This is a genomic window from Pantoea sp. EKM103V (assembly GCF_011800365.1).
GTDB lineage: Bacteria > Pseudomonadota > Gammaproteobacteria > Enterobacterales > Enterobacteriaceae > Pantoea > Pantoea anthophila.
Genome location: NZ_JAALFQ010000008.1, coordinates 1 through 57,671 on the forward strand (window position 1 = coordinate 1; position 57,671 = coordinate 57,671).

The window sequence follows — 57,671 nt, forward strand, 5'->3', positions numbered from 1 at the left end:
GGGCGTGACGAAGGCACCCCGCAACGCGGGGCGCGGAGGCTGCCGGACGCCGGGATTGTTAAGGGGCGGGCGTCCGCCCCTTGACGCGTCCGCCTGCACGGGCAGGCTGAAACTCCCTCACGCCTGGCGGGCGAAACCTTCTCAGTGCCAGCCCACCGCCTGGCAGGCAAACCCCTCTAGAGCCAGCCCACCGCCAGGTAATAACTCCCTCACGCCTGGCAGGCGAACCCCTCTCAGTGCCAGCCTGCTGCTAATCCAGCCCCTTCGCGCAGCGAAACTATCCCCTCACCATCATATTGGCCACCAGATATTTACGTCCCTGCTCATCCTCTTCGGTGTAAACGCCCTGCAGCTCTGGCGAGAAACCTGGCAGCAGGTTCAGCCCCTCTTCCAGGGCCAGGAAATAGCGCTGCACCGCGCCGCCCCAGATCTCTCCCGGCACCACGCAGAGCACACCCGGCGGATAAGGGAGTGCGCCCTCGGCGGCAATCCGTCCTGCGGCCTCGGCTATCGGCACCAGCTCGACCTCACCGCGAATATACGCCTGATGGGCATCCTGCGGATTCACCCTGACCGGCGGGAACTCCGCGGCGCGGAACATCAGACGCTGCAGATCCTTCACGTTGTGACTGACGTAAAGATCGTGCATCTCCTGACAGAGGCGACGCAGAGTGTAACCGGCATAGCGTTGCGCATTTTTACGGTAGATCGTCGGCAGCACTTCGGCCAGCGGCGCATCATCCCTGACGTGCTGCTCGAACTGCGCCAGCATCGCCACCAGATTCGCCATCTTCTCCGGGCTCTCTGCTGGCGTCAGCAGGAACAGGATCGAGTTGAGGTCGCACTTCTCCGGCACAATGCCGTTTTCGCGCAGATAGTTCGCCAGAATCGTCGCCGGGATACCGAAATCACTGTACTCCCCGCTGGCGGCATCGATCCCCGGCGTGGTCAGCAGCAGCTTGCAGGGATCGACCCGATACTGATCGCGCGCATAACCGGCAAAACCGTGCCACTTTTCCTGTGGTTCGAAGCTGAAGTAGCGCAGATCGCGGGCGATCGTCTCCGTGGGCGTATCCTGCCAGCGCTGCCCGGCCACGCGCTCCGGCACAAACGGCAGGATCATTTCGCAACGCTCCAGGATCGCTTTACGCGCATCGATCCCCAGCGTGACGCACTCATCCCACAGGCGACGCCCCGCCTCGCCCTGATGCATCCGGGCGTTAATATCCAGCGCGGCAAACAGCGGATAAAACGGACTGGTCGAAGCGTGCAGCATAAAGGCGTTATTCAGCCGTTTGTGCGGGCAGAAGCGGCGCTGTCCGCGAATGTGATTGTCTTTTTTGTGGATCTGCGAGGTCTGTGAAAAACCCGCCAGCTGCTTGTGCACCGACTGCGTGACAAAAATGCCGGGATCGTTCTCGTTCAGTTCTAACGTCAGCGGCGAACAGCCTTCCATCAGCGGGATAAACTGCTCATAGCCGAGCCATGCGGAATCAAACAGGATGTAATCACACAGATGACCGATGCGATCCACCACCTGACGCGCGTTGTAGACCGTGCCGTCGTAGGTGCCCAGCTGGATGATCGCCAGACGGAAAGGCCGCGCCTCTTCTGCGCGCTGGGGCGCAACCGCCGCGATCTGCTCGCGCAGATAGGCCTCATCAAAGCAGTGCGCATCAATGCCGCCAATAAAGCCGAAAGGATTGCGTGCCGCCTCCAGATAAACCGGCGTGGCCCCCGCCTGGATCAGCGCGCCATGGTGGTTCGACTTATGGTTGTTGCGATCAAACAGCACCAGATCGCCCCGGGTCAGCAGCGCATTGGTCACCACTTTATTGGCGCTTGAAGTGCCGTTGAGCACAAAGTAGGTTTTGTCGGCGTTAAACACCTTTGCCGCATACTTTTGTGCATCTTTAGCCGATCCTTCGTGGATCATCAGATCGCCCAGTTTGACGTCGGCATTACACATATCCGAGCGAAAAACATTTTCGCCATAGAAGTCATAGAACTGTTTACCCGCCGGATGTTTCCTGAAGAACGCGCCGCCCTGATGACCGGGGCAGGCAAAGGTACTGTTCTGCATATCAACATAGCGGGAGAGCGTCTCAAAAAAGGGCGGCAGCAGCGCCGCTTCATAGGCCTGCGCGGCCGCCTCCAGCGCAATCCACTCCTGCGGATCGCCATTCAGCTCCCCGCTGACGCCGGGCAGGTGCATCACCTCCTCTTCAAAGGCGTTGGCGACAAATACCGGCAGGTCGAACCCGGTATGACGCAGCAGTGTCAGTATGCCGCTGCGGGTATCCGCCAGCGAGACGACAACCGCCGCGACATCGGTAAAGTCGGTGTTATCCAGCGTCACCACATCGCGCGCGGTGTTCAGAGTCAGACTGGGCGCCACAGCGGCGCTGGCAGCAATTTTCAGTGGAGTCATAAAGCGTCCCTAACGGCAGGGAGGAGGTGCCAGTGGCACAATCATGGGGACAGCGCCCCGGCGAAGAATGTCAGTGAAAACCGTCAGAAGGCATTGTGCAGCCGTTGAAGTGCAGATAACCGGCCGCTGCCAGGCTGGCCTCACCGCATGGAGAACCGCAGCGTGTTCAGGAAAGAGGAAAAACCGGTGCGCGCCGGAAAGAGCGAACGGTAATCCGGGCGGGTGCGCGGTGAACCGGACATGGCGACGTCCTCTGTGATGTATAAACAGGGCCAAAAAGTGGCGGTCATGATGTCATCTTTTTTTTACGTGGACAACCCGAGCCAGGCAATTATCCGGCAGGCGACAAAAAATATAACATCCTGTTTTTAATGGATAATTTACAGATTAAAATTAACAGCACGATTAATTATATGAAATATATGCAGATTTATGCAGAGTGCGATCGACGGCTGACGATGCGCGTTAGCGGGATTCACTGCCCCCTGGCCTGCCCCTTGCCCTACCGCATTGCCTCTGCCGGGCGTACACTCATCCTCACTGTCACACTCCTGGAGGATGCATGTTCAAGGCACTGATCATTGAAAATGACGAGCAGGGTTACCGCGCCCTGCTCAAAGATCTCCCCGAATCGCAACTGCCCGACCACGATGTCACACTCGACGTCAGCTACTCATCCCTGAACTATAAAGATGCCCTGGCTATCTGCAACAAAGGCCCGATTGTGCGCCAGTTCCCGATGGTGCCGGGTATCGACTTTGTGGGCCGGGTCACCGCCAGCCGCCATCCCGACTGGAAAGAGGGAGATATGGCGCTGCTGACAGGCTGGGGTGTGGGCGAAAAACAGTGGGGCGGCCTGGCACAGAAGGCCAGCGTCAGCGGCGACTGGCTGGTGCGCGTGCCCGCCTCTCTCACTCCGCTACAGACGATGGCAATGGGCACGGCGGGACTGACCGCGATGCTCTGTGTGATGGCGCTGGAGAAACAGGGCATCACGCCTGACCACGGGCCGGTGCTGGTGACGGGTGCCAGCGGCGGCGTCGGCAGCTACAGCGTCAGCCTGCTGGCGCGTCTGGGATATGAGGTTATCGCCTCCAGCGGACGCGCCAGCGACCATGCCTACCTGATCGACACCCTGGGGGCGGCCTCAGTAATCGATCGTGATGAGCTGTCGCAGCCAGGCAAGCCGCTGGCAAAAGAGCGCTGGGCTGCCGCGATAGACAGCGTGGGCAGCCATACCCTGGCGAACGTGCTGGCCGCCACCCGGCGGGACGGCGCGGTAGCCGCCTGCGGTATGGCGCAGGGTCTCGACCTGCCTGCCAGCGTCGCCCCCTTTATTCTGCGCGGCGTCACGCTTGCCGGTGTGGACAGCGTGCTCTGCCCGACACCACTTCGCCAGCAGGCGTGGCAGCGGCTGGGTGAGCTGCTGGATGGCGAACGGCTCAGCCGGCTGAGCCGGGTCATCCCGCTGAGTGAGGCGAAACAGGGCGCGCAGGATCTGCTGGACGGAAAAGTGCAGGGCCGGCTGATTGTCGACTGCCGCTGACGGCTTCTGAAGGCGCGTTTCGCGCCTTCAGAGCGTGCTTTGCTGCAACCGTCTGATAAGCCCCTCCAGCGCGAACTGCGTGCCCTGCTCCATCACCGATTTCGGATCGCCACTGAACTGGTGGCACTCCGCCTCATCCCGGCCGTCGGGCAGGACCCAGCCAAACCAGATGGTGCCTGCCGGGGTGCCATCTTCACCGCCATCCGGCCCGGCATAGCCGGTAATCGACAATCCCACCGGCTCACCCGAGCGTGCGCAGGCCCCCTGAACCATCTCACGCGCCGTCTGTTCGCTTACCGCCGTGTGCTGTTTCAGCGTGGCGGGATGCACACCCAGCAGACGGATTTTGGCATTATCGCTGTAGGTCACGAATCCACTGGTGTAGAAGTCACCGCTGCTTTCCACCGCCGCCAGCGTCATGCTGATGAGCCCGGCGGTACAGGATTCGGCGGTCGCCAGATGCAGTCCGGAAGAGAGTAAAAGTGTGCCCAGTTGTTCAGCCGTTTGCGCTAATGATTTTGCCATTATGGTTTCCTTAATCGTCAGTCCGGAACTCCAGGTATAGCGCAAAATCCGTGAACAAATAGACGCAAGGCAATGTTTTTAAAGCGAAACGGTCAGATTGCCGATCAGAAAACCAGGCGTTCAGTTGATCAAAGCGTCCTTCAGCGAAACAGGATGAGAGTAGTGCAGCAGCCTTCGTAAATCGGTGTTTATTCCTGTCGTGATGTCTCTCAGAGCCGCGATAAATAGCGGCGCGGATGAGCACCTGCTACGCCAGCGTCGTTATCTCCCTCGCCAAAAATGAGGTAACAGAGCAGCGAATCCTTTGATTACTTGTTAGTATTCACTTGCTTGCTGACATGACAAAGACGGCGCTGCATAAAAGCCGCAAAAAAGCAGAACAGCACACTGAGCGAGACTCTGACCCGAGAAGATGGAATTAAACTACTGTTTTAAATAGCTTTATGAGTTCATAAACAACCACAGCGCACACTTTTTTAACCTGAATGCACTGGCATTTATCAATACGTAAGGAAGAGAGTTATGGCGCAAAAACCTGTGGTAGTTATTCACTACTGTATGCAATGCAACTGGCTGATGCGGTCAGCGTGGATGGCACAGGAACTTCTGCATACCTTTGCTGAGGATCTGGCGGAGGTAACGCTGAAACCCGGCACCGGCGGTGTGTTTGAGATCATGCTGGATGAGCATCTGCTGTGGGAACGTAAGCGGGATGGTGGCTTTCCTGATGCGACCACGCTGAAACAGCGGGTGCGCGACATCTGTTTCCCGGATCGCACGCTGGGTCACATCGATAAAAACAAAACGGAGATCGGCTAAGCTATCCGGCTCAGCTGTGAGTAATTTTCTCTGCCGCGTCGTGCAGGGCCGCAATCAGCGTCTGCAACGCGGCATCAGAGATATCTTCCTGCGCCAGCCGCTGGTTCAGGGCGACTTTCAGTCCGTAAATCGCCTGCTCGACGGCGGGAATGCTGCGATTGTTGACCAGAATCGCCAGCGTGGAGAGACGCGTGATCAGGCGGGAGACCGTTTCGCGGTTATCTGCCAGCAGCGCCTTACCGGCCGCCGTCAGGCGATACGCTTTGCGCGCGGCCTGAGCATCCAGTACCTCAATCGCCTCCATCTCCTCCAGCAGCGTCAGGTTGGGATAGATGATCCCCGGGCTGGGGGTGTACTCCCCTTTTGACAGCTCCTCAACCGACTTAATCAGCTCATAACCGTGCGCCGCATGCTGCGACAGAAAGTGCAGCATCAGCAGACGAATCTCACTCGCTTCCAGCATTTTTTCACGGCGTTTTCGCCGCCCGCCACAACCGCCTGTGCGGGCACTCGGGTCGTCAGCGGAAAAGGGCGTAGTGTGCTGTTTCATAGTCTGGCCTGCGAAAAAAGGAGCGTGATGGTAGTCTGCCGCCAGGCAAAACTCAATTGTCAGCGCCGGTTACTTCTGGTGCCAGTAGGCCACCGCCCGCACGAAGTCACTGTTGATGCCGCGCTGCATCGTGAAGTAGTCGCAGAGCGCCTTCACAAACTCACCTTCACCGGTCAGCCAGATAAAGTAATCCTCCGCTGGGAATGTTACCTGATCCAGCCGGGCAATCAGCTGGCTGAGCTGCGCGGTCTGCATCTGACCGCTGCCGAGCCAGTTCAGCGTCACGCCGGTGGTGTCCGGCAGGTAGTCACGGCCCGTTACCTCATCGGTAAAGGCGTAGAGATGCAGGGCCTGCGCCCGGGCGTCGCGCTGACGACGTGAAAAAGCGGGCAGCCCGGTTTCGTCGCAGACATAGAGCTGGAAGGCGTAATCGGTCGGCACCACCAGCGAACCGCGTGGCCCGCCGATCACTAAGCGGTCGCCCGGCTTCGCCAGAGTTGCCCAGTCACTGGCGACACCCTGCTGATGAATATAGAAGTCGAGCGTCAGTGACGACTCGCCATCAAATTCCAGCGGCGTGTAGTCGCGGGCCGGTGGACGCTCGCCCTCGGGCCAGACAATCGCTCCATCGGTGATCTGCGGCAGCGCCAGTTCGGCCCCTTCTGCCGTCGGGAAGAAAACCTTGATATGGTCATCGAAGCCAGGTGAGGTAAAGCCCGCCAGATCGCTGCCACTGAAGCGGATGCGCCAGAAGTGCCCGGCAATCTGAGTTTTACTTTCGACCTGAATATGACGGAAACGCAGTTCGTTTCGGACGCGCTGCGGCACGCGCGAATTCGTTGATGCTGGCAAAATGTCTCTCCTGGAACGGGACAGATACCCGTTATTCAAAGGGTTGGCGATGATTAGTTAATAACAATCATTCTCATCTGAAGCCAGAAGATAAGCGATGATATATCTTGAGCACAATGACGAAAAATGCGATCCGACGGTTTAAGATATATTTTATACCGACGCGATGAGTGCAGGCCCTGGATTAAACAGAGAGCGGGAAGGCGTTAAGAACAAAGGTCAGCCGCAGAGCAGGCCTCGCCGGACGCGCAGCAGAGACGGCCCGGAAACGAAGCGTCAGACGCGGCAGCGGCAAATCAGAGAAAAGCGGATGTGAACAGAAAGGGGTCAGGCTGTCCGGCTCCTGATGAGCCGGGCAACGTCTGCGCCGCCGGGGCTGGCCGCGCATTCACAGTTACAGGGTATCGCCGAATCCGGAGAAGCAGTGATTACTGCTGTTCTGTTCCGGCAGCTCACCATCACCCACAATTTCATGACCGGCGCTCTGAGAGTGCGGATGCAGTCCGGCTGGCGGAGAGAAGGGTTCAGCCTGTTGTGCCATTGCCATAACGGGCAATGCCAGAATCAGTGAGATTATTAAGCGTCGCATAGGTGTCTTCGTTTATGTTCTGGCCGTGAACGGCCTGAAATGCAGATGATTATTCCAGCCCTGCTACAAATGCACGATGATTAAGGTACGGCAGGGTTTCGGAGGAGAATTTTACGCCAGAACGGGGAGTTATTTTATAAAATCGTGCGGTTTATCACGGTTCACCGCACGAAAGATGCATCCGGCACGCCGCTGGCAGTGTGCCCTGCTCCACTGACTACGCCCGGGTGACCGGAATGGAAAAAACGCCGCTCAGCCAGTCGGGCTGACATTGCGTAAAATCGAGACTCAGCAGATCTTTGCCCTGACGGCGTGACACGCCCAGTCCGGGCAGATGCTGATAGTAGATATCTTCAATAAAACGCGTCAGCTGCTCTGGCCTGCCGCTCCAGCGGATGCGCGCATAGAGGCCCCGCTCTTCACACCAGCTGACAGCATGCTCGCCCAGCAGCGCCGCATGCTGCGGCTCCAGCGCCTGAAACAGGCTGATATTCTGCTGGTCAGCCGAGCTGTGGCCGGGTCCGTACTGAAAGCCTAACCACCCCTGCTTCACATGACTGCCCGCCAGCGCCACCAGCTGCCGCGCCTGGTCGGCTACCCGGTGTTCGCGGTCGGCGATGTAATTACCGAACTGACACTCCCACTCCAGCGTCTCGCCGCAGAGAGGCAGTGCTTCCTCGCGCTCCACCAGCGTCGCGCGCTCATCCAGCGAACGCGCCAGTATACGGCCGTGAAAGTTTTTAACCGGCAGATGAGGAAAACGGCGAAACGCGCCGGGTGTCAGCGAGAAGTGCCCTTTGAAAACGCGGGTGAAGTTTTGCTGGTTATCGAAGCCAAAGCGAACGGCGATATCAATAAGCGTCATGCGCGTCAGCCGGAGCGCCATGGCGGCCATTGTCAGACGCCGTTTGCGGGTATAGGCAGCCAGCGTCTGTCCGGTCATCTCCTTGAACATGCGCTGCATGTGCCATTTGGAGTAGCCCGATTTCAGGGTGATCTGATCGATATTGAGGTCGTCGGTAAGATTGGCTTCTATCCATTCGACTAAATCGTGAATGTGCTGTTTTTTGATGGCCTGGCTGAGCATGATGGCGATTTACGACGCGGGTTAAGACTGAGAATTTCGTTACAAAAGAATAACAAAAATCGCGAATCGGTGTAAGGAAAGGGTAAAGCGAACACGCCCGTGCGGGGCGATTTCGCATTAATTGCTTAGGTTACTAACTAAAAAAGGCTGACTCACGCCAGCCTCCTGATGATTAAAAAAATCTGCGCCGCACTGAGCCTGCGCGTTAGCAGCACCCACCGCCGTTACCGGGACAATTAATGGCTGCGCATCCCCGCCGCCGTCATCATCATCCGGAACAGAGAGGCAACAACACCCAGCGCCAGTACGCTGGCGGCATAGATAAACACCAGCCACATAACGCGCTTCCACCAGGGCGCTTTCGCGTCATTGTCAGCTTTCGTTTCGTTGTGGTTTTTCATGCTGCTGAGACTTTTCATATCAATGATATCCTGCGTCTGCTTTGATTTTTCCACGGAACACGTAGTAGCTCCAGAAGGTGTAGCCCAGGATCATCGGGATGATCAGCAGGCTACCCACCAGCATAAAGGCCTGACTCTGTGGCGGTGCTGCGGCGGCCCAGATGGTCACTGACGGTGGAATAATGTTTGGCCAGATGCTGATGCCCAGCCCGGAGAAGCCCAGGAAGATCAGCGCCAGCGTCAGCAGGAACGGCGAATAGTGCGCTTCACGTTTGATGGCGCGCACAATGCCCCACGAGCAGAGCAGCACCAGCACCGGAACCGGCAGGAACAGGAAGAGGTTTGGCTTACTGAACCAGCGATGCGCGATGTCGCCATGGGCAAACGGCGTCCACAGGCTGACAATCCCGATAACCACTAACAGGGTGATGACCAGCGGTGTCGCCAGCGCGGACATTTTGCGGTGCAGCTCATTTTCGGTCTTCATGATGAGCCAGGTGCAGCCCAGCAGCGCGTAGGCCACTACCAGACCGACGCCGCAGAACAGCGGGAAAGGTGCCAGCCAGTCCATGGCGGAACCGGCGAAACGGCGTCCCTCAACCGGAATGCCATCCAGCAACGCGCCCACGGCCACACCCTGACTGAAGGTAGCGATGATCGAACCGGCAATAAATGATTTGTCCCAGAAGGCGCGATGACCTTCGACCGCCTTGAAGCGGAATTCAAAGGCGACGCCGCGGAAAATCAGACCAATCAGCATAGCGGTCAGCGGGATGGTCAGCGCATCGGCAATTACCGCGTAGGCCAGCGGGAACGCGCCGTAGAGGCCTGCCCCGCCCAGCACCAGCCAGGTTTCATTACCATCCCAGACCGGCGCGACGGTATTCACCATCATGTCACGCTCACCGGCATCTTTATTGAACGGGAAGAGCAGACCGATACCCAGGTCAAAGCCATCCATCACGATATACATCAGGGTTGCGAAGACGATAATCACAAACCAGATAATAGAAAAATCGATCATCTTAGTGGTCTCCATCCTTAAAGGTGGCAGCCGAAAGCGGACGCGCCGGCGTTTTCTTCTGACCGGGTCCACCCTCTTCGGTGATATGACCTTCGCCAGTAACCGGTCCCTGCTTAATCAGACGCATCATGTAGTGGTAGCCCACCCCGAACACCGAGCTGTAGACCAGAATAAAGGCCAGCAGACTGATGCTCATATGAATGTCACCATGCGCCGACACCGCATCGATGGTGCGCTGCACGCCATAAACCACCCACGGCTGACGACCAATTTCGGTGGTGAACCAGCCAGCCAGAATCGCAATCAGACCCGATGGCCCCATCAGCAGCGCAAACCACAGGAAAGGACGCGACTCATAGAGACGTCCTTTGAAACGCAGCCAGAGGCTGACCACGCCCAGCGTAATCATCAGCAGGCCCAGCGCCACCATCACGCGGAAGGACCAGAAAATGACGGTTGAGTTGGGACGGTCCTCTTTCGGGAACGACTTCAGCGCCGGAACCTGCTTGTCCAGGCTGTGCGTCAGGATCAGGCTGCCAAGGTACGGCACCTCCAGCGCATACTTCGTCCGCTCCTGCTCCATATCGGGAATACCGAACAGAATCAGCGGCGTGGCTTCACCCGGCGGGTTTTCCCAGTGCCCTTCAATCGCTGCAATTTTAGCAGGCTGATGTTCCAGCGTGTTCAGGCCGTGCGCATCACCGATCATCGCCTGAATCGGCGCGACAATCAGTGCCATCCACAGCGCCATCGAGAACATACGGCGGATAGCCGGATTGTTGTTGCCCTTCAGCAGATGCCAGGCCGCCGACGATCCCACGAAAAACGCGCTCGCGAGGAATGCCGCCACCGACATATGGAACAGCCGGTAAGGGAATGAGGGGTTAAAGACGATTTTGAACCAGTCCTGCGGAATCACGATGCCATTCTGAATGATGTAGCCCTGCGGCGTATGCATCCAGCTGTTAGAGGCGAGGATCCAGAAGGTCGAAATCAGTGTTCCGAGGGCAACCATACAGGTGGCAAAGAAGTGCAGACCCGGCCCCACGCGATTCCAGCCAAACAACATTACGCCCAGGAAACCCGCTTCCAGGAAGAACGCCGTCAGCACCTCATAGGTCAGCAGCGGGCCGGTAATACTCCCGGCAAAAGCCGAGAAGCCACTCCAGTTAGTCCCGAACTGATACGCCATAACCAGCCCTGAGACCACACCCATACCGAAGTTAACGGCAAAGATTTTGGACCAGAAATGGTAGAGATCGCGATAGGACTGCTCGCGGGTTTTGAGCCACATACCTTCGAGTACGGCCAGGAAACTGGCGAGACCGATGGTGATGGCGGGAAAGATAATATGGAAGGACACAGTAAATGCGAACTGAATCCTGGCCAGATGAAAGGCATCTAATCCGAACATTGCTTACCTCTTTGCCACATAGAACACCATGTATTTACTTATAATTAACAACTTAAGCCTGATGCGCGGGTTTCTCTGCGCTTATTGAAATTCCCGCCGCAAATTTAAAACTATTTGCGACGCGGAAACAGAAACAGTGGGATGAATGAAAACTATAACAGTATTTGTTGATTCTGATCATTGTTTTTAGCAGGAATTACTTATTTAAAAATAAGGCTTAAAGGTTAATTTAAGCGCACTTATGTGTCGCTAATGTTACAGTAACACCATCCGTAAAAAGAGAGACTGTCCTGAGTCAGGCCTGCATGAAAAAGGTCTTCAACAGCCTGTTTTCAGACACTATTTTGTTATAAACCCCACTCAGGGAAAGGTCAAAAATGAGAGAGGGAAAATTAAATCGCTTGGTTTTTTAACAGGTTAAAACCGCAAGCTTTTATCTCTGCCGCTTTGTTTGCTTTTTCGCATAACCCTGCTAATACCGTCATTAAAACCGCATAGAAAAACCGGGAGGAAAGCGATTTAAGCGCAGCTGTAAATGTTAATAAAATGAGTCAAAAAGCAAAGCTGAATTAAACGTCACACGCAGGCCGACGATTATTCCGGACCCGCGCGAGAAAAAACGGTTTAATAAGCGGCAACGGGCCGCTGGGGTTATTTGTGCCGCCGTTGCGCTCTGCCGTTTTGGCATCGAAGAGAATCTGTCACAGCGGATGCAGCCGGAGAACTGCGCGAGCGCCTGAAGAGTGAGTCGTCGCGTGGAGACGGAGGCCGGAAAACAGAGGGGAACTACTCTGCGGCGGATTTTTCGCGCTGCGCCAGAATCCGGCTCACGTTCAGCTCCAGCCAGTCAGCCAGCCCGACAACCTGCTCACCGACTTCGCGACCCAGCGGAGTCAGGCAATATTCCACATGCGGCGGCACCACGTCATAGGCGATACGCTGCACGAAGCCATCCTCTTCCAGATAGCGCAGGTTCTGCGCCAGCATCCGCTCACTGACGCCCCCCACCGTCCGGCGCAGCGCGCTGAAGCGCAGCGTCTGACCCTGCAGCGCTAACAGGATCAGTACACTCCAGCGGCTGGTCACGCGCTTCAGCACGTCACGGGACGGGCAGTTAACGTTAAGCAGCTCACCCCGGCTAAATCTTTCACTCAGTTTTTCAGACATTTACTTCGCTCCGTTCAAACTAACAATTCTGTAAGTACTTACTAAAAATTAGTCTATCCCGTAGTCTGATTTTCACCAACCGTCACAGGAGAGATAACATGATTGCCGTAACAGGAGCTACCGGCCAGCTGGGCCGGTTCGTGATCGATGCCTTACTGAAAAAAGTCCCGGCGGGAGAGATCATCGCTGCGGTGCGTACGCCCGCCAGAGCGGCGGATCTTGCGGCGCAGGGTGTCACTGTCCGTGAGGCTGACTACAGTAAGCCAGAGACCCTCAGGGCCGCGTTTTCGGGCGTGGATAAGCTGCTGCTGATCTCCGGCAGTGAAGTGGGCCAGCGTGAAGCGCAGCACAAAGCCGTTATTGAGGCGGCGCAGGCGGTGGGTGTGGGTTTTATCGCTTACACCAGTCTGTTACATGCCGACAGCTCACCGCTGGGGTTAGCGGTTGAGCACCGCGCGACCGAGGCGCTGCTGCAGGCCTCTGGTATTCCCTTTGCGCTGCTGCGCAACGGCTGGTACAGCGAGAACTATGCTGCCAGCATTCCTCCATCGCTGGCGCACCACGCTTTTATCGGTGCGGCAGGCGAAGGCCGTATCGCCTCGGCAGCCCGTCAGGACTATGCGGAAGCGGCGGCAGAAGTCATGATCCGTAACGATCAGGCCGGTAAGGTCTACGAACTGGCCGGTGATGAGAGCTACACCCTGGCGCAGTTCGCTGCGGAGATTGCCGCCCAGAGCGGCGAGAAGGTCGATTACGTCAATCTTTCACAGAGTGACTTCGCCGCAGCGCTGAAAAATGCCGGTCTGCCAGACGGCCTGGCGGAGATGCTGGCAGATTCCGACGCCGGCGCAGAGAAAGGCGGCCTGTTTGATGATTCCCGCCAGCTGAGTCAGCTAATCGGTCGCCCGACGACCACCTGGCAGGCGGTGATTGCCGCGACGCTGGCGAAACAGTAATGTTGATGGCAGGGAGCGGACAGCCTGGTCCGCTCCCTGCCCGTTTCCGTCCTTCTTCCGTTGGGTATGCCACTTTTTGCACCCTGCCAGGGCCTCTGGTTTCTTTACAAAATGTAAACAGACGCCTGTTTTCTTCAGCTTAAATTTTTTTCTTTAGTTACCTAAGAGATTCATCTGAAATGCGTTTTTTGTGAACAGCAGCATATTTGGTTGAATTGTCTGGAATTTATTCAAAAACCTCAATTAATAGACAATTTTTATTACGTTCATAGGCAATCTGCATTGTTGTTCCGCAGATTGAGAGGTCTATAATTTGTCCTTTGTGCAACCATGACCGCTCAGGAGGCCGCTATTAATACTTATCGCCAGCAACAAAATGCACTTGAAGAGGTTCGTGCCGGGGCGGAAGTTGAGTATCAATACGATCCCCATGAACTGAAACTGGATCGCATGCAGGATTCTGAACCGGAACCGGAGCTGATCGAAGGCCTGCCGGCGCCGGATGCGCTGACGCCTGCCGATCGTTATCTGGAACTGTTTGAACATGTCCAGATGTCGCGAATTTTCGAGGACAGTAAAACCTTCCCCGACTGTTCGCCAAAGTACGATCCGCTGGATGTGCTGATGCGCTATCGTCGACAGAAACGCAGCAGTGACTTCGACCTGTCGCGTTTTGTCGCCGATCACTTTTATCTGCCTGGCGTAAATGAAAGCTTCTATGTCTCCAACCCGGATAAAACGCTCAACGAGCATATCGATGACCTGTGGCCGGTTCTGACCAAAATGCCGCAGCAGCATATGCCGCACTCATCGCTGCTGCCGCTGCCTAAACCCTATGTGGTCCCCGGCGGACGCTTTGGTGAAACCTACTACTGGGACTCCTACTTTACGATGCTCGGCCTGGCAGAATCGGGTCGCGACGATCTGCTGCGTCATATGGCGGACAACTTTGCGTGGCTGATCGATAACTACGGTCATGTGCCTAACGGCAACCGCACCTATTACCTGAGCCGCTCTCAGCCGCCGGTATTTGCCCTGATGGTCGAGCTGTTTGAAGAAGATGGCGTGCGCGGTGCCAAACGCTATCAGGAACAGCTGATGAAGGAGTATCAGTTCTGGATGGACGGCGCCGGTTCACTGATGCCGAACCAGGCCTATCGTCATGTGGTGCGCATGCCAAACGGCTCACTGCTCAACCGCTACTGGGATGACCGCGATACGCCGCGTGATGAATCCTGGAGCGAAGACGTGGAAACCGCGCGTGAATCTAAACGTCCGGCCAGCGAGGTCTATCGCGACCTGCGCGCCGGGGCGGAATCGGGCTGGGATTACTCCTCGCGCTGGCTGCGTAACCCGAAACGGCTGTCGAGCATCCGGACGACGCAGTTCATCCCGATCGATCTCAACGCGTTTCTCTACAAGCTGGAACTGATGATCGCCACGCTTTCGCATGCCAAAGGCGAAGAGCTGACGGCGCTGGCGTGGCAGAAAAAAGCGGAAGCGCGTAAACGCGCCATCACCCGCTACCTGTGGGACAGCACCGCAGGCGTTTTCCGCGACTATGACTGGCGGCGTGAGCGTTTCGGGGCCTTTACGGTAGCGTCAGTCGTGCCGCTGTTTGTCGGGCTGGCTACACCGCATCAGGCACATCTGCAGGCGATCTCGCTGCGCCATCTGCTGCTGAGCAACGGCGGTCTGCTGACCTCTATGGTTGAAAGCGGCGAGCAGTGGGACCGTCCAAATGGCTGGGCGCCGATGCAGTGGATGGCCGTGGTTGGCCTGAATAACTATGGCGAAGAGACGCTGGCGAGTGAAGTGGCGGTTAACTGGCTCAACACGGTCAACAACTTTTATCAGCTGCACCATAAGCTGGTCGAGAAATATGACATCAGCGGCGATCGCGCCCGTCCGGGTGGTGGCGGTGAATATCCGCTACAGGATGGCTTTGGCTGGACCAACGGGGTAACCCGCAAGATGATGACGATGTATGGTCATCTGATGGCAGACTGACACACAGAACAGCATTGACGCAAAAAAGCCGGGGCATCCCGGCTTTTTTATGCAGACTGTTCTGCGCTATTTCTTCGCTTCCGTGCCTGGCTGTGACGCCCGCTGCAGGAACTGCTGCGTCACTTCAGGCAGGTGCTGCAATAGCCACTCCGCCATTGCCACTTCCTGGTCACGGATTTCGCTAAGGATCCGTACACCCTGGGTATCCCCTACCTGTTCTGCCGCCGCAATCAGGCTGGTGTAGCTGGCGATCTCGGCATTCTCAAACACATAGCCGCTGATGGCGCCTTTCACCACTTCATCAGAGTTAAACATGCCGCCCACGGCCTGGCCGGTGGCCGCCATTTTGCCCATCGCATCTTTCATCACGGAGTGATCGATACCGTGGCTGTCGAGCAGCTGTTCCAGCAATGTCAGCTGATGTTTTGTCTCATCCAGATGCTGGGCCAGGCGCTGTTCCAGCGCCGGATAATGTTCAAGACGGCCCGACATTTTGCTCAGCATGCTTTCCGCTTGTTTTTCCATGGCATGCGCATCGCGCAGCCAGTCATGATAATGCTCAATTGCAGTCATGTGTCACTCCTTAAGAGACGGTAATCGACTCAGCGACCGAGGTCAGCTTTTCATCCGTTTGTTTCTCTTCATTCAGTGTCGCTTCCAGCAGCTCGGCGGCTTTAGTGTAGCCCAGCTTTAACGCCAGCGCATGCAGGGTGCCGTAAGTCGCAATCTCATAGTGCTCAACTTTCTGCGCTGCCCCGATCAGCCCCTGATCGCGGACTTCTCCCTTCTCGACCGAGTCGATGATCTCCTGCGCTTCCTCAACCAGACCTTCAAGCGCATGGCATTTCATACGTTTAATTTTAACTTCAGGTGTTACCTCTACCAGTTCGTCGAGGCGTTCAATCTGCACCCGGGTCTCTTCCAGGTGTTGATTAAACGCAGCAACAAGCGTTTCGTCACTGGCAGCACGCGCCATTTTAGGCAATGCACGGGTTATCTGTTTCTCAGCGCTGTATACATCGGATAAGTCATGGATGAACAGATCGTTTAACGTTTTCACTGTCATAAGATAGCCTCATTGATTAAAAAGCTGCGTCGGTAATAACGCAACGCCAGTCATATCGTTGACAAATGGAAAGTCTAGTGGAGATTCTTAATATCGCACGCTTCGGTAGTATGAATTTGAGACAAAAGTGGCATGTAAAATGCATTTTCCTTTTTGCAGCAGCATGTTAGCTGAAAAGCATTTTCCACGTTACGGCTTCGCTACCGACATCCGAATTTGTACAAGCGTATAAAACACTGTATACATTTCCGGAATCCGGCGCATAAAAAATGCACCAGGCAAAACTTTACCTGTACAAACTTTTATTAAAACGTATAGCTTTAACGAAACGGAAATAAAAAAACCGGACAGGAAACCCATCCGGTTTAATTAAGGATATCTGTTGCTGCCAGTCATTAAGCAGCGACATAATTCAGGGGGTAATTATCTTTAAGGAAAATTAAAGAGAATCTGTACGGCCCGCTCAACCTGTTAACCTGCTGTGATGACAGCGTTTAAGGGTTTAGCTGCGGCGACTGACCTTACCTCCTTTGCGCCCTGCCTCAATAGCCCGCTCGGGGTCATTCTTAAAGTTCCCGCCGCTTTTCTGGCCGCCTTTGCGCCCGGCTTCAGCCGCACGCTCTTTGTCAGCCGCAAAGTTTCCGGCCCCACCACGATATTGAGTCATTCTGTGTTCCTCTTTGAATTAAAAATCAGAATTTGCACAGTTAATGCTTCATCAGGCCGATTCAGCAATCTAAATGTAGACAGAAAATCGGACCGATCAAGCGAGCCAAATAAAAATCCGCCATCGCTCTGGTTTATTGGTGGCTCTGCCCTCATCCGGATTGATAACGCATTTCAACTATCGCCTTTTCCTATTCAAAAAAGCGCAACGGCGTGTCAAAAATTTATAGCCAAATTCGCCGCGCCCTATTAATCGATCTTTTTCGAAAAATGTCCAATTGAAAAAATCGTAAGCGAAGCGGCTGCAACATAACTTCTTCAATATCAGGTGGTGAGGATGATCAATAAACGATCAATTTCCCTAAGCGAAGCGCGAAATAAATCTTCGCTACATTTTTTCGACTCCATAATTAAGCGAAGCGCATGGCATCACTGGCTGCAGCTTTAAAATGGTGAATTTGATCAATAAATGATCAATTATCGCGATTTAATAAAATTTTTAATTAAGATCACGAGCCATATCCGGCCCTGAAATTAATGACTAAGCGAAGCGGTATAATTTAAGCATGTGGAGAGTGAAGGTGAGGTTTTCGGAATAGTACTAAAAAGTGTTTTCTGCGGAGGCTGGCATCAACCCTGCTGCTCTGCGACACAGGCAGGAGTGTGATGAAGTGTGAGAAGAGAAGATCAGGTGAGGTGTGCCGTTACGCCTGATGAAGAGCGCGCGCAGCCGGGTATATCAGGTCATAATAATCGGGTAATGTCAGGATCAAAAGCCACACCGCGTTTGCCGTTTTTCTTGATGCGGTACATCGCTTCATCCGCGCGCGCCAGCGCGGTGTCGAAATCATCGCTGGCCTGCACCTGGGATACGCCCACAGAAGCCCCGATCATGGCGTGCCCGTTTGCCATCTCAAACGGCGTCAGAACGGCATCCAGGCAGGCATGGGCCAGCGCTCTGACCTGCGGATGAATGATGGCAAAGGGCAGCAACAGGACAAACTCATCCCCACCGAGCCGGCCGGTGATGACCGCTTCCGGAACGCTTTGCGTCAGCCGCTGACTCAGCTCAATGAGTACTTCGTCACCGCTGCGGTGACCCAGCGTGTCATTGACGTGCTTGAAGTTATCCAGGTCAATAAAGACGACACAGAGCGGCCCCTGTGCTTTGAGTTCGCAGAAGGCGCTTTGCAGTGCATGACGATTGTTGAGTAATGTCAGAGGATCGTGCAGCGCCAGCAGCGCGAGCTGCTCTTCATATTGCTTCTCTTTGGTCATGTCGATATGCGTGCCGATCACTTTGACCGGCTGCCCCGCGTCATTCCACTCGCTGACCCGGCCACGATCCAGCACCCAGGCGATGCTGCCGTTTTTGGCGATCATACGATGCAGGGCCTCGTAGTAGGGCGCTTTCCCGGTAATGTGGTCGTAAAACGCGCGTAAAACCTCGTCTGCATCATCGGGATGCAGGCTCTCTTTCCAGGATTCAAACGTGGCGTCAGTCTCTTTCGGCTGGAAGCCCAGCATGGCACCCCAGCGCCGGTTGAAGATCACCAGCTTGCCGCTGGGAATGTCCAGTTGCCACAGAAACAGCCCGGTGCCATCCAGCGCCGCGTTGAGTTTTGTCCGGGCGTCATGCGCTATACGCTTCAGCCGCGCATTATGCTTTTTCAGGTTCTGTATCTGCAGACGCAGCGCTTCTTCTGACATGACCGTAAGACAGGATTGAGAAAGGGGTATTGTGCCTGTCAGAGTGATTCTGTAAAGAGAGGCGTATAAAACACGATTAGTCGCGGCCAATTGCAGGCTGAGCAGCATATCAGGCGGTGGCAGCCTGGCAACACAGCACAGAGGCGAGACGGTAAATTGATTTCGCCGTGAAATCTTTCTGGCGGGTGACCGGGTGAGTGAGGGAACGCGGGCAAATCAGTGGAGGGTTATGAGGTAGGATGTGGCGCTAAAAAGCAAAAACCCCCGCCGAAGCGAGGGTTTCAAATTTTGGTGCCCGAACCCGGAATCGAACCAGGGACACGGGGATTTTCAATCCCCTGCTCTACCGACTGAGCTATTCGGGCAACGGGGCGCATTAAACCAAAGCGGCCCGGCAGCGTCAAACGCTTTTCGCCAAAATCAGATCGACTGCCCGCTTTTCCATCAACCCGCCCGCTATGGCTCTCCTGACACCAAAAACGTGACGGTCGTCAGGATAAATTTTAGTCAGCGGAGCGGTAAAGACTCCATTGTGCCGCGCGGATGCCGATAAATAAGGCGAATCCCACACTAATAATAAGGATCGCTATGTTTTCCACCATTACATCAGGAATCGCTGCACGTCACAGCTGGCAGAAACGCGCACACTCAGCAGCCACGCTGAGCTCGCTTAACGGATCTATCGCCATGATCGAATTTTCGCCTGACGGCACAATTCTCAGCGCCAACTCGCTGTTTCTGGCGCGGATGGGCTACACGCTGGCAGAGATAGAAGGCCAGCACCACAGCCTGTTCTGCACCGCAGAGCAGTTACAGTCGAAAGATTATCAGGATTTCTGGCTGCGACTGAACCGGGGAGAGAGCTTCAGCGACAAGTTTCTGCGCGTAGCCAAAAACAGCCGCCCTGTGTGGCTCGAAGCCAACTATGTCCCGGTGCTGAACCGACATGGCCGGGTGATCAAAATTGTTAAGCTGGCCACCGACATTACCGGCCATATCAACGACGCCCAGGAGCAGCGCGCCATCACGACCGCCATTGAGCGCTCTATGGCAGTGATCGCCTTTAACCTCAAGGGCGAGGTGCTCAAAGCCAATGATAACTTTCTGAAAACCATGGGCTACCGGCGGGAGGAGATCGAAGGTATCCATCACAGCCACTTCTGCTCGCAGGCGCTGCGCGACAGCCGGGAATACAGCGAATTCTGGCAGCAGCTCAACCGGGGTGAATTTGTCTCCGGTCAGTTTCCCCGCGTCAACAAAGCCGGTGAGACCATCTGGCTGCGCGCAACCTACAACCCGGTGTTTGACGAACAGGGCCGGCTCTACAAAATCGTCAAATTCGCGACGGATGTCACCGCTCAGGTAGAAAAAAATCAGCAGGAGCATGACGCGGCGCAGCAGGCTTACCACACCGCGCTGCAGACGGATGAGAGTACACGGCTGGGTGCCGATGTGATTGCCAGCAGCGTTCAGACCATGAATGCGCTGGCGGGGGAACTGCAGGGCATCTCCGGTGACATTACCGGCCTGAGCGAGTCATCAGATCGTATCGGCGCGATTGTCGAAGGGATCCGGCGCATTGCCGATCAGACCAACCTGCTGGCACTGAATGCCGCCATTGAGGCCGCAAGAGCGGGCAGCCATGGCCGCAGCTTTGCAGTCGTAGCAAACGAAGTGCGCACGCTGGCGGCGAACATCAACCGTGCGACTACTGACATCGAAAACCGGATACAGCAAAACCACGTGCTGGCGAGCCGCGCGCTGAAGGGGATCGAGTCGAACCTGAAGCGCGCGGATCAGGGCGTGCAGCTGGCCCAGGAGGCGGGCGGCGTCATCGCCGAAATCCGCGAAGGCGCAACCGATGTGGTGCGTGCCATCGGCCAGGTCGCCAGAACGCTTAAGGCCTGAGTGGCTGCGGGGGCTGTTGCCCCCTTTTACTGCACGGTCTGCGCGGTCTGGGTGGCGGACACCGTCGCCTCTGGCGCGGGCGGGATAAAGATATGGTCCAGAATATCCCGCATCACCGGCGCAGCCGTCACCCCTTCCCCGCCGCCGTTTTCCAGAATCAGGGCCACCGCGACCTTCGGGTCGTTAAAGGGGGCAAAGGCGGTATAGAAGATATGGTCACGCAACCGGACCGGGATCATCTTCGCGTTATAGGTCTGGTTCTGGCGCAGGCTGAAAACCTGCGAGGTGCCACTTTTCGCGGCGATGCCATAAGGCGCCGTGTGGAAATATTTATAGCCGGTGCCGTTAGGTGAGTTCGCCATGCCAAACATCGCACGGCGCACCAGCGCCCAGTAGGGAGAATGGGGATCGCCAATCTGCGTTTCGCGCAGCGGTGGATGGTAGTTCTCCACCAGGGTGCCGCGCTGGGTTTTCTCCAGCAGATGCGGCGCAATCACCCTGCCGTTGTTGATCAGCGCCACCATCGCTTTCACCATCTGAATCGGCGTCGCGATCCAGTAGCCCTGGCCAATGCCGACGGAGACCGTATCGCCCTGATACCACGGCTTTTTATGCACCTTCTGTTTCCACTCGCGGCTCGGCAGCAGGCCGTTATACTCCTCATTCAGATCGATACCGGTCGATTTGCCATAGCCGAACTGGCTGAGCATGGTATGAATGCGATCGATGCCCATCATAAACGCCACCTGATAAAAAAAGGTGTCGGCAGACTCTTCAATGGCGCGGGTCACATCCAGCATACCGTGGCCCGTCTTTTTCCAGTCGCGATAGCGCCGGTCGGTGCCCGGCAGCGTCCAGGTCGGCGCGCCAAAGAACTGCGTCTGCGGCGTAATCACATGGGTCAGCAGTGCCGACATCGCCATGTAAGGTTTCACCGTCGAGGCGGGCGGATAGAGTCCCTGCGTGACGCGGTTAATCAGCGGCAGATTTTTATCCTGGAGCAGCTTTTTGTAGGCCTGATAGCTGATGCCTTTGACAAACGGATTGGGGTCATAGCTGGGGCTGGAGACCATCGCCAGCACCGAACCGTCGTGCGGATCTTCAATCAGCAGCGCCGCACGCTGCCCCGCCAGGCGGCTTTCCACATACTGCTGCAGATGGAGATCCAGCGTCAGCGTCAGGTTCTTGCCTGCCACCGGCGGCACCTCTTTCAGCACCCGGACAATGCGGCCGTGGTTATCCACTTCCACTTCCTGATAGCCCGGCTTGCCGTGCAGCAGCGCTTCGTAATATCCCTCAATGCCCTGCTTGCCGATATTGTGGTCCGCCGCATAGTTTTCGGCGATCCCCTCTTCATTCAGGCGCTTGTAGTCGCTGTCGTTGATTTTCGAAACATAACCGACCACATGTGCCAGATCGGCCCCGTAGGGATATTCCCGATCCTGATAGGTCTCAAGGCTGGCACCAGTGAAGCGAAACTGATTCACCGCAAAGCGGGCGACCTCCTCTTCGGTCAGCTCCTCTTTCAGCACCACCGGCTTGTAGCGGCTGGTCTGCTTCAGCGCATGGCGGAAGGTGTCGATTTCATCGGGCGTCAGATCCACGAGCGGCGTCAGCTCGCGCAGCGTCGCTTCCATATCGCTGATTTTATACGGCGTCAGCGTGATGGCGTACCAGCTGACGTTACGCACCAGCGGAATGCCGTTGCGGTCATAGATCAATCCGCGCGTCGGCGCGATGGGGATCATCTTGATGTCGTTCTGATTGGAGCGCGTCTGGTAATAGCCGTGATCGCGCACCTGCAGACGGAAAAGGTTCACGCCAAGAATAGTGAAACAGAGACAGACCAGAGCAAAGGCAACTGCAGCACGGCGGGCAAAGAGCTTCTCTTCAGCTTCGAAGTTACGAAAATTCATCAGGGGGCATTATCAGGCGATTAATTATTATCTGTTGTTGCGCACCATAATAAAGCGCGTTCGCGGCGGTGCCAGCACGAAGATGCACAAGCCTCGGCAAAAGTGTGTCATTTGATGTGAATGTTACGGGACAGCGCGGGGGAGTGAGGCAGATCCTCCGGTTAAAGAGGATCTGAACAGATGGCGGACGACAGCGCCCGCCAGAGGGATTAATCACCCAGCAGGACAGATTCCAGTGCGATCTTAATCATATCGTTGAACGTCGTCTGACGTTCAGCCGCTGTGGTCTGCTCATGCGTGCGGATGTGGTCTGATACTGTGCAGATGGTCAGGGCTTTAGCACCAAACTCAGCGGCCACACCGTAGATGCCTGCCGCTTCCATCTCGACGCCGAGGATGCCATATTTTTCCATCACGTCGAACATCTGCGGATCCGGGGTGTAGAAAAGGTCGGCAGAGAAGATATTACCGACGCGTGCTTCAACACCCAGGTTTTTCGCCGCATCCACCGCGTTGCGCACCATGTCGAAGTCAGCAATCGCCGCGAAGTCGTGATCTTTGAAACGCATACGGTTCACTTTGGAATCGGTGCAGGCACCCATACCAATCACGATGTCACGCAGTTTGACGTCAGGACGCACGGCACCACAGGAGCCAACACGGATGATCTTCTTCACGCCGAAGTCAGTGATCAGCTCTTTGGTGTAGATGGAGCAGGAAGGGATACCCATTCCGTGACCCATGACAGAGACTTTGCGGCCTTTGTAAGTGCCGGTATAGCCCAGCATGCCACGCACATTGTTCACTTCAACCGGGTTTTCCAGGAAGGTTTCTGCGATGTGCTTTGCACGCAGCGGATCGCCGGGCATCAGAACAACATCGGCAAAATCGCCCATTTCAGCATTGATGTGAGGAGTAGCCATGGTTTAAATCCTTATTAAAGTGCTGATTTACAGCATGTTCTTGCCATAGTCCATGTCGGACAGGCCAAAGTAGTGTGCAATTGTCTGACCAATATCGGCGAACGTCTCGCGGTAGCCCAGTGAGCCTGGCTCCACCTTCGGTCCGTAGATCAGAATCGGAATGTGCTCACGCGTATGCTCGGTGCCTTGCCAGGTCGGGTCACAGCCGTGGTCCGCGGTGAGGATCAGAATGTCATCTTCGCCGACCAGTTCCATCAGCTCAGGCAGGCGACGGTCAAACAGCTCCAGGCCGCCAGCATAACCGGCGACATCGCGGCGATGCCCCCAGGTGGAGTCAAAATCCACGAAGTTGGTGAAAACAATCGCGTGATCCGGTGCCGTTTTCATCTCCTGGATCGTCGCGTCAAACAGCGCATCCAGACCGGTCGCTTTGACCTTTTTGGTAATGCCCTGCTCCGCATAGATATCGGCGATTTTACCCACGGAAATCACATGTCCGCCTTTCTCATCCACCAGCTTTTTCAGCGTGGTGGCTGAAGGTGGCTCAACCGCCAGGTCGTGACGGTTGCCGGTGCGCTCAAACTGCCCCGCTTTGTCACCCACAAACGGACGGGCAATCACGCGGCCGATGTTATAGCCCCCTTCCGTCAGCTCTTCACGGGCGATTTCACACAGCGCATAAAGGCGGTCGAGGCCAAAGGTCTCTTCATGACAGGCGATCTGGAACACCGAGTCTGCCGAGGTATAGAAAATCGGCTTGCCGGTTTTCATATGCTCTTCACCCAGCTGATCGAGGATCACGGTGCCTGATGAGTGGCAGTTTCCGAGGTAGCCCGGCAGGTCAGCGCGCTCCACCAGCTTGTCCAGCAAATCCTGCGGGAAGCTGTTCTCTTTGTCGCTGAAGTAGCCCCAGTCAAACAGTACCGGCACACCGGCGATTTCCCAGTGGCCTGACGGCGTATCTTTGCCCGAAGACAGCTCACTGGCGTAGGCGTAGGCGCCGGTGATCGTCGCCTCAGGGTCCAGACCGGCCGGGAAGCGACCGGTCGACAGCTCCGCGGCTTTACCCAGACCCAGCGCGGTAAGATTAGGCAGATGCAGAGGGCCTTTACGTCCCTTGTCTGCTTCACCTTTAAAACAGGCTTCAGCGATGTGACCCAGGGTATCTGAACCTGCGTCACCGAACTTATCGGCATCTTTACTGGAGCCAATTCCAAAGGAATCGAGAACCATAATAAAAGCACGTTTCATGCAAGTCTCCTGCGCATTGGCGCGTGACAAGTCAAAAAAAAGCGATCAGATCAGTATACCTGAATGCATCGCGGCTGGCACGGGTTACGGGACAGTTAGCGGATATCGCTCACACGGCGATAGACAACCGGCGTCTCAGCCGGGGCGCTGTCACCCAGCACCAGCGCGGCTTTCACCGCGGCGGCGGCCTGCTGCCACTGCTCTTCGCTGCTGGCGTGAATCATCGCCAGAGGGCGCTGTGCGTCGGCCCGTTCGCCCAGGGTGATCATGTCGCTCAGGCCGACGCTGTAATCGATACTGTCGCTGGCACGCTGACGTCCGCCTCCCAGCGCCACCACGGCCAGCCCCAGCGCACGGGTATCCATACGGCTGACGATGCCTGGCTGGTCGGCATATACCGGTCTGCTCAGCATCGCCTGTGGCAGATAGGTGTCGTAGCGTTCGACAAAATCGGCCGGACCCTGCTGAGCCGCAACCATACGTCCGAAGCAGTCGGCCGCGCTGCCGTTGTCCAGCACCGCCATCAGCTTCTGACGCGCTTCGGCGTCGCTGGCAGCCAGTTTACCGGAGATCAGCATTTCACTGCAGAGCGCCAGCGTCACCTCCAGCAGGCGCGGATTGCGCTGCTCGCCGGTAAGGAAACGCACCGCTTCACGCACTTCCAGCGCATTACCTGCGGAGGGGGCGAGCACCTGATTCATGTCGGTCAGCAGGGCTGTGGTCTGACAGCCTGCGCCATTGGCGACGCCCACGATCGACTGCGCCAGCTGTTCAGAGGCATCATAGGTTGGCATAAACGCGCCAGAGCCGACTTTCACATCCATCACCAGTGCATCCAGTCCCTCGGCCAGCTTCTTCGCCAGAATCGAGGCGGTGATCAGCGGAATGGAATCAACGGTGGCGGTGATGTCACGCGTGGCGTAGAAACGCTTGTCCGCCGGGGCCAGCGAGCTGGTCTGGCCGATAATCGCCACACCCACCTGCTTAATGATCTCGCGAAAACGGTCATCGCTGGGGAAGATGTCGAAGCCCGGAATCGCCTCCAGCTTATCCAGCGTGCCCCCGGTGTGGCCCAATCCACGCCCGGAGATCATCGGCACATAGCCGCCGCACGCCGCCACCATCGGTCCTAACATCAGTGACGTCACATCGCCAACGCCGCCGGTAGAGTGCTTGTCCACCACCGGGCCGTTGAGATGGAGTGATTGCCAGTTGAGCACCGTACCGGAGTCGCGCATCGCCATCGTCAGCGCCACCCGCTCAGGCAGGGTCATATCGTGAAAATAGATGGTCATCGCCAGCGCAGCAATCTGGCCTTCCGAAACGCTGTTATCGCGCACGCCGTTGATGAAGAAGCGAATCTCCTCTTCAGTCAGCGCATGGCCGTCACGTTTTTTACGAATAATTTCTTGTGGCAGGAACACGAAAGCCCCCTGGTTCAGAAAAGATGCGGTGGGGAAAGGCGGTCAGCGACCGCCAGAAGGATCAGTAACCGGCTTTACTGGTGTCGCTGTCGTGACCCAGGGTATTCAGCAGGCTCGCCAGCAGGCTGGAGGCACCAAAGCGGAAATGGCGCGCATCGGCCCAGTCGGCGCCCAGCGTCTCTTCCGCCATTTGCAGATAGATTGCGGCATCTTCCGCGGTGCGCACGCCGCCCGCAGGTTTAAAGCCAACCTGCTCACTGACGCCTTTATCCCGGATCACATTCATCATGATCTGCGCCACTTCGGGCGTCGCGTTGACCGGCACTTTGCCGGTAGAGGTTTTGATAAAGTCGGCACCGGCGTCGATGGCGATTTCTGACGCCTGACGAATCAGCGCTTCCTGCTTCAGCTCACCGGTTTCGATGATCACTTTCAGCAGCACATTCGCTTCGGCACAGGCCGTTTTACAGGCTTTGACCAGATCGAAGCCGACCTGACTGTTCCCGGCGATCAGCGCGCGATAGGGGAACACCACATCCACTTCATCGGCACCGTAGGCGATTGCGGCACGGGTCTCGGCCAGCGCAATGTCGATGTCATCATTGCCGTGCGGGAAGTTCGTCACCGTGGCGATACGAATCTCCGGCGTGCCCTGCTCGCGCAGCGTTTTACGCGCAATCGGAATAAAACGCGGATAGATGCAGATTGCGGCGGTGTTGCCAGCCGGGGATTTGGCCTGATGGCACAGGGCGATCACTTTTGCATCGGTGTCGTCCTCATTCAGGGTGGTCAAATCCATCAGTTTCAGGGCGCGCAGGGCGAGGTGTTTGATATCGGTCATGAGGCTCTCCAAAGAATCGGGGTCCAACCCACCGGCTCGCCGGCGGAATGTTATAATAATAACACTCTGAAGCGGCCTGATATGTGCCAGCAGTCACATAGAAATAAGAAATTGGTGCAAAATTACCACGCAGGCTGTGACAAAAATCGCAGATAACGCGGATTAATGGCCATTATACGTCACGCGATGCGATGTTACTATTATCACATTTATGGGCACAGCGCCGGAAAGGCGGGATCGAGCCGGAACAGCTGCTGGCTGTTGTGCCACAGGGCATCGGCAATTTCTTCAGGTGACTCGTCACGCAGGCTGCAGAGCACCTCCCACACCCGACGCGCCCGTTCAGGACGATTGGGCTGGCCCTGAAAGCCCTGCAGCGGCATATCAGGGGCATCGGTTTCCAGCAGCAGCGAAGAGAGTGGCAGCTGCGCCACGGTCTGACGGGTTTTGCTGGCGCGCTCATAGGTAATGGTGCCGCCAACGCCAATCGCATAGCCCAGCCGGATAAAAGCCTGCGCCTGCTGCAGGCTGCCAGCAAAACCATGCACCACGCCACAGCGCGGCAGATCGTGACGACGCAGGATCTGCGCGAGTTTGTCATGCGTGCGCCGTGAATGCAGGATCACCGGCAACTGATAGGTTTTCGCCAGCTTAAGCTGCGCCTCAAGAAAGCGCTGCTGCTTATCAAACTGCGGATCGTCGCGATAGAGATCCAGCCCGATCTCGCCGATCGCCACCAGCTTACGCGGTCGCTGTTGCAGCAGCGTTTCAAGCTGGTCGAGATGGGAGGCCTGATGCGCTTCGATCACAATCGGATGCAGCCCCAGCGCGGCATATAAGGCCGGATGCGCTGCGGCCAGCGCAGAGACCCGCTCAAAGCGGCTGGCATCAATCGCCGGAACGATGATCTTCTCCACGCCCGCCTCAGCGGCGCGCGCCAGGCTGGCGGAAATGTCCCCCTCAAACGGCGGAAAGTCGAAGTGGCAGTGCGTGTCGATAAACTTCATGCCAGCGATCCTTTGTCGTAATGCTCATCGTTATCCGCCAGCGGCGGCGTGATAATCTGGCGGGTATCGGGCGCGTTCGCCACCGGGGCAGCGGGCGTGACGATGCGCGGCGAGGTCAGCGGTTCCGCATCGCTCAGCCACTGCCCCAGCGTCGCGAGGAAATAGCGGCCGCAGCGCCGTCCCAGATGATAATCCTGATTCAGTGAGCTGATGCGGCTGCCAAGCGCACTGCTGGCCAGCGCATGCGGCGGAAAGATTTCGATGATACGCAAATCATCGGGGGGATTCTCAATGAACTGCTGAATTTCCCGATAGCTCTGCTCGTGCCGGTTGACCACATTCACCATTGGCTGCAACGCGCCGTTGCTGAGCCAGCGCTCCATCCGCCTGAACCATTTCGGGGTGTAGAACATCTGCGACGGCACGGTGCGGATCACCACGATGGTGTCAGCCCCGCGACGGGCCGCCTCCCGCACCGGAATGGCATCGCTGATGCCGCCGTCGAGATAGCTGATCCCCTCCAGATTGACCCCCAGCCGGTAAAAGCCGGGGATGGCGCTGGAGGCTTTGATCAGATCCAGCCAGTTGTCGGCAGTGGGCGTGAAGTAGCCAGGGGTGTAATCGTCACTGCGACAGGCGCACATATAAAATTCGCGGCCGCTGGAGAACATCTGCTCTGCACTGCTCATCGCCAGCGGAAATTCACTGCGGGTAATCTCAATCAGCCAGTCGAGATCGATAAGATTTCCCCCGCGCACAAAGCGCAGCGGATCGAAAAAGAGTTTGCTGGTGGTATATCGGGTAATGACGCGCCGGGCATAGCCGGGCTGACCACAGACATAGGCAGAGAGATTTTGTGCACCGGCAGAGGTGCCAAGCATCAGATGAAACGGGTTAAATCGGGCGCGCTGAAACTCATCCAGGACACCGGCGGTGAAAATGCCGCGCTGACCGCCGCCTTCACACACCAGGGCAATCTTCTGCGATTTAAAGGGGATCAGTGCCAGAGGTTCAATGGCACCAAGCGTGACAGGAATGCGTATACCCACTGTGCGAACCTCAGAAGGGCTCCGGGCAGGCTGGGGGAGCAATCCGCTTGCAGCGGCAGCATTCCGGAGAACCAGTCCTCTATTCCTTTAACCGGTAAACCTGTCAGACAGGCTTACCACCGTCGCGATATGAAGGTGTCCCTCTCTTCACGTCTGTCGCTGACGATGACTGGTCTCCGCTCTATGCTTTGCGTTGCATTACACTGCAGGACTCATCGGCTAAAGCTTTTTACGGCCGGTAAACAGGCTGATGAGGAACAGGATAATACCAACAACGAAGACAACTTTAGCTGCCCATGCTGCTGTACCCGCTAAACCGCCAAAACCTAACGCTGCAGCAATCAGTGCGATCACCAGAAAAATAATGCCCCAACGAAACATAAGCCTCTCCTTACCCTATTTAAATTCGAACTGCTTATTTCATCCCCGGATGGGTCTCTTTTATTCGTGCGGCCATAACCGTGACCGCACTGCAGCCATTAAGATTTAACCGTCAGGTCATTCTTAACGCTTTTCACGCCTTCAATGGCTTTAGCGATGCTTTCAGCACGGTCTGACTGTGCTTTACTCGCCACGTGCCCTGAAAGCTGAACAACGCCGTCGGTGGTTTCAACTTTAACGTTGCGCGACGGAACAATGTCATCCGCTAATAGCTTAGCTTTAATTTCGCTGGTCGTTGCGGCATCGCCCGCATAACCTTTCACAGAAGTGGTTTTGCTGTCTCTGACGTGTAGTTTGTCGCTGACGGATTTAACACCTTCGATTTTCTGCACCACAGCCACAGCCTTTTCAGCCTGATCCTGTGAGGTGACGAAACCGCTCAAGGTCACGACGCCCTGATGCGTTTTTACCGAGATATCCGTGCTTTTAATGGCGTCGTCATCCACCAGTGCCGCTTTGGCTTTGGCGGTGATGCCGCTGTCATCCATATAACCATCGACTTTTTTCATAGAACTATCGATTTTCGAACCCGCGCTGTCGGCAGTCTGAGACGCTTTCTGAGAAAGTGATTCGTCAGCCAGGGCGCTGCCGCTGATCAGTGCAGAGCCAATCATGGCGGCCATCAGGGTTTTAGCAATCTTAGTCTTGTTCATCGATATCTTCCTTCTATCAGTTAACTCACCCAAAACTGTGGGCGAAACAGCAGCACAGGTGCCGCTGCGTTACAGGACGTAAGGACAAGAGAAGTCTCTTTCGCCGTCCGATAGAATAATCATAGTCGGCATTTTGCGATTTGCCTGGCTAACTGGTTGATCGCACGTTAAAACAGCAGAAAAACAGGGTTTTTAGGAGGAGTCTGTAGCGGGGAAAACAGGGCCATTCCCTGCTGGAATGGCCCGGAAACAGCGCGATCAGTGCTCGCGCGTTTTGCGGAAACGAACGTCCGGATAACGTTCCTGGGTAATATTGAGGTTGACCATGGTAGGCGCGATATAGGTCAGATTATCGCCGCCATCGAGCGCCAGGTTAACTTCGTTTTTACGCTGGAAGTCATCAAACTTTTTCACGTCGTCGCACTCAACCCAGCGCGCCGTAGAGACGTTGATCGCTTCGTAGATCGCTTCGACGTTATATTCGCTCTTCAGGCGTGCGACGACCACGTCGAACTGCAGCACCCCGACCGCACCAACGATCAGATCGTTGTTGTGCACCGGGCGGAACACCTGCACGGCACCCTCTTCCGACAGCTGAACCAGCCCTTTCAACAGCTGTTTCTGCTTCAGCGGATCGCGCAGGCGGATACGGCGGAACAGTTCTGGCGCGAAGTTCGGAATGCCGGTGAACTTCATATTTTCACCCTGAGTAAAGGTGTCGCCGATCTGAATGGTGCCGTGGTTATGCAGGCCGATGATGTCGCCAGGATAGGCCTCTTCCACATGGGAACGGTCGCCCGCCATGAAGGTCAGCGCATCGGAGATCATCACATCTTTGCCGGTGCGCACCTGACGCAGCTTCATCCCCTTTTCATACTTCCCGGAAACCACACGCATAAAGGCGACGCGGTCACGGTGTTTCGGGTCCATGTTTGCCTGGATCTTAAAGACAAAGCCGGTGAACTTCTCTTCCTGTGCTTCTACAGTGCGGGTGTCGGTCTGACGTGGCATCGGACGCGGCGCCCAGGAGACCAGGCCATCCAGCATATGATCCACGCCAAAGTTACCCAGCGCGGTGCCGAAGAAGACCGGCGAGAGTTCGCCGCTCAGGAACGCTTCCTGCTCAAACTCGTGCGAGGCACCCTGCACCAGCTCCAGCTCTTCACGCAGCTGCGTCGCCAGATCTTCACCAACGGCGCTGTCGAGTTCCGGGTTATTCAGCCCCTTCACGATGCGCACGTCCTGAATGGTGTGCCCTTTACCGGACTGGTAGAGGTAGGTCTCATCTTTGTAGAGGTGATAAACCCCTTTGAACAGCTTGCCGCAGCCAATCGGCCAGGTGATCGGTGCGCAGGCGATTTTCAGCTCGCTTTCCACCTCATCCAGCAGCTCCATCGGATCGCGGATGTCACGGTCAAGTTTGTTCATAAAGGTCAGGATCGGCGTATCGCGCAGACGGGTGACTTCCATCAGCTTACGGGTACGATCCTCGACGCCTTTCGCGGCATCGATCACCATCAGACAGCAGTCCACGGCGGTCAGGGTGCGGTAGGTGTCTTCCGAGAAATCTTCGTGACCTGGGGTATCCAGCAGGTTTACCAGGCTGTCACGGTAAGGGAACTGCATCACCGAGGTCGTAATGGAGATACCACGCTGTTTCTCCATCTCCATCCAGTCCGACTTAGCGTGCTGGTTAGAGCCGCGGCCTTTTACCGTACCGGCGGTCTGGATAGCCTGTCCGAACAGCAGCACTTTTTCGGTAATCGTGGTTTTACCGGCATCCGGATGCGAAATGATCGCGAAGGTGCGGCGGCGTGCCACCTCTTCTAAAAAGGGATTAGACATGAATTCTTCTCAATGGAGCAGCGCGGGTCACAGGCGCTGCTGATAAATCACGGTGGCCGGCAGAACCTTACCGGCGGGTAAACGGTGCCAGAACGATCTTTTATCGCTGGCGGGTCAGCGCGAAGTTACATTGGCGTGAATTCCGGTTACCTGGTCAGCTTTAAGGCGGCATAGCATACAATATTTTGCGCGCGCGGCCTACAGGGGAAGCGGCGGGATTTAGCGGAGATAGCGCGGTGAAGAGTGGCTCAGGGCGGGGCTGACCCGCGCCCGCCCTGTTTTCGTTATCCCAGCACCTTTCTGACGCAGGCTTTGAAGATCTGCACGCCGATCTCCAGCGAGCTGAGGTCAAATCGCATATCGGGATGGTGCAGTCCTGGCGTCAGGTTAGTACCCAGCCCCCAGAACCCCGCTTTCACTCCCGGACGCTTCACCGGATAGTAGAAAAAGTCCTCGCTGCCTGGCGTCGTGCGGGCCGGCAGAGCACCCGCTTCGCCCAGTACCTCAACGATAGCGGCGCGGATCACCGTCGTGGCTTCATCATCGATCTCGGCCGCAGGCATCTCTTTCAGCACCCGGACCTCGGCGCTGGCCCCCAGCGCCGCCACGCTGTGGGTGATGGCACGCGTGACCTGCTCTTTGAGCTGGGTCATCGGTCCATTCTCCTGAGAGCGCAGATCCCACACCACACGGGCTTCATCCGGCACCGAGTTTGTTACCCCGGCATCACACAGGAAACGGGTCGCTTTAACGCTCCAGGTCAGGCCGGGGGAGAGATGCAGGGCGTTGACCGCCTGCACCGCCTGAACGGCGGCATCAAGCGCATTCACGCCCAGATGCGGACGCGCCGCGTGGGCAGGCTGGCCTTTAATCGTCGCTTCCAGCGTGCTGCAGGCGGAGTAAAGCACCGCAGGCACCGCCTGCCCCACGACACACTCCTCCAGCGGACGCAGATGGAAGCCCAGAATCATCTCTACATCATCCAGCACGCCTCCCTCGATCATCGACAGCGCACCGGCGCCCAGCTCCTCGGCGGGCTGAAACAGGATCTTCAGCCGGCCACGTTTCACTGTGCCCTCCTGCAGCAGAGCCGCGGCCGCCGTCAGCACCACCGACGAGTGACCATCGTGACCGCAGGTGTGCCGCGCGCAGGGGACACCGTCGATCACGTGTCCCAGTGCATCCATATCCGCCCGCAGCGCCAGCACCGGCCCCGGGACACCGCTGTCAATCTCCGCTACGATACCGGTGGTGTTGTTAATGTTGCGCGTCACCTTCAGGCCCGCTTTCTCCAGCTGATCAGCGATATAGGCCGAGGTTTTGAACTCCTGAAAACCGAGCTCCGGGATTTCATGCAGCGTGTGATAATGCTCCAGTACCTTAGTCAAAACGTTACTCCTGAATAAACAGACGCATAACAGACATGGCGATCAGCGCGTTGATGATGCTGACCAGCATCAGCAGCGGCCAGTATTTTTTGGGTACATCGGCCACACCCAGCAGCCGTCCCATATATTGCAGTTGCGATCCCATCAGAAAAATCGCCGGCGCCAGGATGGTGATATCTGCCCCGGTCAGCAGCCCTTTGGTCAGCAGGCTGACCGCCACACCGGTTCCCGCCGACGACGAGAGCCAGGCCGTCAGCAGCACCGTGATCGCTTCACCCGGCAAGCCGAACAGCCCCATCACCGGCGCAAAAACATGGCCAAGGAACTGCATGATGCCCAGCAGATTCAGCACCTCCGCCAGCACATAGGCCATCACCACATTCGGCATCAGGTTGTGGATGGCGATATGAAAACCTTTACGTGCGCCGGTAACAAATACGTCAAACGGATTGCTGCTGGCAGTAACGCTTTTATTTTCCATCGATAAAATCCTTCTTATAAACACTGTTTAGCACAGCGCGCGTGATGGCCGCACCGACAAATTTCAGCGCGAACATGACTAACAGCGGAATGATGATCGGCAGCGTCATTGAGGCAAAGAGTGCTGAACCGATGGCGAAGTAGTTATTGATTAACCCGGCCCCGGAATATTGCCAGGCGCTCATGACCACCACCTCTTTCTTACCGATCTGCTTCTGATCGGCCATCTCTTTCGTTAACGCTGCACCCGCGTCGGTGCTTTGCAGGTCGGTGATGAGTGCCAGCCCGCAATGCCCCGGCAGCCCCATCAGGGGTCTGAGTAAGGGCGTCAGCAGCCGGTGCGCCGCCCGAATCGCGCCGTAGTGGGTAAAGATCTCCAGCACGCCCAGCGCCAGCATGACGGTAGGCGTCAGCGACAGGGCGAACAGGAAGCCGGCTTTGGCACTCAGCCCGCCTGCGCCGAGAAAGGTGTTGCTGGCGGGATCTTTCATGGTGCCAAAACTGCCGCCCAGCGTGGTGAAATCAAACGCGCCAAGCCATTTCAGGCCGTCGACGTTATAAAAGAGCCCGGAAAAAAACAGAATGGCAAAAATTAACGCGACATAACTGCCTCGGGTCGCCGTCATTTTCATCGGTGTAACGCGGGTTTCATCTGACATGATTTTCTCCTGATCACCTGACCTGCCCCTGTTCCCTGTCGGGGCAAGTTTCAATATATGGAACTAAGTTCTAAGCAGGATTTATGCCAGTGCTGACGCAGTCAGCCTTTAATCCTGCCCTGTTTCGCCTCTCCGGCTCCTCCATCCCCGCGATATGCGCGACTGCACGGAAATTTATTTTTGTGTCCGCTGCGGATGCGTGCCTGCTGGCCATATCCGGTAACCGCGCTCGTATGCCGCCATCAGGGCGATTGCACCAGCAGGATGCTGTACAGGTGCACTAGCGTGGTGCCGTCCCCCTCTGTTTTCAGGCCGATAACCTGTAATACAAAATGAGAATTGGTCGCATTCAAATTGCTGAATAATTCTATTTAAATCAAACAGATAAATTGCCCTGTTTTGCGAAAAAGGCTTCACATTACTAACATATCTGATGCATAATTCGCCGCATCTGCCTGTTTAATTAACATCTTCGTAAAAAGGACTCGGCCATGCTGACTGCTGAAATGACTGGACGTTTAAACGACCAGCTGAACCTGGAATTTTTCTCTGCCAATCTTTATCTGCAAATGAGTGCCTGGTGCTGTGACAAAGGCTTTGAAGGCGCTGCGTCCTTCCTGAAAATGCACTCACGTGAAGAGATGCAGCACATGCAGCGTCTGTTTGACTATCTGAGCGACACCGGCGCAATGCCGGTACTGGGAACCATTGCGGCACCGCCGGTTTCCTTCAACTCACTCAATGAGATCCTGGAGCAGGCGCTGGAGCACGAGCAGCTTATCACCCGTAAAATCAATGAGCTGGCGCATGCCGCCATGACCTCACAGGATTACTCCACCTTCAACTTCCTGCAGTGGTATGTTGCCGAGCAGCACGAAGAAGAGAAGCTGTTCAAAACCGTGCTGGATAAACTGGCGCTGGTCAGCAACAGCGGCAACGGTCTCTTCCTGGTCGACAAAGATCTGGGCCGCATGAGCACCGAGAACCACGCGGAGTAATCTCTTTCAGGTCGGTTCCGACTGCTTATACTTCCCTGGTACGCTTTCAGGAAGCCATGATAAAGCTCAGGTAGCAGGGAATACGGTCAGAAGAGGAAAGCGTCCCGCGCCATGGATGGCGCGGGTCGAGCGTGTCATGGATAACGGCTTTTGCGTCTTTCCGATCTGACCGTATTTCCTGCTCAGGCACGATCTCACAGCGAAGCAGGTCCGGTTTTGCTGTTGCCCTTAACGGCCCCGCTTCGGGGCCGGACTTTTCTTCACTGCCACCTCAACACAGCTACTGCAACCGGTAACTCGCCGCTTTCTCGCCATTCACCCACAGCTCACGATCTTCACCCGCAGGCAGTAACAGCGTGATCTCCCGCCAGGCAGGCTGATAATCACCGCGTTTTTCCACCGTCAGATCGATGCGCGTGGCGCTGCTGCACAACGTCCAGCTGAGCCACAGGGCGTTCCCCTGCTGCCAGCCGTGACTCTCACCATCATCGTCAAAGGTTTGCCCCTGCGTCGTTACCCCTTCAGGTGCAGGCCATATCTGCCACTGCCGCACCGTGTCGCGCCGCGCATCGGTCGTGCTTTCACACTCACCCAGCGGAATGACCGCACCGGCCCGCACCAGCAAAGGCAGCCGATCGAGCGGTGCATCCAGTGTGATCGTCTCGCCGCCCGCAAACGCCCTGCCGGTGTGCCAGTCATACCAGCCACCGGCATGACGGGGCAGATAGACCTGACGGCTGCGCGCGCCCTGCTCCACCACGCTGGCGACCAGCAGATCGCGACCCAGCATAAAATCATCACACTCCTCATAGGTTCGCGGGTCCTGCTCGTGGTCGAGGAAGGTCGGACGCAGCATCGGCTCATCTTCCGAACTGGCCAGCCAGGCCAGCGTGTAGAGATAAGGCATCAGACGATAGCGCAGCCGGATCGCCTCGCGGATCATCGGCGTCACCTCCGGGTACATCCAGGGTTCGTTCACCGTGTGGTCATCATTCCATGAGTGAATGGTAAAGCGTGGATGCATCACGCCATTCTGAACCCAGCGCACAAACAGCTCAGCATCGGGCTTATCGCCCGAGAATCCGCCGACATCGTGTCCGACGTTAAACAGCCCCGACAGGCTCATGCCCAGCCCCATGCGGATGTTATAGCGCAGGGTTTGCCAGCTGGTACGGTTATCCCCGCTCCAGGTCTGCACGTAACGCTGCATCCCGGCGCAGCCGGAACGCGAAATGAGATAGGGACGCTTGTTCGGGGCGAACTGCTGCTGCGCTTCCATGGAGGCGCGCATCATCAGCAGCGGCATCACCGGCCGGATATGCTTGATGGCGATCGGCTGACCAAAGCCGTGACAGCGTGCCTCGCCATCCCACACCTCATATTCGTTGTTGTCGTTCCAGGTGGCGTCGATACCCTTTTCCAGCAGCTGTCGGGTGACGTTCTCCTGCCACCAGCGCACCGCCTCCGGATGAGTAAAATCGAGGTGCGAACCCTCATCATCCCAGAACACCGAGCGCTCAGGGCGATCCTGCTCAGAGTCACGAATAAACAGCCCCCGGGCCGCCACTTCCTGATAGCGCGGATGATCCTGCAACAGACAGGGCTTGATGTTAGCCGCCAGCTTCATCCCGGCATCGTGAAACGCCGCGCTCAGGCCGTCGGGATTCGGGACTTTGTCATAGTTCCAGTGGAACACGTAGCGCTTGTTATTGATCGAGGTATAGCCGGAAGAGAGCTGGAACGAGTCACAGGGGATCTCATGCTCGTGACACAGGCGAATAAAAGATTGCAGCTGCTGCTGCGCATTCGGCGCGTCGGTGTAGTGCATGGTCGAGCCGCTGTAGCCCAGGCTCCACTTCGGCTGAAACAGTGTCCGTCCGGTCAGGCGGACAAAGGCTTTGGTGACGTCGAGCAGCGTCGGGCCCAGCATCATATAGTAATCAAGGTCGCCCGCCTCAGCGCGGTAACGGCGGTAAGGCAGATGGTAGTTATCCAGTTCGTTACCGAGATCCAGCCAGCTGCTGCTGAGGTTGTCATAAAACAAACCGAAGCTGACGCCATCGCGCTGCGTCAGGGTAAAGGGAATATGTTTATAGAGCGGGTCGGTGCTGGCGGCGTTGTAGCCCATCGCGTCGAGGTTGCGCATCTCAAAGCGCCGGTTGACGCGGTTCAGGTCGCCGCTCTTCTCGCCCAGACCGTAAACCCGATCCTGGGGCTGACGACGCTGATAGTGCTCCACCCCATCCCCGTGCGCGTTGAGCAGATAGGCGCCGGTGTGACGGTCGGCGGTCAGCGGCTGCCAGCTCTCACCATCAAACTGCTCCCAGCTTAGGCAGAGCGGCTGATGCACCGTGACCCGCAGCCGTGACGTACTGAGGCGCAGCTGCTGGGCATCGTGCTCAACCTGAAAGGGCGGCAGCGTAAAGCCGTCCAGCGCCTCACGATCCCGTCCCTGCCAGGGCACATCCGTAACCGGCGCAATGCTCCAGGTGCGGTCCAGCGCCAGCTCGCCATCGCGCTTCAGCAGAACGCGCATCAGCTTCTCCTCCAGCACGTAAAGCCGCAGGTGATGCCGCTCTTCGACCTTGAGTTCAACAAAGTGGTCGGCCTGCTGATGCAGCGTCCAGTTCTTCAGGGTTTTCATCACGATATCCTTATGGGTTAGCCGGGCGCTGGCGTCGTTCGGCGATCAGCATCACCAGGAAAACGGCACCAATCAGGTCAAAAAAGCCCATCGCCACAAACAGCGGATTAAAGCCGATGGTGTCGGCGGTGACGCCGATAATCAGCGAGAAGATAAAGCTGGCAATCCAGGCGCAGGAGCCGCGCATACCGTTGACCGTCGCCATCTGACGGCGATCGAAACGCTCCACCACCAGCGCACTGAGCATGCAGGAGATGACCTGATGCCCGAAGCCACCGATGGAGATGAGCGCGATAGCCAGCAGGGGATCTTTCACCAGCGTCATCAGCGCCAGCGAAACCATCAACAGCGCGCCCGTCACCGAACTGGCGACAATCGAGTTGACGCGGGTAAAACCGAACCAGCGCACATAAATGCGGGTGAGGTAACCGCTGGCGACGCTGCCAAGGTCAGCTGCGAGAAACGGCAGCCAGGCAAACATCACGATCTGCTTCAGATCCATGCCACGCTCATTGGCGAGATAGAGCGGCACCCAGAAGCTCAGCACCGCCCAGGCGGGTTCAGCCAGAAAGGCCGGAATCGCAATACCGTAAAACTTCTTCTCTTTACCAATCACTTTCAGCGCTTTGAAGAACGGCAGCTTCTCGCCGATGGCTTCGTTGTCCTGATTGATAAAGTCGCGCTCCTCAGCAGAAAGGCGTGGATGGCTCTGCGGAGCGTGATAGCCCCACCACCAGAAGAGCACCCACAGCAGCCCCAGGCCGCCTGTCAGCAGGAAGGCGCCCTGCCAGCCAAAGTTGATGTGGGAAACGTAGATGATGGGCGGTGCCAGCATCGCCCCGATGGAGAAGCCGACGCCCGCCCAGCCTGCTGCCACCGGCCGCTCTTTTTTCGGGAACCAGTCACCAATCGCTTTGGCGTTGGCTGGCGTGGCGGCCGCTTCAGACGCCCCCATGACAAAGCGCAGCAGCGCCAGATGCAGCCAGCTTCCGGCCCCCGCGTGCAGCAGACAGGTGACCGACCAGACCAGCGCACAGATCAGGAAGCCCATTTTCAGGCCGATCACATCGATCAGCCAGCCGCAGACCGGCTGAAACAGGGTGTAGGCCAGCTGGAACGCCGCCACCACCCAGGAGTACTGCTCGGTACTCATGTTAAGGCTGGTTTTGAGTTCCGGTGCCAGAATGCCGAGTGAGTTGCGGGTGATGTAGTTAACGGTCACACCCAGCAGGAACATCCCCAGCATCCACCAGCGTAAATTTTTAATCACGCGCACCGTGCGTGAAGCACTGACGGGTTTGGTTGTCGATTCGAGGCTCATAGTGCCACTCCTGATTTCCATTGATAAATCACACCGCCTGCTGGCGTACCGCGTGTCCTTTTAGCGAACTTAGAAAAGTGCGAAACGTGGGTACAGCCTCTTTTTTGCAACTCTTTTCATGGCAGGCTGATTACCGGCAGGAAATGACACTGAAACGCCCATCTGACGCGATTCAGCAGGTTATGAAAAATTTTTCACTAGCAGATTTGAAGGCGATCACAGAATGAAACAAAGGCTGAAAGTAAGCGAAATTGCGGCGCTGAGCGGCGTTTCGATCAGCACGGTGTCACGGGTACTGGCGGGCAAAGCCAATACCCGCCCCGCCACCCGCGACAAGGTGCTGGCCGTGGCGCAGCAGCAGGGTGTGCTGGATAACCTGCACAGCGGTCGCCTGCTGCTGAATAATCTGATGGTCTTCGCGCCGCCGCGTGCCTTCGACGTGCGCAGTGACATCTTCTACTACAAAGTGATTCAGGGGATCAGCCAGGCGGTGGAGCCGCACGAGGTGCGGCTGCGCTACTCTCCGCTGGAAGAGGTGGAGAGTGACGCGGCGCTGTTTATCGACAAGATGCAGCAGACCGAAGCGGCAATCCTGATCGGCATTGATGATGAGCACATTCATCAGCTGGCAGCGGAGATGAACAAACCCTGCGTGCTGATTAACGCCCGCGATCGCCGTATGCGGCTGCCTTCGGTTTCGCCGGATCATCAGCTGATTGGGGAGTTTTCAGCCCGCTACCTGTTTGAGCAGGGGCACCGGCAGATCCTGTCGCTGCACTGCCTGCGCCGCTACACCATGGAGCAGCGGCTGCAGGGCGTGCGTGACGCCTGGCATGCGATGAATCTGCGCTTCGACAGCCGTCAGCATCTGCTGACGCTGAACAGCTTCAGCAGCAATGAAGCGGCGGAACGGCTCGGTGAATATCTGCGCCACTGCCCGGACGTGCTGCGTCCGACCGCCATTCTGGCCAGCGGTGATTACATTGCCGCAGGAGCGGTCAGCGCGCTGGAGCAGGCGGGCCTGCGGGTGCCGCAGGATATTTCGGTCATGAGCATGGATGGCTTTAACCTGGCCGCCATCCACGATATTCCCCTGACCTCAGTGCAGGTGCCGCGTGATGAGCTGGGGGCCGCCGCCGTGAAAGTGCTGCAGGAGATGCGACTTAATCCTGCCACCCCGGCCGGCACCCTGCTGCTGAATGGCCGGCTGGTGGTACGCGAATCGGTGCGCCGCATCCGCGACAACCTCAGCCATGCGCCGGTTCAGCAGCATGGCCTTTACGACTGACCCAGCGTTTTCAGCCGCAGTTCCGACGGCTGAGGACGTCCGAACAGGAAGCCCTGGAACAGCGTACAGCCCTCATCGCGCAGCTTCATAAACTGCTCATCGCTCTCCACCCCCTCGGCGGTGATCTGGATATCCAGACTGCGACTCATGCCGGTAATGGCCCGGATAATCGCCAGCGCCTCACGGCTGTCCCCCATGTCGTTAATAAAGGATTTGTCGATTTTGATTTTGTCGAACGGGAAGGATCGCAGATAGCTCAGCGACGAATAGCCGGTACCAAAATCATCCAGCGCAATCTGCACGCCCAGCGCCTTGAGATTCTGCAGGGTACGGATATTCCCCAGCGAATCATCCAGCAGCACCGATTCGGTGATCTCCACCTCCAGCCGCGCCGGATCCAGCCCGGATTCCTGCAGTGCGCCCTCCACCACCGGCACCAGCGAGCTGTTTTTAAACTGCAGCGGTGAGAGGTTAACCGACACCGACTGATTGCCTTCCCAGCTCGCCGCTTCGCGACAGGCTTCATAGAGCGCAAACGCGCCCAGCATATGAATCAGGCCGGTCTCCTCCGCAATCGGAATGAAGTCGTTGGGCATGATCAGGCCACGAATCGGATGATGCCAGCGCATCAGCGCTTCATAGCCAATAATGGTGTGGTGGTCGCCATTGGTGATGGGCTGGTAGTAGAGCCGCAGATGCCCGCCGCTGATCGCATCGCGCAGGTCATTTTCAATCAGGCGGCGGCTGCGTGCCACGTCGTCCATCTCCAGCGTGAAGTGCTCAAAGCGGTTACGGCCGTTGCGTTTGGCCTCATACAGCGCCATGTCGGCACAGCGCAGCAGCTGTTCCGGCGTGTTGGTGATGGTGGTGCTGAGCGCAATACCGACGCTGAGCCCGACCGAAAGGTTATGACCTTCGATGTTGACCGGCGGACGGATGGCCTCGATCAGCCGCTGCGCGACCACGCTCGCCTCGTCGCCGCTGGCAACCGACGGCAGCACGATGGCGAACTCATCGCCGCCGATACGCGCCAGGGTATCCTGATCGCGCAGCACGTTGCGCAGCCGCTTCGCCACACTGCGCAGCAGCTCATCGCCAATCTGGTGGCCCAGCGCATCGTTCACATTCTTGAAATTATCCAGATCGAGGCAGAGCGCGGCGGTCTGACGCGGCGTCTGACCGGCGTTGCGCAGCGCTTCGCTCAGGCGCTGGCGGAACAGGATACGGTTCGGCAGGCTGGTGAGGTTGTCATGGTGCGCCATGTGGTGAATGCGGGCATCTGCGGCGCGCTGGTCGGTCACATCTTCCACCAGCAGCATCAGATAGTTACGCCGTGCATCCTGACCATTAATCGCGGTAGCGCGGGTGTGCAGGATGCGCTCACCGCTGGCGGTCATCAGCAGCTGTTCACGCTCATGCATCCCCTCGCTGCGCAGCGCCACATCCGCCAGATTGTTGAAATAGTCGCTTAACTCAGGCGACATGCACTCGTGCGGCCGTTTGTTGACAATCAGCGATTTCGACAGGCCAAACAGCTGCTGGGTACGGTCGTTGACCAGCAGAATCTCACGGGTAATGGCATCTTCGACAATCACGCAGGAGGGGATATTGGCGATGATGTTATCCAGAAAGCGGGAGAGCGCCGTTTTCTGGGTACTCTGGGCTTCCGCCAGATCGCGGGCGCGCAGCACCTGCTGCTCCTGCTCACGGCGCTCCGTCCGGTCGCGGGTGATCTTGGCGAAGCCGATCAGCTTGCCGTCATCGTCGTGGATCGCGTCGATCACCACGTGCGCCCAGAAGGCGCTGCCATCTTTGCGGTAGCGCCACCCCTCATCTTCGAAGCGACCGGTCTTCAGCGCAATGCCGAGGTTGGCTTCCGGCGTTCTGTTCAGCCGCTCCTGAGCGCTGTAAAACAGCGAGAAGTGCTGACCCACGACCTCTTCCGCCCGGTAACCTTTGGCGCGCTCGGCACCGGCGTTCCAGTTCACCACCACGCCGTCGATATCCAGCATATAGATGGCGTAATCCGTGACGCCTTCCACCAGCAGCCGAAAGCGTCGCTCCTGCTCGCGCTGCTCATTGCGTACGCGCTGCTGTTCGGTACAGTCGCGGGTGATCTTGGCGTAACCCAGCAGCTTACCCTGATCGTCACGGATCGTGTCGATCACCACATGCGCCCAGAAGGCGCTGCCATCTTTGCGGTAGCGCCAGCCCTCATCTTCAAACCGGCCGGTGCGATAGGCGATCTGCAGGTTCTGACTGGGAACGTGATTCAGACGATCCTGCGCGCTGTAGAAGCGGGAAAAATGCTGGCCGACAATCTCTTCGGCTACATAGCCTTTGGCGCGCTGGGCGCCGGCGTTCCAGTTCACGACGTTGCCGTCGATATCCAGCATATAGATGGCGTAATCGGTGACGCCCTCCACCAGCAGACGGAAGCGCGCCTCCTGTTCCCGCTCTTTGCGCTGCTGCTCCTGCTGCCGGGTACAGTCGCGGCAGATCACAGCGAAGCCCACCAGCTGCGCCACATCATTGCGGATGGGATAGATCACCACATGCGCCCAGAAGGTGCTGCCATCTTTACGGCAGCGCCAGCCTTCGTAATCATAACGTCCCACGGTGGCGGCAATATCGAGTTCCCGCTGCGGCAGACCGCGACGACGATCCTCTTCGTTGTAAAACACGGCGGCATGCTGGCCAATAATTTCTTCTGGCCTGTAACCCAGAACGTTCAGCCCGCCTTCATTCCAGCTGGCGACGGTTCCGTCCGGTTTGAGCATGGCGATCGCGTAGTCGATCACGCTTTGTACCAGCATGCGATAGATGACATCAGAGTTATTATCCATTGTTATTTGCCTGCTGCTCGGTAGCCTGGTCATGGCTTAGGAATGTTCTTAATACATCTGCGGAGACTACAGCGGAAACGGGCTGTGAAGACAAGTGCATTAAGAAGAATAACTAATCTTAACAGGGGAGTTATCGGCAGCGGCGAGCAAATGTTCAATGGTGTCGCGATCGGGGGGATCGCGCGCGGTTAAGGCGCAGAGCGGGATTGCGGGAAGAGGGGGAAAAGCGCGAGACGGGCTCGCGCATCGTTATTCAGCAGCGTGTCTGAAGCACCTTCCCTTATGGCTGCGGCTGCATGGCGGCAATCGGCTGCCAGATTTCTGTCAGTGCGCCCTCTTTTCCGGTGAAGGGATCCTGGGTCGGCAGAGGCACTTTTTTCACCTGCTCCTGCGCCATTTTCAGTTTCGCTGGCTCATCGCGCAGTGTCTCGGGCGACATGCCACGCGGATAGGCTCCGACCACCATAAAGTCTTCACTGGCGCTGACCTGCCGGTGGCCGACGCCCGCCGGGATCAGCACCGCATCGCCGGCGCGCAGCGTCACCATCCGGCCACTGTCACCGCCAAACAGCACTTCCGCCCAGCCTTCAGCCACACCCAGCAGCTCATGGGTGTTGGGGTGGTAGTGGGTGTAAGGGAAAATCGGATAGCGCCAGGCGGGTGGCCAGCCGTTTTCTTCGAAGGTTTTCTCAAACCATGCGGCGATCTCCTCCTCTTCCGGCACCACGCGTGGCCAGATAATCAGAGGTAACGGGTTATTCGGCACGCCGCCCGACGGAATGGCGAGCATCAGGTGCTGAGGATTGTCAGACGCCCCGGCCGAAAAGGTGCCAGCGGCAAAAGACATCATCAATAACAGACTGGAGGATGGGGTACGCATGCAGGTTCTCCGCTTTTTTTATCAGTGTGGCAAACCTGCGCCACAATGCAATGTGCGCCAGGCGACAGAATTGAGATAATTGACTGATATTGCTGACTAAAGCCAAATGCGGCGTTAACTACAGGGTGTTCCCCGCCCTGCACCACCACGGGAAGCGGTTCTGACTACGGTAAAATGTTGCAAAATGTCAGGCCGCCCGGAGCAGGACGCCGGTCACGGTTCAACTGTTATATAAAAATCGCACAGATCTGTTTCTGATATCCTTGACTGTTATCTGTTCTAATCGCTAGCAGATCACAGAGAGGTAACCAATGGACGCTATTAAACAAATCCTGATTGACGAGATCGCCACGCTTAACCGCGAAGAACGTCGCGACAATTTGCCGCGCTTCAGCCTCTCGTTTCTGAAAAACCATCCCGGCCTCTGGGCGGTGATGTACCTGTGCTATGGCCTGTGCGTTGCGCTGATTTTCACTACCGAGATGCTCGGCTGGCCCGCCTTCTGGTTTGCGACCATCTTTGTCCTGGTGATGAGCCTGCTGATGCTGATGGACATCAACCCGAAATATCGCTTTGAGGATATCGACGCCCTCGATCTGCGCGTCTGCTACAACGGCGAGTGGTATTATGTTCAGCCGGTGCGCGAGCAGGCCGTGTCGCGGATTCTGTCGCTGCCCGAGACGCCGGAACGGGTGAAGAGCGGCATCCAGCGTCTGCTGAGACAAAAAGGCGAAGTCGATTTTTATGATGTCTACTACCTGACCTGGGGCCATCAGGAAGCGGCGCGGGTTTAATCTGCCCCGCTTTCCGCCATTAACCGACCCAGCGTTTCGATTGCCGCCTCGGCCCGGCTGTCCCACGGCCAGGCGGTATTCAGCCTGAAGCAGTGACTGAACTGCTCGCCTGCCGAAAATAACTGTCCCGGTGCAATACTGATCCCCTGTGCCAACGCGCGCTGATAAAGCCGGGTGGTATTGATGCGTTCAGGCAGCGTCACCCAGAGAAAATAACCGCCGAGCGCCTCACTAAGCGTGGCCTGGGGTGGCAGCACCTTCAGGAGCGCCTGGCGCACCATCTGCTGTCGCTTCGCCAGGATCTGCCGCAGGCGCTTCAGGTGGGTGTCATAACGCCGTGTCGCCAGAAAATCCGCCAGCGCCAGCTGCATGGGCGCACTGGTCGAGAGCGTGCTCATCAGTTGCAGCCGCTGAATGCGCTGCGCATGCTGTCCCGCCGCCACCCAGCCAACGCGAAATCCCGCCACCAGCGATTTTGAAAATGACCCACAGTGCAGCACGTTGCCCTGACGATCCCAGGCTTTGGCCGGCAGCGGCGCGACATCGCCTGTCCAGAGTTCGGCATAGACATCATCCTCGATCATCGGCACCTGATAGCGCGCCAGCAGCGCCACCAGCTGCTGCTTGCGTTCCGGGGTCAGGGTGACGCTGAGCGGGTTCTGCAGGGTGGTCATCAGCCAGCAGGCTTTTACCGGCCAGCGCTGCAGCGCCTCCTCCAGCTGAACGAGATCGATGCCCTGTTTTGCATCCACCGGGATCGCCAGCGCTTTCAGCTTGAGCCGCTCAATCGCCTGCAGCGCGCCATAAAAACCGGGATGCTCAATCACCACGTAATCGCCCGGCTCGGTGAGGGATTGCAGGCTGAGGTTCAGCGCCTCCAGCGCTCCGCTGGTGATGACAATTTCATCCGGTGACAGCGTGATGCCCTGACGCGCATAGCGCTGCGCCAGCAGCTGTCGCAGCGTGGCGTTACCGGGCGGCAGGTTATGCAGCGCATCGGTTGGCGTGAGGTGATGAGAGACATTCGCCAGCGAGCGCATCAGCTGACGCTGCGGAAACAGCGCGGGGTCGGGAAAGGCGGAGCCAAACGGCACAATCGCCGGATCGCGCGTTGCCTGCAGCACATCAAACACAAAGTCGTTGATATCCACCTGCTCGCTGATCGCCACGCTCATCGGCGCGGGTGCCAGCGCGCGGGGCGCGACGTAGTATCCCGACTGGGGACGGGAGACGATCCAGCCCTGGCTCTCCAGCAGCTCATAGGCGTGCAGCACCGTCATCAGGCTGACCCCCTGCTGCGCCACCTGCTGGCGCAATGAGGGTAAGCGTGTGCCCGGCAGCCAGATGCCGGCCTCTATCTGCTGCTGAATCTCATCCATCAATCGCTGGTATTTCGCCACGGCTCATCTCTCCTTGTCTGACCGCGTGACTTTACCACGCGCGGCGGCCAATGACAGGCGGCATGAACCGCTTATACAGCCCCGTTGCACTGATGCAACGCGCACGGGACGCTTTTTCAGCCCCGACGCGCCGCGCGTCAGACCGCTGCCGCCTCTGGCGTCAGCGGCCGATCGACATCCGCAATCAGGCCCGTGCTGGCCACCGTTTCTTCAGTTTCTGCCGCGACAAAGTCGGTCAGCTCCGGCACCCGCTCCGGCGGAACCGGCTTGCCCAGCAGATAGCCCTGCAGCGTATTGCAGCCCAGGCTGGTCAGAAACGCCTGCTGTTCGGCGGTCTCTACCCCTTCAGCCACCACTTTGAGTTGCAGCGACTGCGCCAGCGCCACGATGGCCGACACGATGGTGGCATCCTCTTTCTGATGCTGCAGCTCGTTCACAAAGGCCCGGTCGATCTTCAGTTCGCTGGCCGGTAACCGCTTCAGATAGAGCAGACTCGAGTAGCCGGTGCCGAAATCATCAATCGAGGCTTTCACGCCCAGCCGGGTCAGCTCGGTCAGGATACGCACGCTCTCATCGGGGTCGCGCATCGCGGTGGTTTCTGTCACCTCCAGGGTCAGCAGCTCGGCCGGAATCTGATGTTTTGCCAGCGCCTCAACCACCGTCTCCACCAGATTCGACTGCTCAAACTGCAACGCCGAGAGGTTAACCGCCACTGACCAGTGCGGGTGCCCCTGCAGATGCCACTGGCGCAGCTGGCGGCAGGCTTCCTGAATCACCCAGTTGCCGATATTGACAATCATCCCGGTCTTTTCCGCCATCGGCAGGAATTTGTCGGGCGACAGCAGGCCGTGCTGCGGATGCTGCCAGCGCAGCAGCGCCTCAAAACCGAGGATCGGACCGCGCGGGGCGCAGAATTTTGGCTGGTAGAACAGGCGCAGCTCATCATTATCCAGCGCCTGCCAGAGATCGTTATTCAGCTGCAGCTGACTCTGTGCCTGAATATTCATGGAGGGCTGAAAGAAGGTATACCCGTTGCGACCATTATTTTTGGTGTGGTACATCGCCGCATCCGCATTGAACATCAGCTCCCGCTCATCCACTCCGTCGCCGGGATAGACGGCAATGCCGAGGCTCAGGGAAACCACCAGTTCATAGCGGGAGATATCAAACGGACGATCCACCGCTTTGACCAGCTTATCGGCGACGGCCGCGGCATCATTGGGATCGTCAATCTCCACCAGCAGCACGAACTCATCGCCGCCAAGCCGCGCCAGCGTGTAGTAGCCGGTCATCTGCTGGCTCATTCTCTCGGTTACGCCAACCAGCAGACTGTCGCCAATATGGTGACCAAAGGCGTCGTTAACCGCCTTGAAGCCATCCAGATCCATAAACATCAGGGCGAACTGCGTCTGTTCACGGTTCGCTTTGTTGATCGCCTGCTCCAGCCGATCTTCCAGCAGGATGCGGTTTGGCAGCCGCGTCAGGTTATCGTGCAGCGCCAGCTGGGCCAGCTCACGATTCGCCTCCGCCAGAGAGCTGGCGAGAATCGAGGTGCGCGCCTGCATCCGCGCATCCAGCATGGAGACCAGCAGGGTAATCCCCAGGATAGAGAGGGTGACCACGGTGACCAGAATCGCCAGCCAGTTGCTGTTGACGCCCTGCCCCACCGAATGACTGTGCGCGGGAAATTCGGCGGCCATCATGCCGGTGTAGTGCATGCCTGCAATGGCAAACCCCATCACCACTGCGGCGCCAATCCGCAGCAGCGTGACCCGGCTGGTCTGCCCTTCGCGCAGGTTAAAGGCGAGCCACAGCGCCGCGCCAGAGGCCGCCAGGGCGATGATTACCGACAGTCCCACCCAGCCCCACTGCCAGACGATACCGGGCGAAAACATCAGGGCCGCCATGCCGGTGTAGTGCATCGCCACCACGCCGCTGCCGAGGATCAGCGCGCCGCCCGCCAGCCGCGGCCAGGGCAGATCGCTATGGCAGACCAGCCACAGCGCAAATATCGACGCACACACCGCGATGGCGGCAGAGAGCGCGGTCAGTGAGGCGTTATAGCTCATCACCATATCCATGTTCATCGACAGCATGCCGATAAAGTGCATCGCCCAGATGCCGATCCCCATGGAAAAACCGCCGCCGAACAGCCAGACCAGCGCGACTTTGCCGGTCGAATGCACCACCCGCCCTGCCATATCCAGCGCGGTAAACGAAGCCAGCATCGCGACCAGAATCGAGACGATAACAATAAAAGAGTCGTATGAGGTCGCTAACATAGTGCATTCCCGCGAAAAGCCGTGCTTGTGGTTAGACAGAGAGTTCTGACAGTGTTCTTTTTGTTATCGGCACCGCCCGGCGGTTAATGAGCCGCGCAGGCTGCATGCTTTCACTTACTCTGATTGCTGAAAACTATCGTGACGTTCAGCCCGAGAGTGACGCCACCGGCTGCCGCCGTGAGGCGAAACGGAACGCGTCAACCCGGTCCGCCGGGGTCGGTTTACCCAGCAGATACCCCTGCAGGGCATCAAAGCCTAAGCTGGTGAGTAAATGCTGCTGCTCTTCGGTTTCCACCCCTTCCGCCACCATCCGCAGGTTGAGACTCTGCGCCAGCGTCAGCATGGCGCTGACCACCGTTGCATCTTCACTGCCGGGCCGCAGGCAGTTGATAAAGCTGCGGTCGATTTTGAGTTCGCAGGCATCCAGATCTTTGAGATGCAGCAGGTTGGCATAGCCGATGCCAAAATTATCAATGGCGACGCTGATACCCGCCTGCTGCAGTTCGCGGATGCGCTGCTGGCTGAACAGCGGGTCACGCATGGCTATCGTTTCGGTGATCTCCAGCATCAGCGCGCTGGCTGGCAACTGGAAGTGCGCCAGCGTCCGGGTCAGCGTGGTGAGCAGATCGCGCTGATGAAACTGCAGGGCGGAGAGGTTCACCGACACCGTCCAGTCACTGTGGCCCTGATTGTGCCAGCTTCTCAGCTGGCGGCAGGTCTCCTCGATCACCCAGTTGCCAAGCGCGACGATCTGGCCGGTCTTTTCGGCGCGCGGCAGAAACAGCTCCGGCGTCAGTAACCCGCGCAGCGGATGCTGCCAGCGCAGCAGCGCCTCGAATCCCAGTAACAGGGTGCCGCCGGAACTGAATTTGGGCTGATAGAACAGGCGCATCTGCTGGCGCTCTATCGCCTCCCACAAATCGTTCGCCAGCTCCAGCTGATGCTGGGTCGCATCGCTCATCGCCGGTTCAAACAGGCACCAGCCATTGCGCCCGTTGTGTTTGGTGTGATACATCGCCGCATCCGCATTAAACAGCAGCTCATGCCGGTTTCGCCCGTGCAGCGGAAAGATCGCAATGCCCGCGCTGAGTGACACGTGCAGCACATAGCGGTCAAGTTCAAAGGGGGTGCTGATCACCTTAACCAGCTTTTGCGCCAGCTGACGGGCTGGCGTGATATCCAGCGCCTCTGCCATCAGCACAAACTCATCGCCGCCCAGACGCACCAGCAGCATCGTGGTCGTGAGCTGGCTGCGCAGCCGCTCCGCGACCGCGACCAGCAGGCGGTCACCGACGTGATGTCCCCAGGTGTCATTCACCGCTTTGAAGCCATCCAGATCCATATAGAACACGGCAAAGCGGCTCTCCTGCAGCATCGCCTGCTTAATCGCCAGATCGAGCTGCTGCTCCAGCATGACCCGGTTCGGCAGCGCGGTCAGGTTGTCGTGCATCGCCAGCTGGCGCAGCTCCTGGTTGGCGCGATTGAGCCGCGCCGCCAGCCGTGCCGCGCGCAGCTGAGCGTCCAGCATGGAACTCAGCAGCGTGACGCTCAGAATAAGCAGGGTAATCAGCGTTACCCAAACCGCCAGTCCAGGATTGCTGAGGCCATGCGGCTGCATGGTGCTGCTCGGGCTGAACCGTGCGGCGGCCATGCCCACGTAGTGCATACCGGCGATGGCGATCCCCATCACCAGGGAGGCCAGGCTGCGCATCAGCAGCAGATGCTGCTCCCCCTGGCGCAGATGAAACGCCAGCCACAACGCCAGCGCAGAGGCCACAAAGGCGATCAGCACAGAGAGGGCAACCAGCAGAGGATTCCAGTCAGGCCCCGGCTCAATCAGCAGCGCAGACATGCCGAGATAGTGCATGACCACCACCCCTGCGCCCAGGATCAGACTGCCGCGCAGCAGCCGGAAACGGGTGAGATGTACGCCTCCTACCGTCTGTCCGAAAGCCAGCATGGCGGCCAGAATCGCCACCAGCAGCGAGCCTGCCGTCAGCGGCACGTCATAGCGCATCGTCATCGGCATCATCATCGCCAGCATGCCGATAAAGTGCATGGCCCAGATGCCAATTCCCATGGCGGTGCCGCCGACCAGCAGCCAGAATCGGGCAGGCCAGCCCTGGGAGACCGCCACCCGTCCGGCGGTATCCAGGGCTGTAAAAGAGGCAACAAACGCCACGATCAGCGAAATGCCGATCAGGACGTTATCCCAGGTGATATGCAGCATGTGCCACTCCTCACCACCCGTGCTGAACGGGTGCTGTGTAAAGTCTGATAAGTCATCTGAAAACCCCCGCGGGGGTGAAAGTTATTTAATGCCGGTATTTCGCCAGGAATTATTTCCGGCAAAACCCGCCCGCCAGCGCTGGAGAACGATGCGCAGCATCCTGTTCCCGCATCCGCTAAGCGAGCCGGTAAATCGTTATTATGTCTGATTGATACAGCAACATATTACCGAAGCGGAAAGCCTGCACGCGAGGAAAAAAACAGGGATTTCTGCTTTCCCGTTACGCTTACACGCCTTGCTATTACTGGGTTATCGGCTGAAGTGACCATTAGATTAGTGAAAAATAATCAGGAGCACTTCGCCAGACGCGTTAACTGTTCTATAGTAAGTAAAACTGATATAAATCAGCACCCTTAAGTCTGAGATTTTTCTTAAGACAGCCCCGTTGCGGGCACTGCTTTATTTATTTCTTATTTTTGGGCCGAATCGTTAATTAATACCAGGTGAAAAAGCACTGACTCCTGATAATCCGTAAGGAAATATTATGAAACTCAAGCTTTTTCTGTGTGCTGCTGCGGGATTAACGCTGTCACTTCCGACCTTAACCCAGGCGGCAACCACCTCCGGGACCATCAATGCCACCCTCACGCTGACCACCGGTTGCCTGGTCAACGGCCAGTCCGCCACGGCAGGTGTTAACTTCGGTACGCTGAACTTTGGTAGCAGCGCCGCCACCTTTGATACGCTGAACGCCACCCTGGTGGGCGCCGCCGGTAACGGCATCTACGTGCGCTGCACCACCGGTCAGGACTATAACGTGGTGGTGACCAGCAGCAACGCGGCGCCAGCGACCATCTATGGCACCGCCTCTGCGTCACCGCGCTATTTGCTGCTGGGATCGGACAATGCGCAGGGCATCGCCTATACCCTCTACAGCGATGCCTCCTTCACTACCGCGATCGCCAACAATACGCCGATTGCCGCCAGCGGCACCAACGATCCGACGCTGGGCACCAACTACGCCATCTATGGCCGGGTGGTCGGCGGCGGCTTTAACCCGCTGATTCCGGCCGGAACCTACACCGATACCATTAACGTCGCCGTGAATTATTAACTGCAGCCGCAGGTCAATGAGGGTGGTTCTCTGGCGATCCTGCCTGATGATCGCACGTGCTTTGCCTCTGCTGACAGGGAGCGTCAGCGCCTGGGGGCTGCCCACCAGCACCTTTCAGGTCTCCGCATCGATTGTGGCAGGCTGCGTGATATCCGGTACCAATACCGGCGTTTTCGGCACGCTCAATTTCGGCACGCAGTCTGGCGTGGCGACAGCGACCGTCAACGCCAGCTTTCTGCAGAGCACGACCATCAATCTCGCCTGCACACCCGGCACGACGCTGAGCATGAGCATCAATCAGGGCAACAACTACACCACCACCCGCAACCTGAAGCTGCCCAATTTCAGCAATACCGTTCCCTATACGCTCTTTAGCAATGCCAGCCGCACCACGATGATCCCGGTCAACCAGGCCGTGCCGCTGAGCTACAGCAATGCCGGTAACATTACGCTGCCGATCTATGGCCAGCTGCAACTCCCCGGCACCGCGCGCGCCGGCGTTTATACCGACACGCTGACCGTCACCCTGAGCTGGTGAGGCGATAAAAAACAAGGATATGATCATGAAGTCACTGTGCGCTCTGCTGCTGCTGAGCCCCTCCCTGCTCTCTCCGGCCTTCGCCGCTAACTCGGTGATGATCTGGCCCATCGATCCCGCCATTAATCCTGACGAGAAAGCCAGCGAACTCTGGCTGGAAAATCGCGGTAACAGCACTACGCTGATGCAGATCCGCGTCTTCAGCTGGCAGCAGGTCAGCGGCCAGGAGCAGTATCAGACTCAGCAGCAGGTGGTAGCCAGCCCGCCGATGGTGCGGATGGAGCCGGGCCAGAAGCAGCTGGTCAGGCTGATTAAACAGACGCCGCCTGCGGCCGGTAAAGAGCTGGCCTATCGGGTGGTGCTGGATGAGATCTCGGCGCCGCGCAATCCCGGTGAGAATCAGGCCGGGCTGACGTTTCAGATGCGCTATTCCGTGCCGTTGTTTGTCTATGGCACCGGGCTGAACACCGACAGCGCCCGGCCGGAGTTGCGCTGGCAGCAGGTCAGCGACGGCGGCAAGCGCTGGCTTCAGCTGACTAACAGCGGCAGCGGCCACGCCCGGCTGAGCAATGTCACAATTGGCGGTCGCCGGCTGGGGGAAGGATTGTATGGCTATGTGCTGGCGGACAGCATGCATCGCTGGCCGCTCACCTCCCCGGTCAGCGGCGAGCTGAGCGCTGAGGTCAACAAGCGCCCGTGGCGCAGCGCGGCTCAGAAGTAAGTGCTGAATGAGACGCTACCCGCTTCATCCCTGTGCGCTGGCGGTTGCCAGCCTCTGCTACGCCTGCTCGCCGGATAGCGTGCTGGCGGAGACTTACTCCTCCCTGCCACCGCCGCCGAGCCTGCAGTCCCGCGACAGTGGCCAGCAATATATGCTGGAGCTGGTGGTGAATCAGCAGGCAGAGGGCAATATCGTACCGGCAGAGCAGCGCGACGGTCACTTCTGGCTGCGCAGCGGCGATCTGCAGCGTGCCGGTCTGCCGCGGGAAAAGCTGGGCCAGCAGCCGCAGGTCGATGTCAGCAGCCTGCCTCTGGTCAGGGTGGATTATGATGCTGCGCGGCAGCGGCTGCTGCTGACCGTGCCGCCAGAGTGGCTGCCCGGCCAGGTGATTGGCGAGGCGAAAAACGGGCCGCGCTATCCGGGACGGACCAGCAGCGGCGCGCTGCTTAACTACGATCTTTACGCCAGCCGCACCGACAACAGCGGCACCCGCCTCTCCGCCTGGAATGAGCTGCGGCTGTTCGGGGAGGCCGGACACCTCTCCAGCAACGGCGTCTGGCAGCAGCAGCTGGAAGGCAGTTCCTCTTATCAGGATGATGGCTACATCCGCTACGACACCTGGTGGAGCAACGAAGATGAAAATGCGGCGGTGAGCTGGCGGGTCGGGGATCTGGTCAGCGACTCGCTCGCCTGGGGCAGCAGCGTGCGGCTCGGCGGCATCCGCATCGGTCGCGACTTCAGCATCCGGCCCGATCTGGTCACCTACCCGCTGCCCGCCTTTTCCGGCCAGGCCGCCGTCCCCTCCACCGTGGATCTGTTTATTAATGGCTATCGCTCCAGCCAGGCGAACGTGCAGCCTGGCCCCTGGTCGCTGACCAATGTCCCGTTCGTCAACGGCGCAGGTGATGCAGTGATCACCACCACCGATGCAACAGGCCGACGCGTCACCACGACCATGCCCTTTTACGTCTCCAGTAACCTGCTGAAAGCGGGACTGTCGGATTACGCCTTTTCCGCCGGGGCGATCCGCGAGAACTACGGCATTAAAAATTTCGATTACGGACAGGCCGCCGCCAGCGGCGCGTATCGTTATGGCATGACCGACTGGCTGACGCTGGAGAGCCAGGCCGAAGGCAGCGAAAACCTGGCAATGGGCGGGCTGGGCGGCCAGCTGCGCGTCGGCAGCTGGGGGGTGGTAAACGGCGCGGTGGCGCAGAGTCAGCTGGATGGCGAGCGCGGCGGGCAGTACAGCTGGGGTTATCAGTACAACAACCGCTGGTTCAATTTCGGCACGCAGCAGACCCGGCGCAGCCGCGACTTTGGCAACCTGGCGCTGGTCGGCAGCCGTGCCGGAAGTCAGGCAAATAGCCGCTTCGCGCTGTCGCGCCGCAGTGCGCAGTACAGCGCCAGCGTCTCACTGAACCGTTTTGGCAGCGTCGGCGCCGCCTTTATCGATATTACCGACGGTCAGGGCGACCGCACCCGCCTGTGGAATCTCTCCTGGAGTAAAAACCTGTGGGGCAACAGCAGCCTCTACGTCTCCGCCAGCCGCGATCAGCAGGAGAAGAGCTGGACCGGCGCGATCTCACTGGTGATCCCCTTTGGCGAACAGGGCAGCGCCGCAATCAGCACCGAACGCGACCGGCGCGGCCGCAACAGCCAGCGCGTCTACGCCTCACGCGCCATGCCCAGCGACGGCGGATTCGCCTGGGATGCCTCCTGGGCGAATCAGAGCGGTGACAGCGGCGATTACCGTCAGGGCAGCCTGCGCTACCGTAACAACCAGGTTGACGCCTCGGGAGGCTTTTATGGCGACGACGACAACCTCACGCAGTGGGCCGATCTCTCCGGCGCGCTGGTACTGATGGACAACAGCGTCTTTGCCGCCAACGCCATCAACGACGCCTTTGTGCTGGTGAAAACCCGCTACCCCGACGTCAACGTCCGCTACGAGAATCAGTCGATGGGACGAACCAACCCGCAGGGCTATCTGCTGGTGCCTACCATCAGCAGCTACTACCCGGCTAAATATGATATCGACACCCTGGATCTGCCCGCCGATATGACCACGCCGCAGGTTGAGCAGCGCGTTGCCGTCCGGCGTCAGAGTGGCTATCTGCTCAACTTCCCTGTAGAGAAGCTGCGATCGGCCAGCGTGATTCTGATCGATGCGCAGGGCCAGCCACTGCCGGTTTCAAGCCAGGTCGTGCGGCCCGATCATCCTACAGAGTATGTGGGCTGGGATGGGATTGTCTGGATGGAGGCGCTGACGGTCAGCAATCCGATCGCGGTGGTCACGCCCGACGGCCGCCGCTGTGAAACCGAACTGCACATCGCCAGCGGTCAGCCGCAGGCGCTGAAAACCTATGGCCCGCTGACCTGTCCGCTGCCTGCATCGGCCACGGGCAGCGCCGCCACGCCCGCTGATACTTTCTCTTCCGGAGCGCGACCATGATAAAAATTCTGCTGAAATGGCTGATGCCTGCGGGCCTGCTGCTCTGTCTGCCGTCGCTGGGTTATGCTGCCTGTACCCTTCCCGCCTCCACCGCCAGCTTCGGCTCCCTCACGACATTTGTGGCGAATACCACCGTGAACGCCACCACCACAAACGCCAACGTTAACTGTGGCTCGGGCAGCGCGCTCTCGCTGCTGGGTAATAACCAGATTACGTTTCAGCTGACCGGCGCGACGAATGTCAGCGGCACGCGCGGCACCCTGAAACGCAGCGGTGACACCGGCAGCGATAATGTGCCGGTGCGGCTCTGCACCGACAGCGCCTGCGCCAGTGAACTGACGATTGGCGGCGCGGCTTACGTCTATGGGTCACAGACGCTGGTCAATCTGGCGGGGTTACTGGGCAGCCTCAACTTCGCTATCCCGGTTTACCTGCGCACCGTTCCCGGTCAGGTGGTGGCCGCCGGCACCTACCAGGTGACGCTGAACATGGCCGTGACGTATCGCGTCTGTACCAGTGTCAGCGTGGGAAACGTCTGCTTAAGCGAACAGAACGGCAGTGGCGTGATCCCGATAACCGTGACCGCTACGCTCACCAATGACTGCACCACCATTACCTCGCCCAACATCAGCTTCGGCAGCGCGCCGCTGGTCGGCAGCTTCTCTGCGGTGTCGCAGACCATCAATGTGCTGTGCAGCAAGGGCAGCACCTATACGGTCGGACTGAGTAACGGCAGCTATCCGGTGAGCAGCGTGAGGAATATGGCGAGCGGAACGAATCGTCTGAGCTATGAGATCTACAAAGGCACGACCAGCAATCGCTGGGGACCCTCAGGGACGGAGCGCTGGAGCAGCACGACCTCGACCGCAGTCTCTGCGGATGGACTGACGCGCGGCTTTAACTACACCGCGCGCATCCTGACGACGCAGGCCACGCCGCCCGCCGGAAACTACAGCGACAGCGTGGTGGTCGATTTAGCCTTTTAGAGCGAGGCGCTGACCGGCGTACCGCTGTGGCGCAGCTGATACTGCTTCACCATCCGGCCAATCAGCAGGGTGCCGATCAGCCCGCAGATGGCCGCAAAGGTCAGCCAGACGCCCGGCATCGCCTTGTCGCCGGTGGCGTGGATCAGGTAGCTGGAGATGGCAGGGGTAAAGCCGCCAAACAGCGCCGTCGCCAGGCTGTATGCCATGGAGAAACCGGCCGCGCGCACCTCAGCAGGCATGATCTCTGCCAGATAGACCACCATCGCCCCGTTGTAGCTGGCATAGAGAAACGACAGCCACAGCTCTGCTTCCAGCAGATGGGCGAAGCTGGCTGAGCCGACCAGCCAGTGCAGCACCGGCCAGGTGGTGACAATCATCAGCAGGGTACAGGCGATCAGCAGCGGACGACGCCCGATGCGGTCCGACAGCGCGCCCATCAGCGGCAGCCAGAAGAGATTGGAGATGCCGACGCAGAGCGTCACCATGAACGCCTGCTTATCACTCATCATCAGCACGGTTTTGCCAAAGGTCGGGGTAAAGGCGGTGATCATGTAGAACATCACCGTGGTAGTGACC

Annotated in this window: 48 protein-coding genes and 1 tRNA gene (1 of these 49 running past the window's edge); 13 read left to right on the forward strand and 36 right to left on the reverse strand. The window is 57.9% G+C overall.

Translation table 11 applies throughout. From position 1 onward, the window contains the following. Nucleotides 1-277: 277 nt before the first annotated feature. Nucleotides 278-2,431, reverse strand: a complete 2,154-nt coding sequence (locus tag HFD97_RS15515) for an ornithine decarboxylase (protein WP_167432284.1) — start codon at nt 2,429-2,431, stop codon at nt 278-280. 562 nt (nt 2,432-2,993) lie between these two features. Between HFD97_RS15515 and HFD97_RS15520 the strand changes: the two genes are divergently transcribed. Next, entirely contained in the window at nt 2,994-3,977 is a 984-nt protein-coding gene (locus tag HFD97_RS15520) for an MDR family oxidoreductase (protein WP_154929140.1), read from the forward strand. Between the two features lie 27 nt (nt 3,978-4,004). Here HFD97_RS15520 and HFD97_RS15525 read toward each other — a convergent pair whose 3' ends face one another. Beyond that, a complete protein-coding gene (locus HFD97_RS15525; RefSeq protein WP_009087165.1) occupies nt 4,005-4,502 on the reverse strand; it encodes a CinA family protein in 498 nt (165 codons plus the stop codon). Between the two features lie 522 nt (nt 4,503-5,024). Between HFD97_RS15525 and HFD97_RS15530 the strand changes: the two genes are divergently transcribed. Beyond that, nucleotides 5,025-5,321 (forward strand): SelT/SelW/SelH family protein, encoded by a 297-nt coding sequence (locus HFD97_RS15530; protein ID WP_009087166.1) that lies wholly within the window; start codon nt 5,025-5,027, stop codon nt 5,319-5,321. Between the two features lie 10 nt (nt 5,322-5,331). Here the strand turns inward: HFD97_RS15530 and HFD97_RS15535 are convergent, their stop codons facing one another. The 8 genes from HFD97_RS15535 to HFD97_RS15570 form a co-directional block, all read right to left on the reverse strand. Further along, the gene (locus HFD97_RS15535; RefSeq protein WP_167432283.1) at nt 5,332-5,871 is read right to left on the reverse strand and encodes a PadR family transcriptional regulator; all 540 of its coding nucleotides are present in this window, start codon (nt 5,869-5,871) and stop codon (nt 5,332-5,334) included. Between the two features lie 69 nt (nt 5,872-5,940). Beyond that, entirely contained in the window at nt 5,941-6,723 is a 783-nt protein-coding gene (locus HFD97_RS15540; RefSeq protein ID WP_167432282.1) for a siderophore-interacting protein, read from the reverse strand. A gap of 394 nt (nt 6,724-7,117) precedes the next feature. Further along, the gene (locus HFD97_RS15545) at nt 7,118-7,312 is read right to left on the reverse strand and encodes a hypothetical protein (protein ID WP_033736052.1); all 195 of its coding nucleotides are present in this window, start codon (nt 7,310-7,312) and stop codon (nt 7,118-7,120) included. A gap of 217 nt (nt 7,313-7,529) precedes the next feature. After that, nucleotides 7,530-8,399, reverse strand: a complete 870-nt coding sequence (locus HFD97_RS15550; RefSeq protein ID WP_167432281.1) for a helix-turn-helix domain-containing protein — start codon at nt 8,397-8,399, stop codon at nt 7,530-7,532. A 236-nt stretch (nt 8,400-8,635) separates the two neighbouring features. Beyond that, nucleotides 8,636-8,800, reverse strand: a complete 165-nt coding sequence (locus tag HFD97_RS15555) for a DUF2474 domain-containing protein (protein ID WP_370462026.1) — start codon at nt 8,798-8,800, stop codon at nt 8,636-8,638. Between the two features lie 19 nt (nt 8,801-8,819). Beyond that, nucleotides 8,820-9,824, reverse strand: a complete 1,005-nt coding sequence (gene cydB / locus HFD97_RS15560; RefSeq protein WP_167432280.1) for a cytochrome d ubiquinol oxidase subunit II — start codon at nt 9,822-9,824, stop codon at nt 8,820-8,822. A 1-nt stretch (nt 9,825) separates the two neighbouring features. Further along, nucleotides 9,826-11,238, reverse strand: coding sequence for a cytochrome ubiquinol oxidase subunit I (locus HFD97_RS15565; RefSeq protein WP_167432279.1), 1,413 nt, complete (start codon nt 11,236-11,238; stop codon nt 9,826-9,828). Between the two features lie 786 nt (nt 11,239-12,024). Continuing rightward, nucleotides 12,025-12,405, reverse strand: coding sequence for a helix-turn-helix domain-containing protein (locus HFD97_RS15570; RefSeq protein WP_009087181.1), 381 nt, complete (start codon nt 12,403-12,405; stop codon nt 12,025-12,027). A 98-nt stretch (nt 12,406-12,503) separates the two neighbouring features. On the opposite strand from HFD97_RS15570, the gene HFD97_RS15575 reads away from it, so the two are divergent. Continuing rightward, nucleotides 12,504-13,361 carry an SDR family oxidoreductase gene (locus tag HFD97_RS15575; protein WP_150030430.1) on the forward strand — a complete coding sequence of 286 codons (858 nt, stop codon included), beginning with the start codon at nt 12,504-12,506 and terminating at the stop codon, nt 13,359-13,361. A 330-nt stretch (nt 13,362-13,691) separates the two neighbouring features. Continuing rightward, on the forward strand, nt 13,692-15,371 hold the full coding sequence (treF, locus tag HFD97_RS15580; RefSeq protein ID WP_167432278.1) for an alpha,alpha-trehalase TreF: 1,680 nt from the start codon (nt 13,692-13,694) through the stop codon (nt 15,369-15,371). Between the two features lie 66 nt (nt 15,372-15,437). Here the strand turns inward: treF and HFD97_RS15585 are convergent, their stop codons facing one another. The 5 genes from HFD97_RS15585 to HFD97_RS15605 all read right to left on the reverse strand — a co-directional run bounded on the left by HFD97_RS15585 (nt 15,438) and on the right by HFD97_RS15605 (nt 19,178). Further along, the gene (locus tag HFD97_RS15585) at nt 15,438-15,944 is read right to left on the reverse strand and encodes a ferritin-like domain-containing protein (protein ID WP_009087185.1); all 507 of its coding nucleotides are present in this window, start codon (nt 15,942-15,944) and stop codon (nt 15,438-15,440) included. Nucleotides 15,945-15,954: 10 nt separating this feature from the next. Further along, complete coding sequence (locus HFD97_RS15590) at nt 15,955-16,437, reverse strand: ferritin-like domain-containing protein (RefSeq protein WP_009087186.1); 483 nt, start codon at nt 16,435-16,437, stop codon at nt 15,955-15,957. 502 nt (nt 16,438-16,939) lie between these two features. Beyond that, the gene (locus HFD97_RS15595) at nt 16,940-17,104 is read right to left on the reverse strand and encodes a general stress protein (protein WP_004571242.1); all 165 of its coding nucleotides are present in this window, start codon (nt 17,102-17,104) and stop codon (nt 16,940-16,942) included. A gap of 743 nt (nt 17,105-17,847) precedes the next feature. Beyond that, nucleotides 17,848-18,813: a sensor domain-containing diguanylate cyclase gene (locus HFD97_RS15600; protein WP_009087187.1), complete on the reverse strand. Its 966-nt coding sequence runs from the start codon at nt 18,811-18,813 to the stop codon at nt 17,848-17,850. A gap of 289 nt (nt 18,814-19,102) precedes the next feature. Continuing rightward, a tRNA-Phe gene (locus HFD97_RS15605) sits at nt 19,103-19,178 on the reverse strand. Nucleotides 19,179-19,401: 223 nt separating this feature from the next. Between HFD97_RS15605 and HFD97_RS15610 the strand changes: the two genes are divergently transcribed. Continuing rightward, nucleotides 19,402-20,721: a PAS domain-containing methyl-accepting chemotaxis protein gene (locus HFD97_RS15610; protein WP_150030428.1), complete on the forward strand. Its 1,320-nt coding sequence runs from the start codon at nt 19,402-19,404 to the stop codon at nt 20,719-20,721. Between the two features lie 26 nt (nt 20,722-20,747). Here the strand turns inward: HFD97_RS15610 and mrdA are convergent, their stop codons facing one another. The 13 genes from mrdA to HFD97_RS15675 form a co-directional block, all read right to left on the reverse strand. Beyond that, nucleotides 20,748-22,637 carry a penicillin-binding protein 2 gene (gene mrdA / locus HFD97_RS15615; protein ID WP_150030426.1) on the reverse strand — a complete coding sequence of 630 codons (1,890 nt, stop codon included), beginning with the start codon at nt 22,635-22,637 and terminating at the stop codon, nt 20,748-20,750. 209 nt (nt 22,638-22,846) lie between these two features. Beyond that, entirely contained in the window at nt 22,847-23,560 is a 714-nt protein-coding gene (gene deoD, locus HFD97_RS15620; RefSeq protein ID WP_009087192.1) for a purine-nucleoside phosphorylase, read from the reverse strand. 27 nt (nt 23,561-23,587) lie between these two features. Beyond that, a complete protein-coding gene (deoB, locus tag HFD97_RS15625; protein ID WP_167432277.1) occupies nt 23,588-24,811 on the reverse strand; it encodes a phosphopentomutase in 1,224 nt (407 codons plus the stop codon). Nucleotides 24,812-24,906: 95 nt separating this feature from the next. Continuing rightward, complete coding sequence (gene deoA, locus HFD97_RS15630) at nt 24,907-26,235, reverse strand: thymidine phosphorylase (protein ID WP_167432276.1); 1,329 nt, start codon at nt 26,233-26,235, stop codon at nt 24,907-24,909. Between the two features lie 61 nt (nt 26,236-26,296). Beyond that, nucleotides 26,297-27,076 carry a deoxyribose-phosphate aldolase gene (deoC, locus tag HFD97_RS15635; protein WP_009087196.1) on the reverse strand — a complete coding sequence of 260 codons (780 nt, stop codon included), beginning with the start codon at nt 27,074-27,076 and terminating at the stop codon, nt 26,297-26,299. 209 nt (nt 27,077-27,285) lie between these two features. Next, complete coding sequence (locus HFD97_RS15640; protein WP_167432275.1) at nt 27,286-28,083, reverse strand: TatD family hydrolase; 798 nt, start codon at nt 28,081-28,083, stop codon at nt 27,286-27,288. Beyond that, entirely contained in the window at nt 28,080-29,132 is a 1,053-nt protein-coding gene (locus HFD97_RS15645) for a patatin family protein (protein ID WP_167432274.1), read from the reverse strand. The genes HFD97_RS15640 and HFD97_RS15645 overlap by 4 nt, the downstream gene beginning before the upstream one ends. Before the next feature lie 219 nt (nt 29,133-29,351). Beyond that, nucleotides 29,352-29,513 (reverse strand): DUF1328 domain-containing protein, encoded by a 162-nt coding sequence (locus tag HFD97_RS15650; RefSeq protein WP_003848537.1) that lies wholly within the window; start codon nt 29,511-29,513, stop codon nt 29,352-29,354. A gap of 98 nt (nt 29,514-29,611) precedes the next feature. Beyond that, nucleotides 29,612-30,226, reverse strand: a complete 615-nt coding sequence (osmY, locus tag HFD97_RS15655; protein WP_046102542.1) for a molecular chaperone OsmY — start codon at nt 30,224-30,226, stop codon at nt 29,612-29,614. A gap of 258 nt (nt 30,227-30,484) precedes the next feature. Then, the gene (gene prfC / locus HFD97_RS15660; RefSeq protein WP_009087207.1) at nt 30,485-32,071 is read right to left on the reverse strand and encodes a peptide chain release factor 3; all 1,587 of its coding nucleotides are present in this window, start codon (nt 32,069-32,071) and stop codon (nt 30,485-30,487) included. A gap of 284 nt (nt 32,072-32,355) precedes the next feature. Beyond that, nucleotides 32,356-33,459 carry a M20 peptidase aminoacylase family protein gene (locus HFD97_RS15665; protein ID WP_167432273.1) on the reverse strand — a complete coding sequence of 368 codons (1,104 nt, stop codon included), beginning with the start codon at nt 33,457-33,459 and terminating at the stop codon, nt 32,356-32,358. 4 nt (nt 33,460-33,463) lie between these two features. After that, the gene (locus HFD97_RS15670) at nt 33,464-33,940 is read right to left on the reverse strand and encodes a YjiG family protein (protein WP_009087211.1); all 477 of its coding nucleotides are present in this window, start codon (nt 33,938-33,940) and stop codon (nt 33,464-33,466) included. After that, the gene (locus HFD97_RS15675; protein WP_009087213.1) at nt 33,930-34,598 is read right to left on the reverse strand and encodes a nucleoside recognition domain-containing protein; all 669 of its coding nucleotides are present in this window, start codon (nt 34,596-34,598) and stop codon (nt 33,930-33,932) included. Before HFD97_RS15675 ends, HFD97_RS15670 begins: the two co-directional genes overlap by 11 nt. Nucleotides 34,599-35,089: 491 nt before the next feature. Here HFD97_RS15675 and ftnA point away from each other — a divergent pair, with 491 nt between their 5' ends. Next, a complete protein-coding gene (gene ftnA / locus HFD97_RS15680; protein ID WP_009087216.1) occupies nt 35,090-35,596 on the forward strand; it encodes a non-heme ferritin in 507 nt (168 codons plus the stop codon). Nucleotides 35,597-35,876: 280 nt separating this feature from the next. On the opposite strand, the gene HFD97_RS15685 is transcribed toward ftnA, so the two are convergent. Beyond that, nucleotides 35,877-38,240, reverse strand: a complete 2,364-nt coding sequence (locus tag HFD97_RS15685; RefSeq protein WP_167432272.1) for a TIM-barrel domain-containing protein — start codon at nt 38,238-38,240, stop codon at nt 35,877-35,879. A gap of 10 nt (nt 38,241-38,250) precedes the next feature. After that, a complete protein-coding gene (locus HFD97_RS15690) occupies nt 38,251-39,561 on the reverse strand; it encodes an MFS transporter (protein WP_058958355.1) in 1,311 nt (436 codons plus the stop codon). 223 nt (nt 39,562-39,784) lie between these two features. Between HFD97_RS15690 and HFD97_RS15695 the strand changes: the two genes are divergently transcribed. Next, a complete protein-coding gene (locus tag HFD97_RS15695) occupies nt 39,785-40,849 on the forward strand; it encodes a LacI family DNA-binding transcriptional regulator (RefSeq protein ID WP_058958356.1) in 1,065 nt (354 codons plus the stop codon). Here the strand turns inward: HFD97_RS15695 and HFD97_RS15700 are convergent. Together HFD97_RS15700 and HFD97_RS15705 are read right to left on the reverse strand one after the other, a co-directional pair. Beyond that, complete coding sequence (locus HFD97_RS15700) at nt 40,840-43,695, reverse strand: bifunctional diguanylate cyclase/phosphodiesterase (RefSeq protein WP_167432271.1); 2,856 nt, start codon at nt 43,693-43,695, stop codon at nt 40,840-40,842. The two genes, HFD97_RS15695 and HFD97_RS15700, sit on opposite strands and share 10 nt — an antisense overlap. 280 nt (nt 43,696-43,975) lie before the next feature. After that, nucleotides 43,976-44,575 carry a cupin domain-containing protein gene (locus HFD97_RS15705; RefSeq protein ID WP_009087226.1) on the reverse strand — a complete coding sequence of 200 codons (600 nt, stop codon included), beginning with the start codon at nt 44,573-44,575 and terminating at the stop codon, nt 43,976-43,978. Between the two features lie 311 nt (nt 44,576-44,886). Here HFD97_RS15705 and HFD97_RS15710 point away from each other — a divergent pair, with 311 nt between their 5' ends. Next, nucleotides 44,887-45,369, forward strand: coding sequence for a YlaC family protein (locus tag HFD97_RS15710; protein WP_167432270.1), 483 nt, complete (start codon nt 44,887-44,889; stop codon nt 45,367-45,369). Here the strand turns inward: HFD97_RS15710 and HFD97_RS15715 are convergent. The 3 genes from HFD97_RS15715 to HFD97_RS15725 all read right to left on the reverse strand — a co-directional run bounded on the left by HFD97_RS15715 (nt 45,366) and on the right by HFD97_RS15725 (nt 51,281). Beyond that, complete coding sequence (locus HFD97_RS15715) at nt 45,366-46,769, reverse strand: PLP-dependent aminotransferase family protein (protein WP_009087230.1); 1,404 nt, start codon at nt 46,767-46,769, stop codon at nt 45,366-45,368. The two genes, HFD97_RS15710 and HFD97_RS15715, sit on opposite strands and share 4 nt — an antisense overlap. 137 nt (nt 46,770-46,906) lie before the next feature. Next, nucleotides 46,907-49,051 (reverse strand): bifunctional diguanylate cyclase/phosphodiesterase, encoded by a 2,145-nt coding sequence (locus HFD97_RS15720; protein ID WP_167432269.1) that lies wholly within the window; start codon nt 49,049-49,051, stop codon nt 46,907-46,909. 145 nt (nt 49,052-49,196) lie between these two features. Beyond that, a complete protein-coding gene (locus HFD97_RS15725; protein WP_058956421.1) occupies nt 49,197-51,281 on the reverse strand; it encodes a bifunctional diguanylate cyclase/phosphodiesterase in 2,085 nt (694 codons plus the stop codon). 544 nt (nt 51,282-51,825) lie between these two features. On the opposite strand from HFD97_RS15725, the gene HFD97_RS15730 reads away from it, so the two are divergent. From HFD97_RS15730 to HFD97_RS15750, 5 genes are read left to right on the forward strand one after another with little or no spacing between them, the layout of a single operon-like run. Then, entirely contained in the window at nt 51,826-52,395 is a 570-nt protein-coding gene (locus tag HFD97_RS15730; protein ID WP_009087237.1) for a spore coat protein U domain-containing protein, read from the forward strand. 46 nt (nt 52,396-52,441) lie between these two features. Then, nucleotides 52,442-52,933: a spore coat U domain-containing protein gene (locus HFD97_RS15735; RefSeq protein WP_167432268.1), complete on the forward strand. Its 492-nt coding sequence runs from the start codon at nt 52,442-52,444 to the stop codon at nt 52,931-52,933. 25 nt (nt 52,934-52,958) lie between these two features. Then, the gene (locus HFD97_RS15740) at nt 52,959-53,654 is read left to right on the forward strand and encodes a molecular chaperone (RefSeq protein WP_167432267.1); all 696 of its coding nucleotides are present in this window, start codon (nt 52,959-52,961) and stop codon (nt 53,652-53,654) included. Between the two features lie 7 nt (nt 53,655-53,661). After that, the gene (locus HFD97_RS15745; RefSeq protein ID WP_167432266.1) at nt 53,662-56,109 is read left to right on the forward strand and encodes a fimbria/pilus outer membrane usher protein; all 2,448 of its coding nucleotides are present in this window, start codon (nt 53,662-53,664) and stop codon (nt 56,107-56,109) included. Beyond that, entirely contained in the window at nt 56,106-57,095 is a 990-nt protein-coding gene (locus tag HFD97_RS15750) for a spore coat U domain-containing protein (protein ID WP_185155359.1), read from the forward strand. Before HFD97_RS15745 ends, HFD97_RS15750 begins: the two co-directional genes overlap by 4 nt. On the opposite strand, the gene HFD97_RS15755 is transcribed toward HFD97_RS15750, so the two are convergent. Then, nucleotides 57,092-57,671: the 3' portion of an MFS transporter gene (locus HFD97_RS15755; RefSeq protein ID WP_140924933.1), read on the reverse strand. 743 nt of this gene lie beyond the right edge of the window; 580 of the gene's 1,323 nt are visible here — the last part of the coding sequence; its start codon lies beyond the right edge, outside the window — the gene reads right to left on this strand; the stop codon is at nt 57,092-57,094. The genes HFD97_RS15750 and HFD97_RS15755 overlap by 4 nt on opposite strands.

Excerpts from the sequence above, each read along its gene's own strand:
- HFD97_RS15515 (WP_167432284.1), bottom strand. The coding sequence starts at position 2,431 with ATGACTCCACTGAAAATTGCTGCCAGCGCCGCTGTGGCGCCCAGTCTG.
- HFD97_RS15520 (WP_154929140.1), top strand. The coding sequence starts at position 2,994 with ATGTTCAAGGCACTGATCATTGAAAATGACGAGCAGGGTTACCGCGCC.
- HFD97_RS15525 (WP_009087165.1), bottom strand. The coding sequence starts at position 4,502 with ATGGCAAAATCATTAGCGCAAACGGCTGAACAACTGGGCACACTTTTA.
- HFD97_RS15530 (WP_009087166.1), top strand. The coding sequence starts at position 5,025 with ATGGCGCAAAAACCTGTGGTAGTTATTCACTACTGTATGCAATGCAAC.
- HFD97_RS15535 (WP_167432283.1), bottom strand. The coding sequence starts at position 5,871 with ATGAAACAGCACACTACGCCCTTTTCCGCTGACGACCCGAGTGCCCGC.
- HFD97_RS15545 (WP_033736052.1), bottom strand. The coding sequence starts at position 7,312 with ATGCGACGCTTAATAATCTCACTGATTCTGGCATTGCCCGTTATGGCA.
- HFD97_RS15550 (WP_167432281.1), bottom strand. The coding sequence starts at position 8,399 with ATGCTCAGCCAGGCCATCAAAAAACAGCACATTCACGATTTAGTCGAA.
- HFD97_RS15555 (WP_370462026.1), bottom strand. The coding sequence starts at position 8,800 with ATGAAAAACCACAACGAAACGAAAGCTGACAATGACGCGAAAGCGCCC.
- cydB (WP_167432280.1), bottom strand. The coding sequence starts at position 9,824 with ATGATCGATTTTTCTATTATCTGGTTTGTGATTATCGTCTTCGCAACC.
- HFD97_RS15565 (WP_167432279.1), bottom strand. The coding sequence starts at position 11,238 with ATGTTCGGATTAGATGCCTTTCATCTGGCCAGGATTCAGTTCGCATTT.
- HFD97_RS15570 (WP_009087181.1), bottom strand. The coding sequence starts at position 12,405 with ATGTCTGAAAAACTGAGTGAAAGATTTAGCCGGGGTGAGCTGCTTAAC.
- HFD97_RS15575 (WP_150030430.1), top strand. The coding sequence starts at position 12,504 with ATGATTGCCGTAACAGGAGCTACCGGCCAGCTGGGCCGGTTCGTGATC.
- treF (WP_167432278.1), top strand. The coding sequence starts at position 13,692 with ATGACCGCTCAGGAGGCCGCTATTAATACTTATCGCCAGCAACAAAAT.
- HFD97_RS15585 (WP_009087185.1), bottom strand. The coding sequence starts at position 15,944 with ATGACTGCAATTGAGCATTATCATGACTGGCTGCGCGATGCGCATGCC.
- HFD97_RS15590 (WP_009087186.1), bottom strand. The coding sequence starts at position 16,437 with ATGACAGTGAAAACGTTAAACGATCTGTTCATCCATGACTTATCCGAT.
- HFD97_RS15595 (WP_004571242.1), bottom strand. The coding sequence starts at position 17,104 with ATGACTCAATATCGTGGTGGGGCCGGAAACTTTGCGGCTGACAAAGAG.
- HFD97_RS15600 (WP_009087187.1), bottom strand. The coding sequence starts at position 18,813 with ATGTCAGAAGAAGCGCTGCGTCTGCAGATACAGAACCTGAAAAAGCAT.
- HFD97_RS15610 (WP_150030428.1), top strand. The coding sequence starts at position 19,402 with ATGTTTTCCACCATTACATCAGGAATCGCTGCACGTCACAGCTGGCAG.
- mrdA (WP_150030426.1), bottom strand. The coding sequence starts at position 22,637 with ATGAATTTTCGTAACTTCGAAGCTGAAGAGAAGCTCTTTGCCCGCCGT.
- deoD (WP_009087192.1), bottom strand. The coding sequence starts at position 23,560 with ATGGCTACTCCTCACATCAATGCTGAAATGGGCGATTTTGCCGATGTT.
- deoB (WP_167432277.1), bottom strand. The coding sequence starts at position 24,811 with ATGAAACGTGCTTTTATTATGGTTCTCGATTCCTTTGGAATTGGCTCC.
- deoC (WP_009087196.1), bottom strand. The coding sequence starts at position 27,076 with ATGACCGATATCAAACACCTCGCCCTGCGCGCCCTGAAACTGATGGAT.
- HFD97_RS15640 (WP_167432275.1), bottom strand. The coding sequence starts at position 28,083 with ATGAAGTTTATCGACACGCACTGCCACTTCGACTTTCCGCCGTTTGAG.
- HFD97_RS15650 (WP_003848537.1), bottom strand. The coding sequence starts at position 29,513 with ATGTTTCGTTGGGGCATTATTTTTCTGGTGATCGCACTGATTGCTGCA.
- osmY (WP_046102542.1), bottom strand. The coding sequence starts at position 30,226 with ATGAACAAGACTAAGATTGCTAAAACCCTGATGGCCGCCATGATTGGC.
- prfC (WP_009087207.1), bottom strand. The coding sequence starts at position 32,071 with ATGTCTAATCCCTTTTTAGAAGAGGTGGCACGCCGCCGCACCTTCGCG.
- HFD97_RS15670 (WP_009087211.1), bottom strand. The coding sequence starts at position 33,940 with ATGGAAAATAAAAGCGTTACTGCCAGCAGCAATCCGTTTGACGTATTT.
- HFD97_RS15675 (WP_009087213.1), bottom strand. The coding sequence starts at position 34,598 with ATGTCAGATGAAACCCGCGTTACACCGATGAAAATGACGGCGACCCGA.
- ftnA (WP_009087216.1), top strand. The coding sequence starts at position 35,090 with ATGCTGACTGCTGAAATGACTGGACGTTTAAACGACCAGCTGAACCTG.
- HFD97_RS15685 (WP_167432272.1), bottom strand. The coding sequence starts at position 38,240 with ATGAAAACCCTGAAGAACTGGACGCTGCATCAGCAGGCCGACCACTTT.
- HFD97_RS15690 (WP_058958355.1), bottom strand. The coding sequence starts at position 39,561 with ATGAGCCTCGAATCGACAACCAAACCCGTCAGTGCTTCACGCACGGTG.
- HFD97_RS15695 (WP_058958356.1), top strand. The coding sequence starts at position 39,785 with ATGAAACAAAGGCTGAAAGTAAGCGAAATTGCGGCGCTGAGCGGCGTT.
- HFD97_RS15700 (WP_167432271.1), bottom strand. The coding sequence starts at position 43,695 with ATGGATAATAACTCTGATGTCATCTATCGCATGCTGGTACAAAGCGTG.
- HFD97_RS15705 (WP_009087226.1), bottom strand. The coding sequence starts at position 44,575 with ATGCGTACCCCATCCTCCAGTCTGTTATTGATGATGTCTTTTGCCGCT.
- HFD97_RS15710 (WP_167432270.1), top strand. The coding sequence starts at position 44,887 with ATGGACGCTATTAAACAAATCCTGATTGACGAGATCGCCACGCTTAAC.
- HFD97_RS15720 (WP_167432269.1), bottom strand. The coding sequence starts at position 49,051 with ATGTTAGCGACCTCATACGACTCTTTTATTGTTATCGTCTCGATTCTG.
- HFD97_RS15725 (WP_058956421.1), bottom strand. The coding sequence starts at position 51,281 with ATGCTGCATATCACCTGGGATAACGTCCTGATCGGCATTTCGCTGATC.
- HFD97_RS15730 (WP_009087237.1), top strand. The coding sequence starts at position 51,826 with ATGAAACTCAAGCTTTTTCTGTGTGCTGCTGCGGGATTAACGCTGTCA.
- HFD97_RS15735 (WP_167432268.1), top strand. The coding sequence starts at position 52,442 with ATGATCGCACGTGCTTTGCCTCTGCTGACAGGGAGCGTCAGCGCCTGG.
- HFD97_RS15740 (WP_167432267.1), top strand. The coding sequence starts at position 52,959 with ATGAAGTCACTGTGCGCTCTGCTGCTGCTGAGCCCCTCCCTGCTCTCT.
- HFD97_RS15745 (WP_167432266.1), top strand. The coding sequence starts at position 53,662 with ATGAGACGCTACCCGCTTCATCCCTGTGCGCTGGCGGTTGCCAGCCTC.
- HFD97_RS15750 (WP_185155359.1), top strand. The coding sequence starts at position 56,106 with ATGATAAAAATTCTGCTGAAATGGCTGATGCCTGCGGGCCTGCTGCTC.